General features: G+C 70.1%; 54 protein-coding genes and 1 pseudogene (2 of these 55 only partly in view). 32 read left to right on the top strand and 23 right to left on the bottom strand.

What is annotated here, in order from left to right; genetic code table 11:
* Positions 1-1,063, bottom strand: partial view of a tannase/feruloyl esterase family alpha/beta hydrolase gene (locus Q0Z83_RS31355; RefSeq protein ID WP_317786845.1) — the 5' portion only. Its footprint begins 599 nt before the window's first position; the window shows 1,063 of its 1,662 coding nt (coding positions 1-1,063); it begins with the start codon at positions 1,061-1,063; the stop codon falls past the left edge of the window.
* Positions 1,064-1,428: 365 nt separating this feature from the next.
* Positions 1,429-2,838, bottom strand: a complete 1,410-nt coding sequence (locus Q0Z83_RS31350; RefSeq protein WP_317786844.1) for an MFS transporter — start codon at positions 2,836-2,838, stop codon at positions 1,429-1,431.
* 240 nt (positions 2,839-3,078) lie between these two features.
* Here Q0Z83_RS31350 and Q0Z83_RS31345 point away from each other — a divergent pair, with 240 nt between their 5' ends.
* Positions 3,079-3,783: a GntR family transcriptional regulator gene (locus tag Q0Z83_RS31345; RefSeq protein ID WP_317786843.1), complete on the top strand. Its 705-nt coding sequence runs from the start codon at positions 3,079-3,081 to the stop codon at positions 3,781-3,783.
* 33 nt (positions 3,784-3,816) lie between these two features.
* Here Q0Z83_RS31345 and Q0Z83_RS31340 read toward each other — a convergent pair whose 3' ends face one another.
* Genes Q0Z83_RS31340 through Q0Z83_RS31325 form a run of 4 tightly spaced genes read right to left on the bottom strand, consistent with a single transcriptional unit; the run spans position 3,817 to position 7,217 of the window.
* Positions 3,817-4,764 carry a VOC family protein gene (locus Q0Z83_RS31340; RefSeq protein WP_317786842.1) on the bottom strand — a complete coding sequence of 316 codons (948 nt, stop codon included), beginning with the start codon at positions 4,762-4,764 and terminating at the stop codon, positions 3,817-3,819.
* On the bottom strand, positions 4,757-5,809 hold the full coding sequence (locus Q0Z83_RS31335; protein ID WP_317786841.1) for a 4-oxalomesaconate tautomerase: 1,053 nt from the start codon (positions 5,807-5,809) through the stop codon (positions 4,757-4,759). The genes Q0Z83_RS31340 and Q0Z83_RS31335 overlap by 8 nt, the downstream gene beginning before the upstream one ends.
* On the bottom strand, positions 5,806-6,495 hold the full coding sequence (locus Q0Z83_RS31330) for a 4-carboxy-4-hydroxy-2-oxoadipate aldolase/oxaloacetate decarboxylase (protein ID WP_317786840.1): 690 nt from the start codon (positions 6,493-6,495) through the stop codon (positions 5,806-5,808). The genes Q0Z83_RS31335 and Q0Z83_RS31330 overlap by 4 nt, the downstream gene beginning before the upstream one ends.
* Complete coding sequence (locus Q0Z83_RS31325) at positions 6,492-7,217, bottom strand: PIG-L deacetylase family protein (RefSeq protein ID WP_317786839.1); 726 nt, start codon at positions 7,215-7,217, stop codon at positions 6,492-6,494. Before Q0Z83_RS31325 ends, Q0Z83_RS31330 begins: the two co-directional genes overlap by 4 nt.
* Before the next feature lie 202 nt (positions 7,218-7,419).
* Here Q0Z83_RS31325 and Q0Z83_RS31320 point away from each other — a divergent pair, with 202 nt between their 5' ends.
* Positions 7,420-8,211: an NAD(P)-dependent oxidoreductase gene (locus Q0Z83_RS31320; protein ID WP_317786838.1), complete on the top strand. Its 792-nt coding sequence runs from the start codon at positions 7,420-7,422 to the stop codon at positions 8,209-8,211.
* 95 nt (positions 8,212-8,306) lie between these two features.
* On the opposite strand, the gene Q0Z83_RS31315 is transcribed toward Q0Z83_RS31320, so the two are convergent.
* From Q0Z83_RS31315 to Q0Z83_RS31305, 3 genes are read right to left on the bottom strand one after another with little or no spacing between them, the layout of a single operon-like run.
* Positions 8,307-9,380 (bottom strand): amidoligase family protein, encoded by a 1,074-nt coding sequence (locus Q0Z83_RS31315; protein WP_317786837.1) that lies wholly within the window; start codon positions 9,378-9,380, stop codon positions 8,307-8,309.
* Positions 9,377-10,219: a hypothetical protein gene (locus Q0Z83_RS31310; protein ID WP_317786836.1), complete on the bottom strand. Its 843-nt coding sequence runs from the start codon at positions 10,217-10,219 to the stop codon at positions 9,377-9,379. Before Q0Z83_RS31310 ends, Q0Z83_RS31315 begins: the two co-directional genes overlap by 4 nt.
* Positions 10,216-10,734 (bottom strand): SigE family RNA polymerase sigma factor, encoded by a 519-nt coding sequence (locus Q0Z83_RS31305; protein WP_317786835.1) that lies wholly within the window; start codon positions 10,732-10,734, stop codon positions 10,216-10,218. The genes Q0Z83_RS31310 and Q0Z83_RS31305 overlap by 4 nt, the downstream gene beginning before the upstream one ends.
* A 179-nt stretch (positions 10,735-10,913) precedes the next feature.
* Here Q0Z83_RS31305 and Q0Z83_RS31300 point away from each other — a divergent pair, with 179 nt between their 5' ends.
* Positions 10,914-12,413: a vanadium-dependent haloperoxidase gene (locus tag Q0Z83_RS31300; RefSeq protein ID WP_317786834.1), complete on the top strand. Its 1,500-nt coding sequence runs from the start codon at positions 10,914-10,916 to the stop codon at positions 12,411-12,413.
* A 183-nt stretch (positions 12,414-12,596) separates the two neighbouring features.
* Positions 12,597-13,235 carry a PilZ domain-containing protein gene (locus Q0Z83_RS31295; RefSeq protein WP_317786833.1) on the top strand — a complete coding sequence of 213 codons (639 nt, stop codon included), beginning with the start codon at positions 12,597-12,599 and terminating at the stop codon, positions 13,233-13,235.
* Positions 13,236-13,322: 87 nt separating this feature from the next.
* Here the strand turns inward: Q0Z83_RS31295 and Q0Z83_RS31290 are convergent, their stop codons facing one another.
* The gene (locus tag Q0Z83_RS31290) at positions 13,323-13,697 is read right to left on the bottom strand and encodes a spore germination protein GerW family protein (RefSeq protein ID WP_317786832.1); all 375 of its coding nucleotides are present in this window, start codon (positions 13,695-13,697) and stop codon (positions 13,323-13,325) included.
* Positions 13,698-13,802: 105 nt separating this feature from the next.
* Positions 13,803-14,789, bottom strand: coding sequence for a LacI family DNA-binding transcriptional regulator (locus tag Q0Z83_RS31285; RefSeq protein ID WP_317786831.1), 987 nt, complete (start codon positions 14,787-14,789; stop codon positions 13,803-13,805).
* 187 nt (positions 14,790-14,976) lie between these two features.
* Between Q0Z83_RS31285 and Q0Z83_RS31280 the strand changes: the two genes are divergently transcribed.
* From Q0Z83_RS31280 to Q0Z83_RS31265, 4 genes are all read left to right on the top strand, one after another.
* On the top strand, positions 14,977-15,840 hold the full coding sequence (locus Q0Z83_RS31280) for a carbohydrate ABC transporter permease (RefSeq protein ID WP_317786830.1): 864 nt from the start codon (positions 14,977-14,979) through the stop codon (positions 15,838-15,840).
* Entirely contained in the window at positions 15,840-16,757 is a 918-nt protein-coding gene (locus Q0Z83_RS31275; protein WP_317786829.1) for a carbohydrate ABC transporter permease, read from the top strand. Before Q0Z83_RS31280 ends, Q0Z83_RS31275 begins: the two co-directional genes overlap by 1 nt.
* A gap of 18 nt (positions 16,758-16,775) precedes the next feature.
* The gene (locus Q0Z83_RS31270; RefSeq protein WP_317786828.1) at positions 16,776-18,110 is read left to right on the top strand and encodes an ABC transporter substrate-binding protein; all 1,335 of its coding nucleotides are present in this window, start codon (positions 16,776-16,778) and stop codon (positions 18,108-18,110) included.
* Positions 18,111-18,180: 70 nt separating this feature from the next.
* Positions 18,181-20,166, top strand: coding sequence for a beta-galactosidase (locus tag Q0Z83_RS31265; protein WP_317786827.1), 1,986 nt, complete (start codon positions 18,181-18,183; stop codon positions 20,164-20,166).
* A gap of 42 nt (positions 20,167-20,208) precedes the next feature.
* Here Q0Z83_RS31265 and Q0Z83_RS31260 read toward each other — a convergent pair whose 3' ends face one another.
* Positions 20,209-21,141, bottom strand: coding sequence for an AbfB domain-containing protein (locus tag Q0Z83_RS31260; protein ID WP_317786826.1), 933 nt, complete (start codon positions 21,139-21,141; stop codon positions 20,209-20,211).
* Between the two features lie 170 nt (positions 21,142-21,311).
* Here Q0Z83_RS31260 and Q0Z83_RS31255 point away from each other — a divergent pair, with 170 nt between their 5' ends.
* Together Q0Z83_RS31255 and Q0Z83_RS31250 are read left to right on the top strand one after the other, a co-directional pair.
* Positions 21,312-22,379 (top strand): hypothetical protein, encoded by a 1,068-nt coding sequence (locus tag Q0Z83_RS31255; protein ID WP_317786825.1) that lies wholly within the window; start codon positions 21,312-21,314, stop codon positions 22,377-22,379.
* The gene (locus tag Q0Z83_RS31250) at positions 22,376-22,990 is read left to right on the top strand and encodes a class I SAM-dependent methyltransferase (RefSeq protein WP_317786824.1); all 615 of its coding nucleotides are present in this window, start codon (positions 22,376-22,378) and stop codon (positions 22,988-22,990) included. Before Q0Z83_RS31255 ends, Q0Z83_RS31250 begins: the two co-directional genes overlap by 4 nt.
* Here the strand turns inward: Q0Z83_RS31250 and Q0Z83_RS31245 are convergent.
* On the bottom strand, positions 22,973-24,160 hold the full coding sequence (locus tag Q0Z83_RS31245) for a hypothetical protein (RefSeq protein ID WP_317786823.1): 1,188 nt from the start codon (positions 24,158-24,160) through the stop codon (positions 22,973-22,975). The two genes, Q0Z83_RS31250 and Q0Z83_RS31245, sit on opposite strands and share 18 nt — an antisense overlap.
* A 119-nt stretch (positions 24,161-24,279) precedes the next feature.
* Between Q0Z83_RS31245 and Q0Z83_RS31240 the strand changes: the two genes are divergently transcribed.
* From Q0Z83_RS31240 to Q0Z83_RS31230, 3 genes are read left to right on the top strand one after another with little or no spacing between them, the layout of a single operon-like run.
* Complete coding sequence (locus tag Q0Z83_RS31240; protein WP_317786822.1) at positions 24,280-24,813, top strand: RNA polymerase sigma factor; 534 nt, start codon at positions 24,280-24,282, stop codon at positions 24,811-24,813.
* Positions 24,806-25,513 carry a hypothetical protein gene (locus Q0Z83_RS31235; protein WP_317786821.1) on the top strand — a complete coding sequence of 236 codons (708 nt, stop codon included), beginning with the start codon at positions 24,806-24,808 and terminating at the stop codon, positions 25,511-25,513. The genes Q0Z83_RS31240 and Q0Z83_RS31235 overlap by 8 nt, the downstream gene beginning before the upstream one ends.
* Positions 25,514-25,552: 39 nt before the next feature.
* Positions 25,553-26,554 (top strand): glycoside hydrolase family 6 protein, encoded by a 1,002-nt coding sequence (locus Q0Z83_RS31230; RefSeq protein ID WP_317786820.1) that lies wholly within the window; start codon positions 25,553-25,555, stop codon positions 26,552-26,554.
* 6 nt (positions 26,555-26,560) lie between these two features.
* On the opposite strand, the gene Q0Z83_RS31225 is transcribed toward Q0Z83_RS31230, so the two are convergent.
* Entirely contained in the window at positions 26,561-28,510 is a 1,950-nt protein-coding gene (locus tag Q0Z83_RS31225) for a radical copper oxidase GlxA (protein ID WP_317786819.1), read from the bottom strand.
* Positions 28,507-30,246, bottom strand: a complete 1,740-nt coding sequence (locus tag Q0Z83_RS31220) for a glycosyltransferase family 2 protein (protein ID WP_317786818.1) — start codon at positions 30,244-30,246, stop codon at positions 28,507-28,509. Before Q0Z83_RS31220 ends, Q0Z83_RS31225 begins: the two co-directional genes overlap by 4 nt.
* A gap of 192 nt (positions 30,247-30,438) precedes the next feature.
* Here Q0Z83_RS31220 and Q0Z83_RS31215 point away from each other — a divergent pair, with 192 nt between their 5' ends.
* Both Q0Z83_RS31215 and Q0Z83_RS31210 read left to right on the top strand, forming a co-directional pair.
* Entirely contained in the window at positions 30,439-30,702 is a 264-nt protein-coding gene (locus tag Q0Z83_RS31215) for a hypothetical protein (RefSeq protein WP_317786817.1), read from the top strand.
* Positions 30,703-30,837: 135 nt separating this feature from the next.
* Entirely contained in the window at positions 30,838-31,803 is a 966-nt protein-coding gene (locus Q0Z83_RS31210) for an alpha/beta hydrolase (protein WP_317786816.1), read from the top strand.
* Here Q0Z83_RS31210 and Q0Z83_RS31205 read toward each other — a convergent pair.
* Entirely contained in the window at positions 31,796-32,668 is an 873-nt protein-coding gene (locus Q0Z83_RS31205; protein ID WP_317786815.1) for a CPBP family intramembrane glutamic endopeptidase, read from the bottom strand. The two genes, Q0Z83_RS31210 and Q0Z83_RS31205, sit on opposite strands and share 8 nt — an antisense overlap.
* On the bottom strand, positions 32,665-33,213 hold the full coding sequence (locus Q0Z83_RS31200) for a PadR family transcriptional regulator (protein WP_317786814.1): 549 nt from the start codon (positions 33,211-33,213) through the stop codon (positions 32,665-32,667). The genes Q0Z83_RS31205 and Q0Z83_RS31200 overlap by 4 nt, the downstream gene beginning before the upstream one ends.
* A gap of 124 nt (positions 33,214-33,337) precedes the next feature.
* Between Q0Z83_RS31200 and Q0Z83_RS56095 the strand changes: the two are divergent.
* The 5 genes and pseudogenes from Q0Z83_RS56095 to Q0Z83_RS31175 all read left to right on the top strand — a co-directional run.
* A pseudogene (locus Q0Z83_RS56095) lies at positions 33,338-33,562 on the top strand (ATP-binding cassette domain-containing protein); the annotation flags it as partial.
* 77 nt (positions 33,563-33,639) lie between these two features.
* Entirely contained in the window at positions 33,640-34,107 is a 468-nt protein-coding gene (locus tag Q0Z83_RS56090) for a DrrA family ABC transporter ATP-binding protein (RefSeq protein ID WP_317797409.1), read from the top strand.
* Complete coding sequence (locus tag Q0Z83_RS31185) at positions 34,104-34,871, top strand: ABC transporter permease (protein ID WP_317786813.1); 768 nt, start codon at positions 34,104-34,106, stop codon at positions 34,869-34,871. Before Q0Z83_RS56090 ends, Q0Z83_RS31185 begins: the two co-directional genes overlap by 4 nt.
* Before the next feature lie 26 nt (positions 34,872-34,897).
* The gene (locus Q0Z83_RS31180; protein ID WP_317786812.1) at positions 34,898-36,028 is read left to right on the top strand and encodes a sensor histidine kinase; all 1,131 of its coding nucleotides are present in this window, start codon (positions 34,898-34,900) and stop codon (positions 36,026-36,028) included.
* Positions 36,025-36,633, top strand: coding sequence for a response regulator transcription factor (locus Q0Z83_RS31175; protein WP_317786811.1), 609 nt, complete (start codon positions 36,025-36,027; stop codon positions 36,631-36,633). The genes Q0Z83_RS31180 and Q0Z83_RS31175 overlap by 4 nt, the downstream gene beginning before the upstream one ends.
* On the opposite strand, the gene Q0Z83_RS31170 is transcribed toward Q0Z83_RS31175, so the two are convergent.
* Both Q0Z83_RS31170 and Q0Z83_RS31165 read right to left on the bottom strand, forming a co-directional pair.
* The gene (locus Q0Z83_RS31170; protein ID WP_317786810.1) at positions 36,556-37,257 is read right to left on the bottom strand and encodes an isochorismatase family protein; all 702 of its coding nucleotides are present in this window, start codon (positions 37,255-37,257) and stop codon (positions 36,556-36,558) included. The genes Q0Z83_RS31175 and Q0Z83_RS31170 overlap by 78 nt on opposite strands.
* Before the next feature lie 3 nt (positions 37,258-37,260).
* Positions 37,261-38,454 (bottom strand): CaiB/BaiF CoA transferase family protein, encoded by a 1,194-nt coding sequence (locus tag Q0Z83_RS31165; protein ID WP_317786809.1) that lies wholly within the window; start codon positions 38,452-38,454, stop codon positions 37,261-37,263.
* A gap of 37 nt (positions 38,455-38,491) precedes the next feature.
* Between Q0Z83_RS31165 and Q0Z83_RS31160 the strand changes: the two genes are divergently transcribed.
* The 3 genes from Q0Z83_RS31160 to Q0Z83_RS31150 are packed head-to-tail and all read left to right on the top strand — an operon-like array spanning position 38,492 to position 41,823.
* Complete coding sequence (locus Q0Z83_RS31160; RefSeq protein WP_317786808.1) at positions 38,492-39,403, top strand: hydroxymethylglutaryl-CoA lyase; 912 nt, start codon at positions 38,492-38,494, stop codon at positions 39,401-39,403.
* 40 nt (positions 39,404-39,443) lie between these two features.
* Complete coding sequence (locus Q0Z83_RS31155; protein ID WP_317786807.1) at positions 39,444-40,940, top strand: class I adenylate-forming enzyme family protein; 1,497 nt, start codon at positions 39,444-39,446, stop codon at positions 40,938-40,940.
* 10 nt (positions 40,941-40,950) lie between these two features.
* Positions 40,951-41,823 carry a DUF4437 domain-containing protein gene (locus Q0Z83_RS31150; protein WP_317786806.1) on the top strand — a complete coding sequence of 291 codons (873 nt, stop codon included), beginning with the start codon at positions 40,951-40,953 and terminating at the stop codon, positions 41,821-41,823.
* Positions 41,824-41,882: 59 nt separating this feature from the next.
* Here the strand turns inward: Q0Z83_RS31150 and Q0Z83_RS31145 are convergent, their stop codons facing one another.
* Positions 41,883-43,457, bottom strand: coding sequence for a methyl-accepting chemotaxis protein (locus Q0Z83_RS31145; RefSeq protein ID WP_317786805.1), 1,575 nt, complete (start codon positions 43,455-43,457; stop codon positions 41,883-41,885).
* A 76-nt stretch (positions 43,458-43,533) separates the two neighbouring features.
* Here Q0Z83_RS31145 and Q0Z83_RS31140 point away from each other — a divergent pair, with 76 nt between their 5' ends.
* On the top strand, positions 43,534-45,507 hold the full coding sequence (locus Q0Z83_RS31140; RefSeq protein WP_317786804.1) for an acyl-CoA dehydrogenase family protein: 1,974 nt from the start codon (positions 43,534-43,536) through the stop codon (positions 45,505-45,507).
* Here Q0Z83_RS31140 and Q0Z83_RS31135 read toward each other — a convergent pair.
* Entirely contained in the window at positions 45,500-46,039 is a 540-nt protein-coding gene (locus Q0Z83_RS31135) for a hypothetical protein (RefSeq protein WP_317786803.1), read from the bottom strand. The genes Q0Z83_RS31140 and Q0Z83_RS31135 overlap by 8 nt on opposite strands.
* A 79-nt stretch (positions 46,040-46,118) precedes the next feature.
* Between Q0Z83_RS31135 and Q0Z83_RS31130 the strand changes: the two genes are divergently transcribed.
* The 3 genes from Q0Z83_RS31130 to Q0Z83_RS31120 are packed head-to-tail and all read left to right on the top strand — an operon-like array spanning position 46,119 to position 47,465.
* On the top strand, positions 46,119-46,445 hold the full coding sequence (locus tag Q0Z83_RS31130) for a hypothetical protein (RefSeq protein ID WP_317786802.1): 327 nt from the start codon (positions 46,119-46,121) through the stop codon (positions 46,443-46,445).
* A complete protein-coding gene (locus Q0Z83_RS31125) occupies positions 46,442-47,161 on the top strand; it encodes a hypothetical protein (protein ID WP_317786801.1) in 720 nt (239 codons plus the stop codon). The genes Q0Z83_RS31130 and Q0Z83_RS31125 overlap by 4 nt, the downstream gene beginning before the upstream one ends.
* Before the next feature lies 1 nt (position 47,162).
* Positions 47,163-47,465, top strand: coding sequence for a hypothetical protein (locus Q0Z83_RS31120; RefSeq protein ID WP_317786800.1), 303 nt, complete (start codon positions 47,163-47,165; stop codon positions 47,463-47,465).
* 75 nt (positions 47,466-47,540) lie between these two features.
* Here the strand turns inward: Q0Z83_RS31120 and Q0Z83_RS31115 are convergent, their stop codons facing one another.
* Positions 47,541-48,020 (bottom strand): hypothetical protein, encoded by a 480-nt coding sequence (locus Q0Z83_RS31115; RefSeq protein WP_317786799.1) that lies wholly within the window; start codon positions 48,018-48,020, stop codon positions 47,541-47,543.
* A gap of 374 nt (positions 48,021-48,394) precedes the next feature.
* On the opposite strand from Q0Z83_RS31115, the gene Q0Z83_RS31110 reads away from it, so the two are divergent.
* A complete protein-coding gene (locus Q0Z83_RS31110; protein WP_317786798.1) occupies positions 48,395-49,585 on the top strand; it encodes an NHL domain-containing protein in 1,191 nt (396 codons plus the stop codon).
* Here Q0Z83_RS31110 and Q0Z83_RS31105 read toward each other — a convergent pair.
* A complete protein-coding gene (locus Q0Z83_RS31105; RefSeq protein ID WP_317786797.1) occupies positions 49,572-51,005 on the bottom strand; it encodes a dihydroorotase in 1,434 nt (477 codons plus the stop codon). The two genes, Q0Z83_RS31110 and Q0Z83_RS31105, sit on opposite strands and share 14 nt — an antisense overlap.
* A gap of 81 nt (positions 51,006-51,086) precedes the next feature.
* Here Q0Z83_RS31105 and Q0Z83_RS31100 point away from each other — a divergent pair, with 81 nt between their 5' ends.
* From Q0Z83_RS31100 to Q0Z83_RS31085, 4 genes are all read left to right on the top strand, one after another.
* Entirely contained in the window at positions 51,087-52,277 is a 1,191-nt protein-coding gene (locus Q0Z83_RS31100; protein ID WP_317786796.1) for a CaiB/BaiF CoA transferase family protein, read from the top strand.
* A 3-nt stretch (positions 52,278-52,280) separates the two neighbouring features.
* Positions 52,281-53,132 carry a cyclase family protein gene (locus Q0Z83_RS31095; protein WP_317786795.1) on the top strand — a complete coding sequence of 284 codons (852 nt, stop codon included), beginning with the start codon at positions 52,281-52,283 and terminating at the stop codon, positions 53,130-53,132.
* Positions 53,125-54,501 carry an MmgE/PrpD family protein gene (locus Q0Z83_RS31090; RefSeq protein ID WP_317786794.1) on the top strand — a complete coding sequence of 459 codons (1,377 nt, stop codon included), beginning with the start codon at positions 53,125-53,127 and terminating at the stop codon, positions 54,499-54,501. Before Q0Z83_RS31095 ends, Q0Z83_RS31090 begins: the two co-directional genes overlap by 8 nt.
* Positions 54,502-54,728: 227 nt before the next feature.
* Positions 54,729-56,077: the 5' portion of a hypothetical protein gene (locus tag Q0Z83_RS31085; RefSeq protein WP_317786793.1), read on the top strand. The gene runs 298 nt beyond the window's last position; only the first 1,349 of its 1,647 coding nucleotides appear in the window; it begins with the start codon at positions 54,729-54,731; its stop codon lies beyond the right edge, outside the window.

Genomic DNA, 56,077 nt, shown 5'->3' with positions numbered 1-56,077 from the left:
CGTTGAAGTAGGCCAGGTACCGCAGGAACGACAGCGCGATGTTCTCGCTGAAGGTCACCTGTCCCTGAGCGGCGGGTACGAACAGGGTCCAGTCCAGTTCGGAGCCCCACTCGTGGGAGATCTCCTGCTCAAGCCGGTTGCCGTGGGCGTCGACCGCCCCGTCGTGCAGTTTGCGGACCACCGTCGCTTCGGCACGGGTCAGGCAGGTCGCCCGGTCACCGCAGACCAGACGGTACGGGTCGAACCGGCACCGCCGCGGGTCGTCGAGCACCCCGTCCACGAGTCCGTCCAGACCGTCACAGGCGGCCATCACCGCCTGGTGGATGATCGGCAGCCGGTCGGCGAGCAGGATGTACCGGCCGTCGGCGTCCCGGTTGGCGACGACGTTCCACGCGTGGTGGAAGGTGTTCTGGACGACGATGTTGCTCGCCGGCGCCCCGGCCACGATGCCGTCGAAGTCGTCCGGGTATCGCTGCGCCTCCATCAGCGCCTCACGCCCGCCGTCCGAGCATCCACTGAAGTAGCTGTACGCCGGCGGCCGCCCGTAGAAGCGTGTGATCACGGCCTTGGCGACCTGCGCCGTCACGTGCACGCCTCGGTAGGCGAAGTCGATCTGCGCCTGCGGGTTCCCGGCCGCCCACGAGCCGTCGTTGCCGCCCTGATGTCCCATGTCGGTGGTGGCGCTGGCGATGGTGCCGTCCGCGATCGGCGCACAGGCCGCCGCCTGCGGGTAGTTGATCCGGGCCGTTCCGCAGAGCCCGCCGCACCCGGTCTGAAGATAGCGTCCGGTCCACCCGTTGACCGGCAGCCGCATCACGATCGTGTCCGCCGGGGCGATGACACCCTCGACCGCGCAGTACGGGGCAGGCGCCCCGTCGCTGGTCACGACCGCCGACCGGAAGGTGACGCCGGGCAGGGCGAGCCCGGTCACGGCGGAGCACTCCATGATCGGCCGGACCGGGATGGCCCCGGCCGGACCGGCGGGTGGAACGACGAGCAGCGCGGCGGCCAGGAGCGCCACGACAGCGATGCGGGCGAATGCGGCCGTGCGAACCGATCTCATGCGGGATCCCCTCGTCGGGAGCCTGTGCTGGAGGATGTTGCGGCGCCGTGAGCGAACGATAAATCCCGCAGCACATCTTTAACAAGATGATGCGCACGATTGTCAACAATCAGCGAGGAGGGCGGTTGGGAAGCTCGAGGAGGCGCGGCGAGACGGCGGTGTAACGCGGGGCGCGGGGAGTGCGCGGCGCTGAAAAGGCGGGTGCCGGGAAGCCGGAACGCGGGCGCGTGGGAAGGCTGGATGCGGAGGCGCGGGGCGTGTGGGAAAGCGAGGCGCGGGATGTGACTGGGTGAAGGGAGAGCGAGGCCTGACGGTGGGCAGTGTGAGGGCCCGGACGATGATCCGTCCGAGCCCGTCGAAGCTGGTCAGTGTGTGGCGGTGGCCGGGGTGCGAGGCTCGGCAGTCGATTGTGGGCGGCTTCGCAGTCCGGCCAGCAGCACGAACACCATGGCGAAGGCGGCTGCGCCCGCGAAGACCGTGAATCCCCAGCCCTGGTTGCCGCCCGCCATCAGCTGGCCGCCCAGCCATGGGCCGAGGACGGCGCCGAAGCGGCCCATCCCGGCGGTCGAACCGACTGCTGTGGCGCGGTTCGGGGTGTCGTAGCGGGTGGTCACCGCGGCGTACACCATGGTCTGGGCGCTGAAAAGCCACACCCCGCTCAAGAAGACGATGGTGTACGTGACGGCGATCGGCGTGCGAATGCCGAGCAGGTAGACACCGACCGCGGTGAGCGCGAACCACACGGCGGCGACCGGGATGGCTCCGAAACGGTCGGCGACCCGGCCCGCGACGAGCATTCCGACGATGCCGCCCAGGTTGATCACGATGAGGAAGGAGAGAGCCGAACCCAGGTCGTAGCCTTCGGCGCGCATCATCGTCGGCAACCACGTGTTGACGCCGTAGACCAGGAGCAACCCGCCGAACGAGGCGAGCCAGAACAGGAGGGTGGGCTGCCAGCGGCCGCCACGGAAGAGATCGAGGACGCCACCGGCGCGGTCGAAAGAAGAGGCGGAGGAAGGGGCGGAGCGAGAGGTCGAAGAGGCGGCCGCGGGGGAGGCGAGAGGGGAGGGCGAAGAAGAAGCGGAGCGAGAGGTCGAAGAGACCGAAGAGGTGGGAACGGGTAGCGCGACCCCGTAATCGTCGGCGAGCCGGCGGGCCTCCTCGGTGCGGCCGCGGGAGAGCAGGAAGCTCAGCGACTCCGGCAGGAAGCGGGCGACCAGCGGCACGGCGATGAACAGCGGCAGTACGCCGATCCAGAACGCGGACCGCCAGCCGTACGAGTCGAGCAACCACAGTCCGAGCGTCGCGGCGAGGATGCCGCCTGCCTGGTGTGCCGTCATCAGCGACCCGATCAGCAGGTTGCGCCGCCGGGTCGGGGCGAATTCGGCGACCATGGTCAGCGCGATCGGCAGCAGTCCACCGAGCCCGAGTCCGGCGACGAACCGGCCGAGCCCGAAGACGGTCAGCGACGGCGCGGCCGCGCAGATCCCCGAAGCGAGCGAGAAGACGGCCGTACTCGCGATGATCATCTTTTTGCGGCCGATCCGGTCGGTCAGCGGGCCCGAACCGAGGGCGCCGAGCAGCATGCCGAAGGTGGCGTAGCTGCCGAGGCTGCCGGCGGCCTCCTTGGTCAGGCCGAGCGACGGGTCGTCGAGCATGCCGGGCAGTACGGCCCCGTAGATGAACAGGTCGACACCGTCGAAGAGGACTACCAGCCAGCAGATGGCGACGACGAGGCCGGCGAGGCGGCCGCCGCGGACGGACGTGGAGGACATCGGCATTCCTTCTTTCCCCGCAGGGGTTGTGCGCTGCGTCACCGGATCGTGCTCGTTGTCCGCAGGATTGTCAACAATCATGTTTCCAGCTCAAGTCGCTGTGAAGTCGACTCCAATTGGATCGTTGACAATCTGGTGGCACACGACTGCGAAGCGTGCAGATCTTGGCGCCGGGAAGAACGTCCCGCGCGGTATCGTTTCCGCACCGAAAAGGCCTGAACAGAGCACTGACGGGATCACATGTCTGCGGAGAAGAACCTCACCGGCGTGCGGCGGGCACGGCCACGGGACACGGGCGAGGGCAAGGACAAGGCGACCGCGCGCGACGAGCTGCGCACGGCCATCCTGTCCGGCGAGTACATGCCCGGCGAACGCCTGGTCGAGGCGCAGCTGATCGAGCGGTTCGGAGTGAGCCGGTTCAACATCCGGCTGGCCCTGCAGGACCTGTCCGGCGAGGGCCTGGTGGAGATCCAGCGCAACCGCGGCGCCCAGGTCCGCAAGATCTCGCTCGCCGAGACCATCGAGATCACCCAGGTGCGGATGGTTCTGGAGGGCCTGGTCGCCGCGCAGGCCGCCGAGCGGGTCACCGATACGCAGGCCAGCGAGCTCGACGAGATCGGCCTGTTGATGCGCCGGGCCGTCGAATCCGGCGAGTTCCGCCGCTACAGTGACCTCAACCAGCGGCTGCACGGCCTGATCCGGACGATCGCCGGCCACGCCACGGCCGACCGGCTGATCGGCACGCTGCGCGCCCAGCTGGCCCGGCACCAGTTCATGCTGTCCCTGCTGCCGGGCCGCCCGCAGACGTCACTGCCGCAACACGAGCGGATCATCACGGCGATCCGCGAGCGTGACCCGGCCGGAGCCGAGACGGCGATGCGCGAGCACATCGCCAGCGTCATCGAGGTACTGCGTTCCCTGGAGGAGAACGGCGGCCACCCTTAAGACGGAGTCCACCCTTGAAAACGGAGCCCGCCCTTAAAGCGGAGGCGTCCCGTGAGTGTGGAACGACTCGATCGTCTTCAGACCCCACGCCTGCCCCTTGGCCCGTTCGGCCTCGGTCCAGGTGACCACCTCGTGGTCCGGGGCGAGCAGCAGTCTCGCGCCGGCGTTGCAGAGTTCGATGCGGTTGCCGCCGGGCTCCCACACGTACAGGAAGAATGTCTGTTGGATCGCATGTTTGTGGGGTCCGGTCTCGATGTGCACACCGGCCTCCAGAAACACGTCGGCCGCACGCAGGATGTCCTCGCGGGTGTCGGTCGCGAACGCCACATGGTGCAGACGGCCTTCCGTCCCGGTCCAGTCGCGGGTGTAGACGAGGTCGTAGGACTTGTCGGTGAACGTGTACCAGACCGCGGCCTTGGTCCCGTCGTTCAGCACGATCTGCTCGCTGGCCCGCCCGGTCAGCGCACCGGCCAGGAACTCCTCGTTGCGCGGCACGTCCCGGGCCAGATAGTTGACGTGGTCCAGCCGCCGCACGTTGGTGCCGCGCCCGGGGAAGCGCGCGGCCTGGTTCTTCAATGACGGGCGGGTGGCCTCGGACGCCGCATAACGCCTGGTCTCGTAGTAGATGCCGAACGGGTGCCCGTCCGGGTCGGTGAAGTGGAAGACCGGACCGTACCCCGGCTCGTCGGAGCTCCACCCCTCGCCGAGACCGGCCGCCTCGATGTCGTGGACCCGCCGCTGGAGAGCCTCCGGGCTGCGTGCCCGCAGCCAGGTCCGGCCGATGCCGGAGGTGTTCCCGCCGGTGACCTTGACGGTGAAATGCTCGTAATCGTCCCAGGCGTGCAGGTAGGCGCTGTCGCCGCGACGCTCGACGACCTCCATGGCCATCTGGTCGGTGAAGAACCGGACGGTGTCGTCCAGGACGGGCGTCAGCAGCTCAACCGAAGAGACATGGGCGATGTCACGGATCTTCTCAGCCATGGACGATGGCTCCTTCCGGGTTACGACGGGGATGGACCCGCCCCTCCAGCAGCAGGCGGGCGGTGCTGACGATCGCCGAACGACCCGCCGCGAGGTCGATGACCACGTCGGTGAAACCGGTCGGATGCTCCAGCCGGATCGCCCCGGCGGCCCCGATGTGCGCGACGCTGCCCGGCATGGCCGCCGCGGTGCCGACGGTCACGGCGGCGAGGACACCGATGGAGGCATGGACGCGATGCGGGATGAACATCCGCGTCGCGAGGCTGCCACCGTTCGCCGGCGGCGAGGTCAGACACATTTTCGGTACGGTCGTCGCGCGCACATCTCCCAGTTGCATGAGCGTGCCGGCAAGGAGACGCAGGTGCTCCACCCGACGGCAGAGGCGCGTGTCCGCCTCCAGTTCGGCCGGGGTCTCGCGCCCGGTGACACCGAGCGACTTCGCGGCCATCACCACGACCGGCATCCCGTTGTCGATCAGCGTGGCCGGCACCCCGTCCAGGTCGTCGAGGACCCGTCCGGTCGGCAGCAGCCCGGGCGCGACCGACCCGGCCGTGTCCCGGAACTCCACCTCGATCCGCGCCGCGGTCCCCGGCACGCCGCTGAGCGCGGTGTCGCCGGCGTAGGTGACGTGCCCGTCCGGCGTGGGTACCGAGACGATCGCCAGTGCTCCGGTGTTGACCATCCGGACCCGTACCGGGGTGACGTCACCGGCGACCGGGACCAGACCGCGCTCGATCGCGAACGGCCCCACCCCGGCCAGGATGTTCCCGCACGGCTGCTCGGCGCTGACCCGCGGCTGATCCACCTGCACCTGCAGGAACAGGTAGTCCACGTCGGCGGCCGGATCCGTGGACCGGCTGATCACGGCGACCTTGCTGGTCAGTGGATGCCCGCCACCGATCCCGTCGATCTGTCGCGGATCGGGCGACCCCATCACCGACAGCAGCAGCGCATCGCGTTCCGCCGGGTCGGCCGGCAGGTCCTCGCGGAGGAAGTAGGCCCCCTTGGAGGTGCCGCCCCGCATGATCACGACCGGGATGCTCACGGCTCGTCCACGTAGACGACGCCAAGCTCGGCCAGCAGCGGCCGCAGCCGGTACATGTCCAGGCCCAGCTCCCCGTCGGCCAGGCGGGCCCGTTTCGACGCCTCATTGGCGATCCGGTCCCGGGCCGCCTCCAGCACGTCCGTGGCCCGCTCGTGCGCAACCACCACGACACCGTCGTCGTCGGCCACGATCGCGTCGCCCGGATGGATCACCTGGCCGCCCACCACGATCGGGATGTTCACCGACCCCGGGCTGGCCTTGACCGTCCCCTGGGTGCTGACCGCCCGGGACCACACCGGGAAACCCATCTCCCGCAGTTCGGCCACGTCCCGGACACCCGCGTCCAGGACCACGCCGATCGCGCCGCGCGCCCGCAACGACGTGGCGAGCAGATCGCCGAGCATCCCGTCGGTCGACGGCGACGTGGTCGTCACCACCACCACGTCACCGGGCCGGACCTGTTCCACCGCCGCATGGATCATCAGGTTGTCGCCAGGATGGCAGGACACCGTCACGGCGCTCCCGGCGATCCGTGCCCCGGCCTGGATCGGCCGTAGATCGGGGGAGACCGCCCCGCGCCGCCCGTCCGCCTCGTGGACGGCCGACGCTCCGGCCTCGGCCAGACCGGTGAGCACCTCGACGGGCACCCGCTTCGAGGTGCGGACCACCACGTGCCGGGCGGTCACGACAGCTCCCGGGTGACCTGCGGGTAGAGCCGCATGTACGCCTCCGCGTAGGTGTCGTTGGGCAGGCCCAGGTTCGGCCCCGAGTTGCGGGACGCCTGAAGGCCGCGCCGGCTGCCCAGCTCGGTGTAGTAGGTGTGCAGGTGTTTCTGCGCGGCCAGGATCCGCATCGCCTCCCGCTTCACCTCCCACACCGCGGTGATGTCGAGCAGCACGTTCGGGAGGAAACCGCACTGCTCCGGCTGGTGCGGCTCGAAGCTGAAGACCGGCGGCGCGCCGATCACCTCACCCGGCCCCTCGACCCCCGGTGCCTGCGCCAGGATGCGGGCCTTCAGCGCGATGGCGTGCGCGAACGCGTGGTCGGAGTTGTAGGGGTCGGCCGCCGCGTGGGTCAGCACCACACCCGGCTGGATCTCGCGGTACAGGTCGATCAGGCCCTGCAGCAGAGCCGGCGTCTCGACCAGCGGGTAGTCGTCCGCGTCGAAGAACCTGATCTCCGCCCCGAGCACCTTGGCCGCCTGCTCGGCCTCGGCCCGTCGATGGTCCTTGACCTGCTGCAACGTGTAGCCCTTGCGCCAGAGCGAGGCGGACTCGCCGCGCTCGCCGAAGCTCATGCAGCCGATCACCACGCGCTGACCACGGGACGCCGCCAGGGCGATGGCGCCGCCGGCCCGCCAGACGAAGTCACCGGGGTGGGCGGTGAGCACCAGGGTCGCATCGGTCATCGCGTCTTCCCATCCGACTACTAACAAAATTGTCAACAATCCGCGCGTCGAGCCATCCGCAAGGGCGCGGTCACTCGATCGAGCCTAGGCCACGCGGGTCGTCGAAACAATTGTTGACAATCCTGTCGCCGGGTTGGAACACTCGCCGCACAGCGCCGGCCGGTCCGGTGCCGCGCCCCTCGATGAGTCAGGAGACGCCGCCATGACAGAACCCGCAAGCCGGCCCGTCATCGCCGTTCTCGGGCTCGGTGAAGCCGGCGGTCTGATCGCGGCCGATCTGGTCGCGGCGGGGGCGATCGTGCGGGGTTACGACCCGAAGGTGCCGGCGCCCGCCGGGGTGCGGCCCGCCGACGGTGACGCCGACGCGGTCACCGGCGCTTCGCTGGTACTCAGCGTGAACAGCGCCGCCGACGCGACGGACGCCCTCCGTGACTCCCTGCCGGCGCTCACCACCGGCACGATCTGGGCCGATCTCAACACCGCGACCCCCGCCCTCAAGGAACGTCTCGCGGCACTCGGCGGCCAGACGGTACGGGTGGTCGACGTGGCCCTGATGTCGCCGGTACCGGGCCGCGGCCTGCGCACGCCGATGACCGCCAGTGGCCCGGCCGCCGCCGAACTGGCCGCGGTGCTCGGTAGACTCGGCGCCACGGTGGAGGTCCTGGACGGGCCGGTCGGCACGGCCGCCACCCGCAAACTGCTGCGCAGCGTCTTCTACAAGGGCATGGCCGCCGCGGTGACCGAGGCCCTGGAGGCGGCGCGGGCCGCCGGACTGGAGGAGTGGCTGCGCGGCAACATCCGTGACGAGCTGATCCGCAGCAACGCCGACACCCTGGACCGCCTGGTCGACGGCTCCCGGAAACACGCCGTCCGCCGCCGCGAGGAGATGGCCGCCGCCACCGAACTGCTCACCGACCTGGGTGTCCACCCCCGGATCGCCCCGGCCACCCGAGACGTCCTGCAGGCCCTGATCAGCGAGCCGAAGACCCCCTGACCACGGCCGGGCGGGCCGGTGCGGTGGGCAACAGCCCGGCGGTCGCGGCCGGGCGGTGCCGGGCCGCCTGGCTCGCGGTGTAGGGAACGGTGCTCCTACTGGCCGTACCCCTCAAGATTTTGAAGGCTCTCGGCGGCCAGTTCCAGCAAGGTCTCCACCGCGGATCCGGGGTGGGACGGCGGCGCGATCGTGACCGGGTCGGCGCAGCGGGCCAGCAGGAGGTCGACCAGCGCGGCGCGGTTGATGATCTCCCCGGCGTCGATGGCGCCGGGGAGGATGCGGATCTCGACCGTGTCCCGGATCGGGGTGTCGGTCAGGACCTGCGTGAGGTTCACGTCGAAGAACTTCGTGAGGCCGCCCTCGGTGGCCGCCTTGCGGAGTTCGTCGGTTGTCGGCTTGCCCTCGACCGCGGTGACCAGTTCGGCTGGGAGCGGGGCCAGGCGGCGGCAGGCCGGATTCGTGGCCAGCAGCTCCCGGAGCGCGTCGCGATAGTGGGCGAACAGGCGCACCACGTTGGCCAGCGCGTCCGGCGACCGGAACGGGGCGCCGTCGACGTGCAGGTGCACCGCCGCCTCGCGAGGGATGGTGAAACCCAACTCGCGGGCCGGGACCAGCAGCTCGGCCAGAGCGGCGTGATGATCCTCGGCGATCGGCGGGGTGACGATCTCGCAGGGCCGTTCGCGTTCGCCACCGGCCGGGGAGGCCAGGGCCACCGTCGCGCCGGACGGGTCGTCGAGCCGGAAGATCCGGTCATGCTGCTGGACGTCGGTGCCCCAGAGACGGGCCGCCGGTTGCAGCACCTCCGGCAGGTGGGCGCCCGGATCGCAGTGCAACGCGAGCAGACGCAACAGCCGGGTGTCGTCGGTGAGGACCCGATGCCAGCCGGGGATGGCCGGCGACCGTGGGTCGAGGCCGTGCAGCAGGGTGACGTCGTCGACCAGCGTGCAGAGCGGTTCACCGCTCGGTCGCCGCACCTCGAAACCCTGCGTGAGGTGCAGGAACCGTCCCAGGCCGGGAACCAGGGACGGTTCGCTGTCGTGGTGCCATACCGGCCGGACGCTGCCCCCACAGCGTCCGGCCAGATCCATGGCCAGGGTGCGCCGGCTGACCCCCGGAGGGGCCATCAGCTCGATCTCGAAGCCGATGCGCCGGCGCAGACCCGGGGTCACGGCTTGATCGGCAGCGTCTCGCCGGCCTGGATCCGGCGCCCGGCCTCGACCTTGACCTCGTACGTGTCGTCCATCTTCCAGAGCTTGGCCAGCTTCGCGGCGTCCTCACCGTCGTAGCCGGCGTCCCAGAAGATGTTCGCCAGGCGGGCCTTCTTGCCGTCCTCGACCTGCTGCGGATCGGGCTTGACCCCGCCCGGCAGCGTCTCACCGGCGAGCAGGCGCTTGCCGGCCTCGGCCTTGGCGTCACCCGGCTCGGTGAGGTTCCACAGCTCGGCCAGGATGGCCGCGTCGTCCCAGTCGTAGCCCTGCAGGAAGAACTCCTCCACCTGCTTGTCCCGTAGCGGGTCGGCCGGCGGCTCCTCGGTGACCGGGCCGTCCTCGTTGGGCTTGGCCGTGACCGGCAGAGTCTCCCCGGCCAGCAGCTTCTGCCCGGCGACCGCCTTGACCTGGCCGATCTGGTCGGACGCCAGGTTCCACAGCTTGGCCAGCTCGACCGCGTTGTCGTAGCCGAAACCGGCCTCGAAGTACGCGGCGATACCGGCCTTGACCTCGTCCTCGGTGAGGTTCGCAGCCGGGTCGAGGGACGCGACCGGGGCGGCCACCTCGAAGGCGGGCGCGGTGTTCGCGGACGGGGCGGCGGGAAGGATCGCCGGCAGCTGAGTGATGCCCGCGATCAGGCCGGCGCTCAGCGCCACCCCGCCCGCGGCCTGCACACCGAACCGGCGCCACTTGTATCTCTTCGCCAGCTCCTCGACGCGGGCGTAAACCGCTGCGGGGTCCGGCGTCTCGGTCTCGTGCTTGGTGAAGGCTTCGCGCAGCCGGTCTCCGTGCTCGTTCACGACCTCTCCTCGGCGTGGACTCGTAGCTCCGACTGCTGATCGAGCCGGAGGATCTGCAGTGCCCTCGACGCGTGGCTGCGCACCGTGGCGGGCGCGCATCCCAGCAGGTCGGCGATCGCGTCGTCGTCCAGCTGCTCGTAGTAGCGCAACACCAGCACCGCCCGCTGCTTGCGCCCGAGGGCGGCAAGCCGGTGCCAGAGCGCGTCGGCCTCGACCACACCGTCCGCGTGGTCGCGGACCCCGCCGCGAGCGTCGTCGAGTTCGATCAACCGTTCCCCGGCCGCGTGGATGTGACGCACCGCCCAGCTGCGCCGCCACGACAGGTACTCGTTGAGCACCATGCGTCGCACGTACGCCTCGGGTGAGTCGGCGTCGCTGATGCGTTTCCAGCGGACCTGGGCACGCGCCAGCACCTCCTGCACGACATCCTGCGCCAGGTCACGGTCGCCGGTGAGGACGACCGCGTATCTGAGCAGGCTGGGCAGCCGGGCCAACGCGAATTGCTCGAAGGTCACACCTCATCGACGCATCCCGGACCCGAGTTGTGCAGTCGGTCGGCAGAAATTTTTCGCCGGATCTTTGTTGATCTTAAACATCTACATGTCTGATTGTGACCGAACGGTTACCCAGACGTCTCATGTGGACTGAAGGATCCCCCGCATCTGCTTTGTCAACGGGGGTTTTCATGCGGAAAATGCTCAGAGGAGCACTCTTCGGGATGCTCGCCATCGCGCTGGTGCCGGTCACGGCCACGCCGGCCCAGGCGGCGCCGATCGGCGACCACGTCATCTTCTGGAACAACGTGCTGCTCAAGACGTACCGGACGGTTGGTGGCGCGCCCGGACCACTGGCGCGTTCCGGGGCGATGATGCACAACGCGATGTTCAACGCGGTCAACACCATCAACTGCTACAAAACGGGTACGTACGACGACTTCAACTGCCTGGCCATCGACTACACCGGCTCGAACCCGATCACGAACTGGGCGAACCCGGATGTCGAGACGGCCATCGACTACGCAGCGCACACCGTCCTGACCAGTCTCTACCCGAATGTCGGGTTCAGCGGCGACCTGACCGCGGCCCAGGATGGCATCACGGTGGACGCCTCCCAGCAGCAGGGCCGCAGCGTCGGTGTCACCGCCGGGCAGAACATGCTCGCCAACCGGAGCCCGAACTCCGACCGGTCCGGGCTCAACACGACGTACACGACGGTCAACGAGCCCGGATACTGGCGGCCGACCGGATCCGGCAACGCCGTCACCCCCGGCTGGGGGCAGGTCGTGCCGTTCTCCCGGTTCGGTGAGTCGTACAAGCTGAACAACCTCCGCCCGGCCCTGCCCGGCGGCTACTCGACCATGTCGTCGCTGCTGGCCAGTTCGGCGTACGCCACCCAGGTCAACGAGGTGAAGAGCCTCGGCCGGGCGACCGGGTCGACACGTTCCGCCGATCAGACACAGATCGCCTGGTACTGGGCCAACGACCTGGACGGCACGTACAAGCCGCCAGGACAGCACTACGCACACACCCAGACCGTGTCGGCGAACCGGGGCCTCGACCAGATGGCAAACCTGCGGCTCTTCGCCCTGGTCAGCGCCGCGATGGCGGACGCCGCGGTGGTCGCCTGGGACGCCAAGTACCTGACCGCGATCGACCTGTGGCGGCCGGAATCGGCGATCCAGCTGGCGGGCACCGACAACAACGCGGCCACCACCGCCGACACCGCCTGGAAGCCGCTGTCGGCCGACCGGAACGGGGTCAACTTCAGCCCCGCCTTCCCGGCCTGGATCTCCGGGCATGCCACCTTCGGCGGGGCCTGGGCCAAGACCATGGAGCGTTACTTCGGGACCGACAACGTCACCTTCACCGGCGGTACGGACGACCCGCACGCGGTCGGTGTGACGCGCACGTTCTCCAGCTTCAGCGCGGCCGCGCTGGAGGACGCCCGCAGCCGTGTCTACCTGGGCGTGCACTACAGCTGGGACGGGACGCAGGGCAACACCGCCGGCGCGAAGGTCGGCAACTACGTGTCCGACAAGCTGTTCCAGAAGGTGATCGGCGGCGGCACCTACGCCACCGCGCAGGTGTGCGAGGAGACCGGCGACGACGCGGTCTACGGCAACAAGATCTACAGCGGCTACTACTGCCGGGCCGAGGGCACCACCTGGCGACTCGTCTACTACCCCTGGCCCTGACGGGCCGACCCGGGACGGCCGTCACGCTCCGGCGGCCGTCCCGGATACCCCGGGATGTTCACGTACGGGCTCCGGCTGCCGATCAGAAGGGCCGACCCCGACCAGCCGTGAACGGGTATCCCGGAGAGGTGAATGATGAGCAACGGTGCAGCTGGAGTGATGTCGGTTCCAGGCGCTGGAGGATTGGCCGACGTCGAGCTCCCGGCCATCGGCGACCCGATCTTCCTGGTCCTCGGCGACGGCGTGAACCTCCGCTCGAAGCTGGAGGCCATCGACGGCGACACGTTCAGCGTCGCCGCGCCCCTGGAGACCACCGGCCTCGCGATGTTCGAACCCGGCCAGGAGTTCGAGATCTTCTGGGCCCCGCCGCGTACCCGTGTGGTCCTGCCCTGCCGTCTCGTCGTGGTCTCCGGCAGCGCCCCGCTGCGCTGGATCCTCACGCCGTCCGGCGCGGCCCGCCACGACAACCGCCGGGAGTTCGTCCGCGGCGGCGCTGGAGCGGTCGTCCGCCTCGAAGCCGAGGTCAGCGGCCAGCCGGCCGAAGGTGTCCTGCTCGACATCAGCGAAGGCGGCCTGCGCTGCTGGATCGACGAGGCCACCTCCCTCACCCAGGGCGACCGCGTCGAGGCGACGGTCTGGCTGGGTACCGCCGAGGCCAAGCTGAGCGGTCTCGTCCACAACGTCCGCGAGGCCCCGCACGGCGACCCCGGCCAGCACCTGATCCTCACCTTCGACACGAAGGAGGAGCTGGCCCGGACCATCCGCCAGTACATCCTGGCCTGGGAGATCGGCGAGCGTCGCCGCAACAAGCGGACCAACTGAAGCCCCACCACCAGCCGAGTCCGGGCCTGACCAGGCCCGGACACTCCGGCGTTTCCGGGTGGAACCGCCGCCCCGGCCTCGGAACGGTCAGCGGCGACGGCGGTGGCGGCGCAGGACGCTGCCCGCGACCAGCACGGCGGCGAGGGCCAGGAGTTGGCCGCCGGCGATGATCCGGTCGACGTTCAGGGCCGGTCGCCAGTGGGCGTCGCCGTCGCGGACGACGTAGACGCCGGCCGGGTGGGCGGTGAAGCCGAAACCGCCGCCGGAACCCTCGCCCTCGGGCTTGTCGTCGTCGGCCGAGGTTGCGCTACCGGCTCCTCCTCCGCCTCCTCCGCGGATGACCGCGACCGGGATCACGGTGACCCCGTCGCGTTCGATGGGTTCACCGAAGACGCGGCCCGCGGTGGAGGCGCCCGTGTGAGCGCGTTCGATGAGCTCGGTGGCGCTGAGTTTCGACGGCATGGCAAGCACCCTTCGTATCGGAGGTCTCTCCTCAGGGTCCGCCTGTTCGTCGATCCGCGCTGCCCGCTCCGGGCCCGTGATCCGGCGGCGAGGGCCGGTCCGCCGCTATGGGCGTGCCGGTGCGGTGCTTTCGCGGATCACCAGGCGGGTGGCGACCAGGTCGGTGCCCGCGTCGGCCGGCTCGTTGTGGATCTGGCGGAGCAGGGCGTGTACGCAGCGCCGCCCCACCTCCGCGAAGTCCTGGTGGACGGTGGTCAGCGGCGGCAGGTAGGACCCGGCGTCGGCGATGTCGTCGAAACCGACCACGCTGACGTCGGCCGGCACACGGCGCCCGCGTTCGTGGAGCGCGCGCAGCACCCCCAGGGCCATCTGGTCGTTGGCGGCGAAGATAGCCGTGCAGGACGGGTCATCGGCCAGGCGCAGGCCGGCGTGGTAGCCGGAGTCGGCGGACCAGTCGCCGCGTTCGAGGGCGGGGACCGGGCGGCCGGCTTCCTCGAGGACGCGGCGCCAGGCGCCGGCGCGGCGTTCGGCGGCATACGATTCGGCCGGGCCCGCGACATGCCGGACGGTACGGTGCCCGAGCGCGAGCAGATGCCGCACCGCCTGCTCGGTGCCGTCGGCCTGGTCGGTGTCGACGACCGGGTAGCGGTCTCCGGCATCCGAGTCGACGACGACCACGTGCACGTCGGGCGGGATGGCGACGGCCGACGCGTCGAGCAGGTGCACCTCGATGATCAGGATGACCCCGTCGACGGTGAGCTCACCCATTCTTGTGAACGCTCCCATGACGTTGTCCTGGGTGGCGGCGCCGACCGGGATGAGGGTGATCGCGTACCCCTCGGCGGCGGCGTGGGTGGCGATCGCCTCGACGGTGCGGCTGTTGCCGGTCGAGGACAGCCCGAACAGGATGACGCCGATCGTGTTGAACCGGCCGTACCGCAGCGAGCGGGCCGCGCTGTTGGGTCGGTAGCCGAGTTCGCTCATGGCGGCGAGCACCTGCTCACGGGTGGTCTCGACGACACCTGTGGCGCCGTTGGCGACGCGCGAGACGGTCTGCGAGGAGACACCGGCGCGGCGGGCCACGTCGGCCATGGAGACGCGCTGCTTGCGTCGGCCGCCGGGTACGTCCGAGGCGGCACGGAGCCGGGGCGGTTCGATGGCGATTACTCCCTTGGTCTTGACCTTGACCTCAATTTGTGGCCCATGCCACTATACGGCAGTCATGTTTACGTAAACATGACGAGCATGTTCACGTAAACATTTCACGAGGAGGGTATTGGTGACCCGGCGTTCATGGATCGGGTGGCAGTTCATCGGTCCGTTCATGGCGGTGTTCGCGCTGGTCTTCCTCGCACCGATCGGCTACTCGGTGTACCTCAGCGTGTTCCGTACCCGCCTGGTCGGCGGCACCAGCTTCGTGGGCCTGGAGAACTACACCAACGCACTGAGTGACCCGCAGTTCTGGCAGGGGGTGACCCGGGTCGGGCTCTTCCTGGCCGTCCAGGTCCCGATCATGCTCGGACTGGCGCTGGTGGTGGCGCTCGCCATCGACAGCGGACGGCTGCACGGCAAGGCCTTCTTCCGCGTCACCATCTTCATGCCGTACGCGGTGCCCGCCGTGGTCGCCACGCTCATGTGGGGCTTCATGTACAGCAACCAGTTCGGCCTGGTCGGCAACATCAACGACGCGCTGAACATCACGCTGCCGGAGCCGCTGTCCGCGAACCTCGCGCTCGCCTCCATCGGCAACATCGTGACCTGGGAATTCGTCGGCTACAACATGCTGATCTTCTACTCGGCGCTGCGTGTCGTGCCGGCCTCGCTGTACGAGTCGGCCGAGATCGACGGTGCCGGGGCGTTCCGGATCATCCGGGCGATCAAGCTGCCGGCCATCCGCGGTGCGCTGGTGATCGCCACCATCTTCTCGGTGATCGGCAGCTTCCAGCTGTTCAACGAGCCGGCCATCATGCGCCCGCTCGCGCGCAACGTGCTGACCACCGACTACACCCCCAACATGTACGCCTACACGCTGTCCTTCGCCGGGCAGCAGTACAACTACGCCGCCACGGTCGCGATCATCATGGGTGTCATCACCATGGTCGTCGCGTACGTCGTGCAGTTGCGCGGCACCAGGGAGAACTGATGACTACGACGGTGCAGTCCAACCGGCGTACGACGGACCACTCGCCCGCCTCGGAGAAGCCCTACCGCCGCGGCAGGCAGCGCAGCGTGCTCCTCACCCTGCTGACCTCGCTCTTCGCGATCTACAGCCTGGTCCCGTTGCTCTGGCTGGTGATCAACGCGACGAAGACGCCGGAGGGCCTGCTCAGCTCGTTCGGCCTCTGGTTCGACGACGGTGAGTTCGCCCTGTTCGACAACATCCGCAAGACCTTCACGTACCAGGACGGGGCCTTCACCCGCTGGCTGGGCAACACCCTGCTGTACGTGGTGGCCGGGGCCGGCGGTGCGACCCTGCTGGCCACCCTCGGCGGCTACGGGCTGGCCAAGTTCGACTTCGTCGGCAAGCGGGCGGTGTTCGCCACCGTGATCGGCGCGGTCGCCGTGCCGGGCACCGCGCTGGCCGTACCCACGTTCCTCATGTTCAGCAAGTTGGGGATCACCAACACTCCCTGGTCGGTGATCATCCCGTCGCTGGTCTCGCCGTTCGGGCTCTACCTGATGTGGACCTTCTCCGCGCAGGCGGTCCCGGACGAGATGCTCGAGGCGGCCCGGATCGACGGTGCGAGCGAGTTCCGTACGTTCTTCCAGGTCTCCCTGCCGTTGTTGGCTCCCGGTGTCGTCACGGTCCTGCTCTTCACCGTGGTCGCCACCTGGAACAACTACTTCCTGCCGCTGATCATGCTGAGGGACCCGTCCTGGTATCCCCTCACCATCGGTCTCAACTCCTGGAACGACCAGGCGCAGACGGTCGGCGGCGAAGCCGTCTTCAACCTCGTCATCACCGGATCACTCATCACGATCCTGCCGCTGCTCGCGGCCTTCCTGTTCCTGCAGCGTTACTGGCAGTCCGGCCTCGCCGCAGGCAGCGTCAAAGAATGAAATCCTGAGAGGAAAACAATGGCTAGATTGATCAAGGTGGCCGCCGCGGCGACCGCCGCCATGCTGGCGATCGCCGCCTGCAGTTCCGGCAGCGACGGCGGCACCACCGACACCCCGGCGGCCGCCGGGACCGAGGCCGACGTCGCCGCCGCGCTCGAGAAGGGCGGCAATCTGACGGTCTGGGCCTGGGACGGCACGATCAAGGACGTCGTCGCGGGCTTCCAGAAGAAGTACCCGAACGTCAAGGTCGAGCTGAACAGCGCCCTGTCCGGCGACAAGCACTACACGGCGTTGCAGAACGCGGTCGCGGCCGGCAGCGGTGGCCCCGACGTCGCGCAGGTCGAGTACTACGCGGTGCTGCAGTTCGCCCTCGGGAAGTCGCTCGCCAACCTCAGCGGGTACGGCGCCGAGAAGCTGAAGGCCGACTTCACGCCGGGTCCGTGGGCCGCGGTCACCCCGAACGGCGGCGTCTACGGGCTGCCGCTCGACTCCGGGCCGATGGCGCTGTTCTACAACAAGGAGGTCTTCGACAAGCACGGCATCGCGGTGCCGGCCACCTGGGCCGAGTACGTCGAGGCCGCCCGCAAGCTGCACACGGCCGACCCGAAGGCCTACATCACCGGGGACACCGGCGACGCCGGGTTCACCACCAGCATGATCTGGCAGGCCGGCGGCAAGCCGTACCAGGTCAGCGGCACCGACGTGACGATCGACTTCGCCGACCCGGGCGCGGCCAAGTTCACCGCCATGTGGCAGCCGATGATCACCGAGAAGCTGGTCGCGCCGATCCCGCCGTGGACCGACGAGTGGTTCAAGGCACTCGGCGACGGCACCATCGCCAGCCTGGTCACCGGCGCGTGGATGCCCGGCAACCTCGCCTCCGGCGCGGCTGCCGCGAACGGCAAGTGGCGTACCGCGCCGATGCCGCAGTACGAGGCCGGCGGCAAGGCCACCGCGGAGAACGGCGGCAGTTCGCTGGGCGTCATGGACAAGTCGGCCAACAAGGCGCTGGCCTACGCGTTCGTCAAGTACGCGGCGTCGGAAGAGGGCAAGGATCTGCGGATCAAGGGTGGCGCGTTCCCGTCGACCACCAAGGACCTCACCTCGCCCGAGTTCCTCGGCACGGAGTTCCCGTACTTCGGCGGCCAGAAGGCCAACGAGATCCTCGCGGCGTCGGCGCAGGGCGTGGTCAGCGGCTGGTCGTACCTGCCGTTCCAGGTCTACGCCAACAGCGTCTTCAACGACACCGCCGGTAAGGCGTACGTCTCCTCCACCCCGCTGGCCGACAGCCTGAAGGCGTGGGGCGAGCAGTCCGCCAAGTACGGCAAAGAGCAGGGCTTCACCATCAAGTGACTCCGAGTAGAGGCCCGCGCCGCCGTTGACGGGGCGCGGGTCTCTTCTTGATATCCACCAAGGAGATCGTGTGAGTACCCCTCACCCACCCAGTTGGCTTCGCCGTACCGGGGCACCCCGTCTGGAGTTCGGCGCCGACTACAACCCGGATCAGTGGCCGCGTGATGTCTGGGCCGACGACGTACGGGCCATGCAGGCGGCCGGCGTCACCGTGGTCAGTCTCGCGATCTTCTCCTGGGCGCGGCTCGAACCTCGCGACGGTGTGTACGACTTCGCCTGGCTCGACGAGGTGATGGACCTGCTGCACGCCGGGGGCATCGCCGTCGACCTGGCCACCGCCACCGCCTCCCCGCCACCGTGGCTGACCCGTAAGCACCCGGAGATCCTGCCGGTGACGCGGACCGGCGAGACCCTGTGGCCGGGCGGCCGTCAGCACTGGCGGCCCACCTCGCCGGTCTTCCGGGAACACGCTCTCCGCCTGGTCCGGGAGTTGGCCGTCCGCTACGCCGACCATCCGGCGCTGGTCGCCTGGCACGTCAACAACGAGTTGGGCTGCCACAACGTCTACGACTACTCGGACGACGCGGCGGCCGCCTTCCGGGTCTGGCTGCGGGCGCGCTACGGCACCGTCGAAGCGCTCAACCAGGCCTGGGCGACCGCGTTCTGGTCGCAGCGTTACGACGACTTCGAGGAGGTGCTGCCGCCCCGGCTGGCCGCCTCGTACCCGAACCCGACCCAGCAACTGGACTTCAAGCGGTTCTCCTCGGACGCGCTCAAGGAGCACCTGCGGGCCGAGCGGGACCTGCTCCGGCAGATCACCCCGGAGGTGCCGGTCACCACGAACTTCATGGTGATGGGCGAGACGAAGGGCATGAATTTCGCCGACTGGGCCGGTGAGATCGACTTCGTCTCCAACGACCATTACGTGCTGCCCGGCCCGCAGGACCGCGACGAGCTGTCCTTCTCGGCCAACCTGACCGGCAACCTGGCCGGCGGCCGCCCGTGGTTCCTGATGGAACACTCCACCAGCGCGGTCAACTGGCAGCCGGTGAACGTCGCCAAGAAGCCCGGTGAGCTGCACCGCGACTCACTGACCCACGTGGCGCACGGTGCCGACGCGGTCTGCTTCTTCCAGTGGCGGCAGTCGCGGGCCGGCGCCGAGAAGTACCACTCCGGGATGCTGCCGCACGCCGGGACCGACAGCGACCTCTTCCGGGACGTGGCCCGGCTCGGGGAGCGGCTTCGCGAGCTGGCGCCCATCGCCGGCTCGCCCCGCACCCGCGCCGCGGTCGGCATCGTCTTCGACTGGGAGTCGTGGTGGGTGTCCGAGCACGACTCGCATCCGACCGACCGGATCCGCTACCGCCAGGAGGCCCTGGACTGGTACACCGCGCTGCTGGACGCCGGGATCCGCGCCGACGTGCTGCCGGTGGGTGGCCCGCTGGCGGAGTACCGGGTGCTGATCGCCCCGATCCTGCACGTCGTCCCGGCCGCGTTGGCCGATCGGTTGCGGGACTTCGTGGCCGGGGGCGGGCACCTGGTCACCACGTATTTCTCCGGGATCGTGGACGAGAACGACCACATCTGGCTGGGCGGCTACCCGGGGGCGCTGCGTGAGCTGCTGGGCATCCGGATCGAGGAGTTCGGTCCGCTGCTCGACCACGAGAGCGTCGAGTTGGACAACGGCACGACCGGGACGATCTGGACCGACCGGATCGACGTGACCGGGGACGACGTCGAGGTGCTGGCCCGGTACAAGACGGGGGAGCAGGCGGAACGGGCGGCGGTCACCCGGCGGACGGTGGGTGCCGGGTCGGCGGCGTACGTCTCCACCCGTCTCGGCCCGGACGGGCTCGGCGCGCTGCTGCCCGGCCTGCTCGGCCCGGCCGGGGTGAGCAGTGAGCTTCCCGCCGAGCTGGGCGGACGGGTCGAGCTGACGGTCCGCGGGGACCACCGGTTCCTGATCAACCGGACCGACGAGCCGGTGGACCTCGGCGCCCTGCCGGGCGCCGGGATCCTGCCGGCCCGCGGAGTGACAGTCATCCGGAACAGCTGAGAACTCTGACCGACCCCGGCCGGATGGGCCGGCCGGGGTCGGTCAGAGCGCGGTCCGCGGCGTGAAGGCCGTGGCCCTCGCCGCGGTGGTCTCGACGATCTTCAGCCAGTCGTCGTCGGCGACCACGTAGTGACGCGGATAATTCGTCGACCGGAGTGCCAGTGCGGCGCCCTGTCGAATCGTCACGGGACAGAAAGTGGCGTCCTGACGGAATAGCGCGGAGCCGTCGTTCCTGTCTAGCCGTATTTCGAAATTTCGATGACGCAGATAATACCCGGGAAAGTTAACAGATTCGAGTGAGACGCAGTTGTCGTCACCCAGTCCGGTACGCACCCGGAAGGCCGCGTCGGCGCGTTCCCCGGAACTGCTCGACGCGCTGATCGCGTCCAGCCGGCCCCGGTAGTTGCGGTGCCGCACCCGGTCTCCGGGACGGTCCGAGGCCTCCAGGCCGACTGTCGAGCCGACACTCAACCGGACCGGGGCGGCAGTTGTCGGTCTGGTCGTCGCGGGTGGTTTCGTGGTGGTTCGGGTAGCCACCGGTGAGGTCGCCGGCGGCGGCGTATAGCGGCGGGTGTGGGTCGGGGGCACCGTGGTGTCGGTGGGTGACGGCTGCACGCTGACCGGCACTTCACCGACGTCTTCCGAGTCCAGGGCCGGTGGGAAGGCCGGCAGTGCCTGACCCGGCAGGGCCGGGTACTCGAACTCGGCGGCGACCGGCTCGGGTTTTCGCGAGGCGTCCAGGACCACGGCTATCGCCGCGGTGGCCGCGCAGGCGAGACAGAGGGCGGCGGCGAGGACGAGGCGGGGCCGCATCGTCCCCTGGCCGCGCAGGCGGGGGAAGGAGTCGCGGTAGTGGGGGGCGTTGTCCTGGGGGTGTGCGGTGGGCCGGATCGGCCCGGCGGGATCGCCGCCGGGTGAATAGGGCGGAATCCAGCCGCCGACCCGCAGTCCGTTACGGGTGTCGTCTTCCGGCATCAATTTCGCTTCCGTGGGGGATCGTTCACACAGAACCACTTAAGGATTCGATAAGGATCTACACGCTCGGGGCATCTGAGGGCAAGAGGTAACGATGTCCCAATTTGTTGGGAGCGCTCCAATCGAACCGAACGGGCCTCACGTACGTACCACCGGCGTGGAGTCCTGCCGTGCGCTTCGAGGAGAGCTACGTGGACAGTCCTACCGTCTCTGACACCGACAGCCCGGCCGACAACGAGCCGGCGGTCATCGAGCTCGTCATCACGAGCCCCGACGCCGTGCCTAACCTGCCCGACATCTCCGAGTTCTGGCCGGACGCGCCGCACAAGGTCGGGCCGCCCGCCGACCACTACGAGCCGGAGGGGGCCGACCCGGTCCGAACCGATCCGGCCTGGGTGCCCCGCGGCTCGCAGCGGCCCACCGTGGAGCTCCATCTCGCCGAGACCCGGACCCGCCGTGCCTCCCGCAAGCCGATCCTGGTGCTGGCCGCCGTGATCCTGGCCGCGGCCGGGCTCGCCTGGTACGCGACCCGGCCCACCGAGCCCACCGCCGGGCCGGTGCTGACCGTCCCGTCCGCCACCGGCCCCGCCGAGGACCCGGCCGGGCAGCCGCCGGTCTCCATCGAGACCACCCCGCCGATCACCCCGGCGCCCGACGCGGCCACCCTCGAACTGGCCGACGGCACCACCGCCCTCGCCGTCCGGATCGGCGACACCGGCGACAACTGGTATCAGGTGAGCAGCCCGATCGGCAGCGGCATCACCACCCGGACCGAAGAGCAGGGCGACACGGTACGGGTCTTCGTCGACGACCACACCGAACCCGGAACCGCCGAGGTCAACGTGGTGCTGAGCGCCGAGGTCACCTGGTCGTTCCGGATGAGCGGCGGGGTCCGTACCGCCGCCGTCGATCTGACCGGCGCCAAGGTCGGCCGGATCGACCTGATCGGTGGCGCGGCCGAGATCGACCTGGCACTGCCCCGGCAGGACGCGGTCGTGCCGATCTCGATGACCGGCGGTGTCCGGGACTGGCGGGTCAGCACCGGCGGCCACGTCGAGGCGGTCCTGAAGGAGGGCGCCGGGGTGGTCGAGCTCTACGGCGACCGCAAGCAGGGCGTGAACAAGGGCAGCCGGTTCACCGCGGGTGACGGTGACGGCGGCGTCGACCTGGTCGCCGAGAAGGGCGTCGGCACCCTGATCGTGGCCGAGGGCCGGGACGGGGGCACAATCTCCGAGTGACACGAGCAGCAGGCGACGCGGCCCCACCCGAGACCTCGGTCTCCCTGGACCACTTCATCGGGCTCTATGAGGCCAAGGACGACCCGTGGGACGTCGCCACCAAGTGGCACGACCGGCGGAAGTTCGCGGTCACCGTGGCCAGCCTGCCGCGTGAGCGCTACCGCCGCTGCTACGAGCCGGGCGCGTCGATCGGCACGCTCAGCCGGATGCTCGCCCAGCGCTGCGACGAGGTGCTCACCACCGACAGCGTCCCGGAGGCCGTCGAGCTGGCCCGGCAGAACACCGCCGACCTGCCCAACGTGCGGGTCGAGCGGGCCGAGCTGCCGGCCGACCTGCCGGACGGCGTCTTCGACCTGGTGGTCATCGGCGACCTGCTCTACTACCTGTCCGGCGCCGACCTGCGGGCCACCGTGGACGGGCTGACCGAGCGGCTGGAGCCGGGCGGCGACCTGGTCGCGGTGCACTTCCGCAACCGGGCGACCGGCGGCGGCTACGACGGTTTCAACGCGCACGCCGAGCTGCTGGAGACCGCCGGCCTGGAGCACGTGGTCCACCACGAGGACGAGTGGTTCGTGCTGGACGTGCTACGCCGCTCACACGACGTGGCGTAGGGCGGTCAGGCCCGGCACGGTCACCTCTCCGGAGCGGACGCCGATGGCCGCGTCCAGCCAGGTGACCCGGCCGGTCCCGCCCGCGTAGACGCGCCGGCCGTCCCGGCTCAGGGCCAGCCCGCGCACCGGGCCGGGCAGCTCCCAGCGGCCGGTCGACCGTCCCGAGGCGCGATCCAGCACGGTGACCCCGCCCGCCCCGAGCAGGATCCGGTCGTCCGCGGTGAGTGCCAGCGCGGCCGTCGAACCGGCCACCGGCGGCACGTCCACCACCCGTTCGATCGACAGCGACGACGGGCTCGCATAGGCCAGCTTCCCCGAGTTCAGATCGGCGACGAACAGGGTGCGCCCATCCGCGGCGAGAGCGTGCCCGGCGGTCGGTCCCTCGCCGAACGGATGCGGAAGATCGAGGCAGTACGCCCACCGCTCGACCAGATGCAGGACATGGACGAAGGCGTGCGCGTTCCCGGGACGGCCGGACAGCAGGTCGCGGGTGTGCCGGTGGCCGGGCTGATGGGTGTAGAGGGTGAACAGCATGGTCCGGTCGGCCGACAGCACCGCCTGACGTCCGTCGCCGCGCATCTCCTCCTCGGCACCCGGCGGCACCGGAGTCTTGTCTCTGGTGTTCAACGGCTGCACCGCCCCGGTGGCCAGGTCGAGCAGCCGCACCCGGTAGTGGTCGGGCGCGGCCGCGGGCAGCCACTCCAGCACGAACAGTCCACTCCCGTCGGCCGTGAACGCGTCCGGTTCGATCACCCCGACCAGGTCCCGTTCGGACCGGCCGCCCGGCCCGGTGATCAGCAGGGTGGTCCGGGTGCGCGCGGCGGGCCGGTCGGAGGCCCCCGTCCGGCTCAGCGCGCACACCCGGCCGTCCGAGGAGATCACCCGCGGAATCCAGCCGTCGTCCAGCGCGGTGTCACGCGACGCGGTCCCGCTCGCCGGGTCGATCCGGTCGAGCCCGCCGTCCCGGGCGGCATACAGATGACCGCCGTCGAAGGTGACCGCGGCCGCGCCGAGCACCTGCTCCCCACCGGGAGCGAGCCGCAACAGCCCACGATCGGAGTCGGCGAGCAGGACGTCCGGCGCGGTGGCGGCGACGGCGGGCGTCTCCCGGCAGCCCCCGAGCACGAGAGCCGATCCGGCCAGCAGCAGAAGGTTCCGGCGAGTGGTCATGCCCCGTTGACACCGGCCGGCCGCACCGGGTTCCCGGCGGGTGGGAACCCGAGTCGGGTGGGCGGTGTCTCTAGGGTGTCGGCGGAGGGGGAGCGGACATCGACATCGACGAGGCGGCCGTGGTGGCCCGGGCCCGGGCCGGTGACCTGGACGCGTATGAGGTCCTGGTGGCCAGGTTCACCGTGCCCGCGCAACGGGCGGCCACCCTGCTGGGCGCCGGGGCGGACGCGGACGACGTGGTGCAGGAGGCGTTCGTGAAGGCGTACCGGCAGCTGGCCCGGTTCCGGGGGGACTCCGGGTTCAAGGCGTGGCTGCTGGCCATCGTGGCCAACGAGACCAGGAACCTGGTGCGGTCCCGGCGCCGCCGTGAGGGGCTGTGGTTGCGGGCCGCGGTTCGCGAGGATCCGCTGCGGTTCGAACCCGACCCGGCCGAGTCGGCGATGGCCGCCGAACGGCGTCGGCTGCTGATCGAGCAGTTGCGTGTCCTCGACGACCGGGACCGTGCGGTGCTGCTCTGCCGGTACCTGCTCGACCTGTCCGAGGCGGAGACCGCGGTCACGCTCGGGCTGCCGAAGGGGACGGTCAAGTCACGGACCGCGCGGGCGCTGGCGCGACTGCGTGACCGGATGCCGCAGGGGGTGACCGGTGCCTGACCACGAGGACCTGATCGCCGAGTTGCGTGACCTGGGGGCCCGTCTGGCCGTACCCCCGGAGAAGGATCTGCGAAGTGCGGTGCGGGAGCGCCTCGTGACGCCCGCGCCGAGGCCGCGTCGCGCCCGGTGGTGGGTGACGGCCGTGGCGGCCGCGCTGATCGCGGCGGTCGCGGCGGTGGCACCGGCCCGGGCCGCGGTGGTCGAGATGGTCGGCGACCTGCTGCGGATCGCCGGTGTGGAGGTACGCCGCGACCAGCCCGGGCAGACCCTGCCCGCCACGCCGAGCCCGCTGCCGTCGGCGACCGCGGACGCCGGCTTCCCGATCGGTGTCCCGGCTGAGCTGGGTGAACCGGACGAGATCCGGCGTTCCGATCCGGACCGCGACGGCCGCCCACGGGTGGTGACGCTGATCTACCGGGGCGGCGCGGTCCGGTTGGACGAGTTCGACGGGCGTCTGGACACCACGTTCTTCAAGACCGCCCCGGACGCCCGTTTCGTCGACCTGCCCGGCAGCCTCGGCGCGGCCTGGCTGCCCGGTCCGCATCCGGTGACCTATGTGGGCCGCGACGGGGTGGAACGCACCGAGACGGCCCGCCTGGCCGGCCCCACCCTGGTCTGGGCGACCGACACCGTCACCTACCGGTTGGAGGGAATTCGGACACTCGAAGAGGCGATTGCGGTGGCACGCTCGGTGCGCTGAGCCTCGATCGGGTATGCGCGGTCGGTACCGTTCGTCCGGATGAGAAGCCTTCCCGTACTCGGCTGCCTGGTGACGATCGCCGTTCTCGGCGGATGCACCTCCGCTCCGCCCGGCCCCGCACCGACCCCGCCGGCCTCCCCGTCGGCGACCGATTCCGGCGTGTTCTACGTGGAGCCCGAAGCGCCCGCGGTCAAGCAGGTCAGAGCCTGGGAGGCGCAGGGCCGCACGGCGGACGCGGCGGCCCTGCGCCGGATCGCCGGCGAGCCGAACGCGGTCTGGTTCGCCGACGACAAGCCCGGCCACCTGGACCGGGCCCGGCGGCTGATCACCGCGGCCGGGGCCGCCGGGCGCACCGCGGTGCTGGTGCCCTACTGGGTGCCGGAGCGGGACTGCGGCGGCCACTCGGGCGGTGGCGCGCCGGACGCCGCGGCCTACCGGACGTGGATCGACGGCCTGGCCGAGGTGGTCCGCGGCCGGCCGGTGATCGTCGTCCTGGAACCGGACGCGGTCCCGCACGTGCTGGACGAGTGCGTCTCCGGACCGGCCGCGCAGGAGCGGCTCACCCTGCTGCGGGAGGCGGTCGAGACGTTCAAGCGGGGCGACGGCGCCCGGGTCTACCTGGACGCCGGCAACCCCGGCTGGATCAAGGACACCGACCGGGTGGCCGCGGCGCTGGAGGAGGCCGGGGTGCACGACGCCGACGGGTTCAGCCTCAACGTGGCCAACTTCAAGACCACCGAGGACAACATCGCCTACGGTACGGCCATCTCCGACCGCCTCGGCGGGAAACCGTTCGTCATCGACACCAGCCGCAACGGCAACGGGCCGGCGCCGAACGACGGGCGCGGCTCGGACGGGCACTGGTGCAACCCGCCGGGGCGGGCGCTCGGACCGGCGCCGACCGAGGACACCGGCACACCCCGGGTGGACGCGTACCTGTGGGTGAAACGGCCCGGCGAGTCCGACGGGGCGTGCACACCGGACGCCCCGCCGGCCGGTCAGTGGTGGCCCGAGTACGCGCTCGGGCTCGCCACCAACTGAGAACCGCTAGGCGACGCGCACCCAGCGCGCCGCGGACGGCAGGCCCTCGCCGTCGGTCAGGAACAGCATGTACCAGCCGGACGGGACAAGGCCCGGCTCGTTCGGGACGGTCACGGTCACCCCGCCGGGGGTACGCCGTACGCCCAGCTCGATCGACCGTTGATCGACGTCGGTGCCGTGGGTGACCGCGCTGGGCCGGACCAGCCGGGCCCCGGTGATCCGGTCGGCGTCGGCCGTCGCGTAGGCGGCGGTGCGCCCGCGCTTGACCGTCCGCGGCCCGCCGCCGATCACCGGCTGCTCGCCCCGGAACAGGTACGGCGGACTGTAGATCTCGATCCGCTGTTCGAACTTGCCGGGGTTCGTCCCGGTGGTGTCGTAGATCGGGTCGCTGCCCAGGGTGACCACCCGCCCGTCCGGCAGTAGCAGCGCCTCCGAGTGGTAGTTGCGGCCCACGGTCGGCGCGGCCGCCTCGTGGAACATCTCCCGCCGCGGATCGAAGAGGTGCGCGGTGAGCAGATCACTGCGGTTGCCGCCCTGGTACGGCCCACCCCGGTAGCCGGACGAGCCACCGGTGGTGAACACGGTGTCGTCGGGCAGCACCACGGTGCTCAGGTACCGGGTCGGCGCGGGCAGGTCGGGTCCGGGCCGGTAACGCGGCTGCTTCTCGCCGAGGTCGGCGATCGCGGTCCGGGCGGTGGAGACCGGCGAGTCACCGACCGCACCTCCGCCCATGATCATCACCTTCTGGTCCTGGGCCGGTGGCAGCATGACGGACGCGCTGGTCTCGGTCATCCCCGGATCCTCCAGGCCGGGCACGATCTGGAACTTGTTCTTCTCGACGTCCCACAGCCCGGGGGTACGGCCTTCGGTGTCCGAGCCGTAGCCGGCGTTCGAGCCGGAGAAGAACAGCCGTTCGTCCCGGGTGAGGAACAGCGCCGGATAGGTGGGGAAGACCCGCTGCAGCTCGGGCGCGGCCACCCACCGGCGCTGGGCCACCTTGTAGCGCTCGTTGACGCCGGGCAGCATCCGGCCGAACTCGTCCAGCCCGGAGACCGCCAGGACGTCGCCGTTCGGCATCGTCGACAGGGTCGGGTACCAGCGGTGCTCGGTCATGTCACCGGTGCGCACGTAGCGTTCGGCGATCGGGTCGAACTCGTAGGACGTCCGGTCGCCGCCGTACTCCTGCTTCTCCCGGGTGATCTTGTCGGCGATGCCGTACAGGTTGCGGGTGTCGGCGCCGGTCAGGCCGGCGATCGAATACTGGGCGGGCTGTTCGACGATCGGGTCGTCGCCCTCCTCGGCCGCGTCCACCCACACCTCGGCCTCGCCGGCGTGCACCATCGTCTGACCGCCGTGTGACATCTTGGCCGCGGCCGGCACGATCACCTCGGCCCGGGTCAGGTAGGCGCGGCCGTTCCCGCCGAGCAGCCGGGTGCCCTTCGGGAACTTGCGCGCGCCGTTGTCCGGCGACTCGTTCTTGATCTTCATGACGCCGGCGGCGTGCTTGATGTCGGCTTCCAGTACCTCGTACGACTTGGTGCCGCCCGCGACCAGCAGATTGCCGTTGGGCAGGAACGTGTGCCCGCCGCAGAACAGGTCGGTCGGGGTGGTGACGTTCGTGAAGTCGTCGGTGCGCGGGTCCCACAGGATCGTCCGGAACGTGCCGGCGTCGAAGTTCTCCCGGTTGTTGCCGGACCCGGCGATGATCAGGACCTTTCCGGTACGCAGCAGGGCCGCGTGGATGGCGTTGATCCGGAACTTCGCCGGGACGTCGAGCATCGACCAGTGCCCGAACTGCTGCTTGTAGGAGAGCCGGTTGATGCTGAACTCGTGGTAGCGCTCGGCGGCGAACACCACGATCGGCTTGTTCACCACGGCGACGGCAGCCATCAGGGGCAGCGACACCGCCATGGTGACCAGCCGGCGGGCGATAGTGGGACGTTGTCGCGGCGTCATGCGGCGATCTCGATCATCACGGGTTCCTTGTCGTCTTCGGTGACGGCTTGTGGGGGAGTGCGGCCGAGCGCCTGCAGCGCCCAGATCACCGGCGGGGTCAGGCAGAGGGCCAGGTTGAGGGCCGGCCACAGCCACATGAACCCGTGCGCGTGGCCGGTCACCGCGGCCACGGCCAGCAGTGCGGCGTAGAAGACCGCCCACCGCAGATGGGTACGGAAGGTGAGCAACCGGTCCGGGCTGGCCGAGTCACCCTTCGGCGTCACCACGAAACCGGCCCGCCTACGCAGCACGGCCTGCACGAACGAGGTGACGTAGATCGGCGCGCACAGTGTGGACAGCAGCATGCCGGCGAGACCCGACGAACCGGCCTCCTCGTGCGGGCTGACGTTGTGCCGCCGGTTCCACAGGTAGAGACCCACCTGGAACAGGGCGGCGTCCACGTACAACATCAGCCACACCTGTTGCGGAACCTGGACCCCCTGCACGCCGAGCAGCACGTGCAGGACCGCGGTGGCCGCGCCGAGCAGCCAGGCCAGGGCGGTCAGCGGGTAGTACGCCATGAGCAGCGAGTAGTGCACGGTCCGCAGGAACCCGAGTCGCCCGACCATCCGGGCGAACCCCGCCACGAACACCTCGTCGGTGCCCCGTGACCAGCGGTGCTGCTGGCTGAAGTAGTCGGTCCAGGACGACGGTCCCTCACCGACGGCCAGCACGTCCGGGGTGTAGACGGACCGCCAGCGCCGGCCGGTCGCCGGGTTGCGGCGGGCGTGCTGGGCGAGGCTGGTGGCCATGTCCTCGGTGATCGAGTCCTGCAGGCCCCCGATCGACCGGAGCGCCTCGATGCGTACCGCGTTGTTGGTGCCGACCAGCATCGGGATGCCGAGCCGGTTGCCCGCCCGCTGCAGCAGCGAGTGGAACAGGTACTGCTGCGACTCGGCCCAGCGGGTGATCACGTTGTCGTAGTTGCCGTAGATCTGCGGGCCGATCACGAACGCCACGTCCGGGTCGCGGAAGTAGCCGAGGAGCCGCTCGCAGAAGTTGGGCAGCGGCACGTGATCCGGGTCCACCGAGACGAACACGTCGTACCGGCTGCCGTGCCGGTCCATCCACGAGTTGTAGTTGCCGTGCTTGGTCTTCGCCTTGAACGCGCCGGACGGGGTGTTCCAGTCCGGCGCGCCCTTGCGGGTGAAGTGGTAGGCACCCACCCGCCGGCACATCCGCTTGACCTCCGGGTCGTCGCCCTCGTCGAGCAGCCACACGTCGAAGCGGCCGGAATGCCGGATCCGCATGGCCGCCCGCAGGGTCTTCTCGACCATCTCGATCGGCTCCTTGCCGGGGACGATCGTGGTCAGGAACGCCACGCGCAGCCGCTCGTCCGGCGGCACCGGCACCGGATCGCGGGCCTGGAGCGTGGCCAGGCACAGGGTCACCACGTTGACCAGACGGAACAGCTCGATCAGAGCGATCGCGCCGATCATGAAGGCGGTGGCCAGGAACAGCCCGGTCTGCATCCGCCGGTCGGGGAGCTCGACCGAGGAGAGCAGCCACCCGAAGAAGGTGGCCTCGAACGCGAACGCGAACGCCGCGATCAGCACCGAACGGATCGGGCGGCGACGGGACAGCGGACGCAACCGGACCCGGTAGTCGTCGCCTTCCGGGGCGGCTTCGGCGTCACCGGCGAGCCGGCTGAAGCCGTGGTAATCCGGCAGACGGGATACAGCACTCTTTCCGGGCACCAAGGCAAGATAGCGAGAATTCGTAAAATCCGGGCATACCGTGTACCTCGATCGTGTCGTGTCATAGCGGTCGGAGGCCCGGAACTTCGTTGCGGTCAGTGACAGAAAACGTCGAACCGACACGCCCTGTGATCCGTTCTCTCTGTCAGGCGGGGCAGATGCGCCCCGCGACGACCCGACAAGGCGGTGGCGATGCTGATCCTGTCCCTGCTCATCCTGGTCCTGGCCGCCGCCTGCGTGCTCGCGGTGCGCGGGGTGCGTGCGGACGCGTCTGTCGAGGCGGAGCCGCCGGCCGTGCCGGAGGCGCTGTTCGCCCCGGAGAGCCTCGAAGGAGTGCTCTGCGCCCAGCTCATGGACGGTGAGATCACCCGGCGGCAGTACGTGCGTTCGATGGCTGGTATCGCGGCGCGTGACGAGGAGCGGCACCCGCTCACCGTGCCGGGATACGACGACTGACCCCCATTTGCAGTAGAAAGCCCGGCTCCCCGTGGGGTCGGGCTTTTTCGTGTCCTCGCCTTGACAGGGTGGCATCGATGAATGCTAATGGAAACACTGTTTCGGAGAGTGTTACGGCTGACCACTGGAGGTCCCGTGTCCCTGTCCCTGCGCCGCGTCGTCGCGGCGCTCGTGATGTCCACCGCAGTCCTCGCCGCCACCCCGGCCACCGCGCAGGCCGCCACCGCCGAGGTCGACGGCGACATCACCGTCCTGTGCGGTGCGTCCACCCTCACCCAGGACGCCGACTGGTTCTTCCCCGACACCACCAGCCCGAAGGCCCTGGTCTTCCTGCAGCACGGCTTCTCCCGCGCGAACAGCAACGTGTTCGCGCTGGCCCGCAAATACCAGGCGGCCGGTTTCCTGGTCTTCGCCCCGACGCTGCCGTCCACCAACTCCAGCGGCTGCACGGTCAGCAACCAGGGCGACAACACCGCCTTCCTCAACAACGTCAGCGCCTGGATCGGTGAGGCGACCACCTCCACCAAGCCACTGGCCACCAGCTACGCGAAGGCGGCCACCACCGCCGGGCGGGCCGGCAGCACCCTGCCCGGCAAGTACGTGCTGGCCGGACACTCGGCCGGCGGCGACGCGGTCACCTACATCGCGAACCGGCTGCGCACCACGTTCCCGGCCGCTTTCGCGAACCTGAGATACCTGCAACTGCTCGACCCGGTGAAGTCGCCGTCCGGCACCAACATGGCGGACGCGCTGACCGGGCTGGCCGGCACCGCCCTGCCGATCACCGCGATCTCGTCCCCGCCGTACTCGTCCAACGGCAACGCCAGCGGCACCGTCGAGCTGGTCAACCGGCTCGACCGGCCGTTCCTCGGGGTACGGCTGGTGACCGGCTCACACTGTGACGCCGAGGGCGCCACCACCAACTGGCTCTGCACGCTGCTCGGCGGCACCTCGAAGGCGGCCAACGTCACCGCGCTGCAGACCTTCGCGATCAACTGGGCCCTGGACGCGGTGGCCGGCACGACCACCGCGACCTACTACCCGGGCGGTACCTACTACCAGGGGCTGCTCACCGGCAATGTGATCCAGACGCTCAGCTGACCCCGGCGGGGGCCGGTGGCCGTACGGTCGCCGGCCCCCGCGTGTACACCAGCGCCACCCCGGCCCCGGCGGTCAGCACGATCAGCACCACCGAACCGGCCACCGGCGAGAACACCGCGTCACTGTGCCCCTCGAACGTCAGATACCCGCCGACCATCAGCGGTGTCGCGATCGCGTTGCAGACGCTGTGCATCAGCACCCCCGGCCAGATCGAGCCGGTCCGGGCTCGCACCTCGCCGTAGAGCACCGACGCCGCCATCGTCCCGGCCATCGTCAGCGGCAGGAACAGCGTCATCGGCAGTGTCGTCACCAGCGCCATGTCGGCCGCCGACGTCCACACCAGATAGAGCGGCACGTGCCACAGCCCCCACACCGCACCGGCCGCCAGGTGCGGTGTGAGCCGACCGCGCAGGCCCATCGCCAGAGCGGTCCGGGTGCCGTATCCGCGGAACACGAACTCCTCGATCGGATTCTTGATCAGCTGCACGGCGAAGACGGTGGCGGCCGCCGCGAACAGCCCGGTCCGGTCGGTCACCGTGACCTGGCCGGTCACCACCCCTGAGCCGACCGCGATCGCGGTGACCAGCGGATAGAAGGCCGCGGCGAGGGCGTACCAGCCGAGTCCGGCCCGCGGCGCCAGGCCGAGCGATCCGCCACCGTCCGGCGACAGAAACCTCAGCAGGGGTACGGCCACCAGCGGCCCGAGCAGAAAGAACAGCATGCCGGTCGTGCCACTGCCACTGCTGGTCGCGATGCCGGTGGCGGTCTCGACGCCGGCCGCCCGGTCGACGGCGACGCCGAGCCAGCCGGTGCCGACGACGGCCAGGGCGAAGACGGCGAAGTTGAGACGGGCACGGCCGGTCATGACGGTGGCTCCTCGGTCGAGAGCGCGGTCAGGGACTCGTCGGCCCAGGCGACCGTCGCCCGGGCGTGGTGGATGCCGGCCCGGATGGTGACCTCGATGAACGGCCAGTCCGGGGTGTCGCCCTCCGCCGTGGACAACTGGGCGTGCAGTTCCTCGTACCCCCGCAGGTTCTGCGTCGCCCGGTCCCGCGCCGCCTGCAGCAACCCGCGGCATCGCGCGCGGCCCAGCGTGCGGCCGAAGAAGAGGCGCAGTAGCAGGCCGTCGCGTGGCGGTGTGTCCCGGATCGGCTCGGTGAGCAGCTCGATCAACCGGGCCGTGCCGGACTCGGTGATCTCGAAGACCGACGACCGGGCGCGCGGGCCCTCCCGGCGTCGCACGTGGCCCTCCTCCTCGAGGACCTGCAGCGTCGGATAGATCTGGCCGAAGCTCTCGCTCCAGAAGTGTCCGAGCACGTCACGGATCGCCTCACGCAGCGCATATGCCGTCATCGGCTCGATGCTCAACCCGCCGAGCACCGCCATCTGGGTCTGACTCGACCGTGCCACTCGTTCCCCTTGAGCTCGCACTTATATCTGCCAGATATTTCTAGCAGATACAATGACGTTTGTCATGGACGGAACGTGACGGACGGCGGGGGAGCCGGGACCGATCGACGGCGACGATCTCCTCATGACGCTCACCGCTTCAAGCGATACCGCGGCCGCCGGCACGGGGCAGCCGGCCGTGGATCTGGACGGCGTGGTCAAGAGATTCGGCACGGTCACCGCCGTGGACGGAATCGACCTGCGCATCCGCCCCGGAGAGGTGGTCGCCCTGCTCGGCCCGAACGGTGCCGGCAAGACGACGACGGTCGACATGTTGCTCGGACTGTCCAAACCGACCAGCGGGACCGCGAAGATCTACGGGCTGCCGCCGCAGGACGCGGTCGCGCTCGGCCGGATCTCCGCGGTCATGCAGTCCGGTGGTTCGCCATGGCCCTGCTGCCCGACCCCGACCTGCTCATCCTCGACGAGCCGACGACCGGCATGGACGTCGGCGGGCGGCGCGAGTTCTGGGACGCCATCCGCCAGGACGCGGAGGGCGGACGGACCGTCATCTTCGCCACCCACTATCTGGAGGAGGCCGACGCGTACGCGGACCGCATCGTCCTCGTGCGCCGCGGCAAGATCGTCGCCGACGGCACCGCGGCCGAGGTGAAAGCCCTCGCCGCCGGCCGTACCGTCCGCGCCACCATGGCCGGCGCCGCGCTCGTCGACTGGTCCCGGGTGCCCGGTGTCGAGTCGTCCGAGGTCCGCGGCGACACCGTCCACCTGTCCGGGCGTGACTCCGACGCCATCGCCCGGCACCTGCTCACCCGGACCGACGCCCGGGACCTGGAGATCACCTCCCGCAACCTCGAGGACGCGTTCCTCGCCCTCACCTCCGAGGACGCCGCATGACCACCACCACCCTGCCCCGCCTCGGCGGCTTCAGCCCCGGAATGATCGGCCTTGAACTGCGCCGGCTCCTCCGCAACAAGCGCACGGTGATCTTCACGCTGGTCATGCCGGCCGCGTTCTTCCTGCTCTTCGGCAGCAGCGCCGACTACCGGACCGAGCGGGTCGGGGACGGCAACGTCACCGCGCTCGTGCTGGCCAGCATGGCCGTCTACGGCGCGATGCTGGCCACCACCTCGGGCGGCGCCATGGTGTCGATCGAACGGGCCGCCGGATGGAGCCGGCAGCTGCGGCTCACTCCGCTCAAACCGGCCGCGTACATCGCCGTCAAGATCGTCATCGCGATGGTGATCGGCGCCGTCTCGGTGGTCGTGGTCAACATCGTCGGCGCGTTCGCCGGCGCCGACATGCCGGTCGGCGCCTGGATCGGCTGCGCCCTGCTGTCCTGGGCCTGCGCACTCGTGTTCGCCGCGTTCGGCCTGTTCATGGGCTACCTGCTGCCCAGTGAGAACGTGATGCAGATCCTCGGCCCGGTGCTCGCCGTGCTGTCCTTCGCCGGAGGCCTGTTCGTCCCGGCCGACCAGCTCGGCAGCACCTTCGCCACGATCGCCAAGTTCACCCCGGTCTACGGCGTCGGCGAGCTGGCCCGCTACCCGCTCACCCACAGCGGCGACGTGTGGCAGGCCGTCCTCAACGTCGCCGTCTGGACGGCGGTCTTCTCAGCCGGCGCGATGTGGCGGTTCCGCCGCGACACCGCCCGGGTCTGAACCCGGCCGCCGGTACGGTTCGGAACATGACACCGTCAGTACTCGGTCCACCGGGCCGTGGCTTCCGCCACGGCTGGGTGTTCGCCGCGATCTGGCTGTTCTACCTCGGGGAGAACCTGACCGCCCTGCTCGGTGCCCGGCCCGGACTGTGGCGGGACATCGGCCTGGCCGCCCTCGGCCTGTTCGTGGTCGCGTTCCTGGTGCTCACCGCGGCGATCCGGGTCGCCACCCGGATCCAACCGGCCCGGCGGGCCGGGCCGCGCATCTGGATCGGGCTGCTGATCCTGCTCGGCCTGGCCGCACTCCAGGTGCCCGCGGCCGGACACCACACGCTGGTCTGCGGCGTCTACATCGCGGCGGCCGCGGTGATGGGACTTCCGTTGCGGCAGGGCATCCCGGTGGCGATCGGCCTGGCCGTCGCCGTCGAACTGGCCATCCGCCTCGTGCCCGGCTGGAACGCGGGCGGTCAGGGATACGCTCTCGCCGTGGTCTTCGCCGGTGCCGCCACCGGAGGCATCCGGCTCGCCTTCGACCGGCAGATCCGGCTGATCCACGCCCGACAGGAGATCGCCGACCTCGCGGTCACCGGCGAACGGGCCCGCATCGCCGCCGAACTCCACGACATCCTCGGCCACTCGCTGACCGTCGTCGCGGTCAAGGCCGAACTCGCCCAGCGCCTCCTCGACGTCGACCTGGAACGGGCCCGCCACGAACTCAGCGATCTGGAGTCGCTGGCCCGCGACGCGCTCGCCGACGTGCGGGCCACCGCCCTCAACGTCCGCGGCATCTCCCTGCCGGGTGAGATCGCCGCCGCGAAGGCCGCGCTCGCCGCCGCCGACGTGCGGGCCGACCTGCCGGGCGCTGCCGACGAGGTGCCCACCCGCAACCGGGAGCTGTTCGCCTGGACCATCCGGGAGGCGGTCACCAACATCGTCCGCCACAGCCGGGCCCGGCACGCCACGGTCCTGCTCCGCCCGGACAGCGTCGAGATCATCGACGACGGCCGGGGTGCCGACGCCGATCCGGAGTCCGACTCCGGCTCCGGTCAGGGCCTGGCCGGCCTGCGCAGGCGGGCCGACCAGGTGGGCGCCCGGCTCACCGCCGGAAGCCGTCCGGGAGAGCAGGGCTTCCGGGTACGAATGGAGGCCCCCTCGTGATCAGGTTGCTGCTCGCCGACGATCAGGCGCTGGTTCGCGGGGCGATGGCCGCCCTGCTCGACCTCGAGCCCGATCTGACCGTCGTGGCCGAGGTCGGACGCGGCGACGAGGTGGTCGACGCCGCCCGCGAACACTCCGCCGACGTGGCCCTGCTGGACGTGCAGATGCCCGGCCTCGACGGCATCGCCGCGGCCCGGCGGCTCACCGAGGCACTGCCCGGGTGCCGGGTGCTGATGGTAACGACGTTCGGCCGGGCCGGATATCTGCGGCAGGCGATGGCCGCCGGCGCCGGCGGTTTCGTCGTCAAGGACACCCCGGCCCGGCAACTCGCCGACGCCGTCCGCCGGGTCCACCAGGGACTCCGCGTGGTCGACCCGGCCTTGGCCGCGCAGAGCCTGGCCCACGGCGACTCCCCGCTGACCGAACGCGAAACCGACGTCCTCCGAGCCGCCCGCGACGGCGGAACGGTCGCCGACATCTCCCGCGAACTGCGCCTCTCCGACGGAACCGTCCGCAACCACCTGTCCTCAGCGATCGGCAAGACCGGAGCCCGGACCCGAGCCGAAGCCGTCCGCCTGGCCTTCGACCACGGCTGGCTCCTCTGACCACACCAGGTGGTTCAGGGCCTCGGCCAGGGTGGTCACGTCGGCGTATTTCGCGTTCAGGTCGAAGAGGTTGTTCTCGTGGGGGCCGCCGTCCCGGTCGGCGCAGGCGTCCTGGACGACCATCGGGCGGAAGCCGTTCTGCAGGGCGTCCAAAGCCGAGGCCCGGACGCAACCCGAGGTGGAGTAGCCGCCGATCACCACGGTGTCGATCGAGTGCGACGCGAGCCACGCGGCCAGGGAGGTTCCGGCGAAGGCGCTCGCGTAGTGCTTCACGATCACCTGTTCACCCGGGGCCGGGGCCAGCGGTGGGGCGAAGCCGCCCCACCGGTTGCCGGCGGCGAAGACCTTCAGGGCCGGGACCTTCGCCGCGAACAGCGGAGCCTCGGAGCAGGACTCGTCGGCGAACCGGACCGTGGTCCACACCACCGGGATGCCGGCGGCTCGGGCGGCGTCGGCCAGTTCGGCCATGGTGTCGGCGGCGGCCTGACCGGTTCGGAGGAACAGCGGCGAGTCCGGGTCGGTGTAGGCCAGGGCCGGGTCGATCAGGAGCACCGCGGGACGGATTCCCCAACCGAGACGCCTGGCGAAACCGGCGCTCGCGTAGTCGTCGGCGAGATCGGCCATCGGTCAGATGATCCCGCGGGCGTGCAGGTCGGTCAGGTCTTCCGCGGAGAGGCCCAGAAGACCCTGGTAGACCTCCTCGTTGTGGGAGCCGAGGCTCGGGCCCGCCCACTTCACCTCGCCCGGTGTGCCGGACAGTCGCGGGGCCACGTTCTGCATCGGGACCGGGCCCAACTCCGGGTGGTCGACGGTGATCACGGCTTCGCGGGCCTGGACGTGCGGGTCGGCGATGATGTCCTCGGCCGTGTAGATGCCGCCGGCCGGCACACCGGCGTCGTGCAGCAGCGACAGCAGTTTCGTGGACGGGACCGTACGGGTCCAGGCGGCGATGATGTCGTCGAGTTCCGCCTGGTTCTCGCCTCGCGCGCCGTGGGTGGCGTAGCGGGCGTCGGCCGGCAGGTCGGGGCGCTCCATCACGTCGGCGAGGCGGCGGAACACGGTGTCCTGGTTGGCGGCGATCAGCACGTCCGAGCCGTCGGCGGTCGGGTAGACGTTGCTCGGGGCGACGTTCGGCAGGATCGGGCCGGTGCGCTCGCGGCGGTAGCCGGCGATGCCCCACTCCGGGATCAGCGACTCCATCATGGCCAGCACCGCCTCGTAGATCGCCGAGTCGACGATCTGGCCACGGCCGGTGCGTTCCCGGGCGTGCAGGGCGGCCAGGGTGCCGAACGCGGCGTACGTCGCGGCGAGCGAATCACCGATCGAGATGCCGGAGCGGGACGGGGCCCGGTCGGCCTCGCCGGTCACGTACCGCAGACCGCCCATGGCCTCGCCGATCGACCCGAACCCGGCGCGCGGGGAGTAGGGGCCGGTCTGTCCGTAACCGGTCACCCGTACCAGAATGAGCCTGGGGTTGATCTGGGAAAGCTCCTCGTAGGAGAGCCCCCAGCGCTCGAGGGTGCCGGGCCGGAAGTTCTCCAGGAGGATGTCGGCCTTCTCGACCAGCCGGCGGACCAGGGCCTGGCCCTCCGCGGTGCGCAGGTTGCAGGTGACCGACTTCTTGTTGCGGGCCACCACCGGCCACCACAGCGACTGGCCGTGCGGTTTCTCCCGCCCCCACTGGCGCATCGGGTCGCCCTTGCCGGGGTCTTCCAGCTTGATCACTTCGGCCCCGAAGTCGCCGAGGAGCTGCCCGCAGAACGGGCCGGCGAGCAGGGTTCCGGTTTCCAGGACGCGAATGTCAGACAGTGGCGCGGTCACGTCGCCACCCTATACTCGGGAAACGACGTTTCGCTAGATGGAACAAAGGGGTGTCGGCGTGGAGATCGTCGAGGTCGGACCGCGGGACGGGCTGCAGAACGAGAAGCGGGTGCTGCCCACCTCGGTCAAGGTCGACTACGTGTCGCGGGCCATCGCGGCCGGCTTGCGGCGGATCGAGGTGGCCGCCTTCGCCCGGCCCGACCGGGTGCCGCAGATGGCCGACGCGGAGGACGTCCTGCGGTCCGTGCCACGGCTGCCGGACGTCCGGTATGTCGCGCTGGTGTTGAACGGGCGCGGGCTGGACCGGGCGCTCGTGCTCGACGACAAGCGGCCTGACGAGATCAACTATGTAGTTGTCGCTAGCGACGAGTTTTCCCGGCGCAACCAGGGGATGTCTACGGCTGCTTCGCTGGCGGCCTTCCGGGACGTCGCCGCGCGCGCCCGCGATGCCGGTTTTTTCGTGACTTTGACGGTCGCGGCGGCCTTCGGATGCCCGTTCAGCGGGGCGGTTTCGCCCGCTTTCGTGCGGACGATCGTCGAGGATGCCGGCCCACTTGATGAGATCTGCCTGGCCGACACCATCGGCGTCGGCGTTCCGGGGCAGGTCACCGAGCTGGCGGGGGAGGTCCGGTCGGTCGCCGCGGGCGTTCCGCTGCGCGCTCACTTCCACAACACCCGCAACACCGGGTACGCCAACGCGGTCGCCGCGGTCGGCGAGGGCTTCGTCGCGCTGGACGCGAGTCTGGGTGGGATCGGCGGGTGCCCGTTCGCGCCGGCGGCCACCGGGAACATCGCCACCGAGGACCTCGCCTACCTGCTGAACGGCTCGGCCGTGAAGACCGGCGTGGACGTGCCGGCCGCCGCCACCGTGGGCACGTGGATCGGCGGACAGCTGGGTCTGGACGCGGTTCCCGCCCAGTTGGGCCGCGCCGGAGACTTCATCCGCTAGGTCTTGCGCGGCCAATGGAAACGGTGTTTCCATTCAGCGTATGTTGCGGCCCGGTGGTGCTGATCTGACGATCGCTGGTGGTGTTCGCGAGTTCGGCCGGGCCACCCCGGACGTGGTCGCGGTGCGTGACGGCGACCGTGAGCTGAGATACGGCGCGCTCGACGAACGGTCCTCGCGACTGGCCTGCGCACTGCTCGCGATGGGCTTCGCCGACAGCGACCGGGTGGCCCTGCTCTGCGGCAACCGGATGGAGTATCCGGAGATCGCGGCCGGCCTCGCCAAAGCGGGACTGGTGCTGGTCCCGGTCAACCCGCGGCTCACCGCGCCCGAGGTGGAGTTCATCCTGGCGCATTCGGGGTCGCGGGCGCTGATCGTCGACCCGGCACTGACCGGCGCGATCCCCCCGGAGTTCCCCGGCCGGGTCGTCACGATCGGACCCGAATACGAGAAGTGGCTCGACGACTCGCGGGCCGTCGACCCGTGGATCGCGGTCGACGAACGGGACCCGTTCTGCATCGCCTACACCGCCGGGACCACCGGCGACCCGAAAGGCGTGCTGATCTCGCACCGCTCCCGGTCGCTGACCTTCTACGCCACCGCCCTCGAATGGGGCATCGGCCCCGGCCGCCGGACCATCGCGGTCGCGCCGATGTACCACGGGGCCGGGTTCGCCTTCGCCTACGCGGCCGTCTACTGCGGAGCGACGGTCAGCATGCTGCGCTCGTTCCAACCGGACGCGCTGCTCGACATGATCCAGCGCGACGGCGCCCAGTCGGTCTTCCTGGTCCCCACCCACGCGCAGCTGATCCGGCAGGCGTTCGACGAGGTGCCGTCGCTGCCGAGCCTGGACACCCTCTACTTCAACGCGGCCGCCCTGCCCAAGGTGCTCAAGGAGTGGGTGTTCGAGGCGTTCCCCGGCGTGGGCGTGCACGAACTCTACGGCTCCACCGAGGCGGGCGTGATCAGCAACCTGCGGCCGCCGGACGCCCGGCGCAAGGCCGGCACCGTGGGCCACCCGTGGTTCGGCACCCAGGTTCGGGTGGTCGGCCCGGACGGTTCCCCGGTCGAGCCGGGACAACCGGGGGAGCTGTACAGCCGCTCGCCGTACCTGATGAACGGCTACCACGGGAACCCGGCCGCGACCGCCGCCTGCACCACCGCCGACGGCTTCCTCACCTCGGGCGACATCGTGATCCGGGACGACGAGGGGTTCATCTCCATCGTCGACCGGGTCAAGGACGTGATCATCACCGGCGGCGTGAACGTCTACCCCCGCGACGTCGAGGAGGTGCTGCTCACCCACCCCGCGGTCGTCGAGTGCGCGGTCGTCGGCGAACCGGACGAGCAGTGGGGCGAGCGGGTCGTCGCCTACTGGGTCGGGCGCACCCCGGTGGCCGCCGATGTCCTTGAGTCCTACCTGCGTGCACGGCTGGCCGGGTTCAAGGTCCCCAAGCAGTACCGCACCGTACCGGCGCTGCCCCGCAACGCCGCCGGAAAGATCCTGAAACGCGAGCTAAAAGGTCTACACGCGAGCTGAGGAGTACGCCGTGAGGGCACATGTGGAGCTGATCCACGAAGACGACTACATCTTCCACACCGGCGAGCTGCCGTACGGCGAGGGGAAGATCCTGGAACGGCGGCTCTCCACCGACGAGGAGGACGGCTCGTCGTCGCTGTCCCTGCACGCCACCGCCGACTGGGGACGCAGCGCCGGCATCGTGCACGCCGACACCGAGTTCTACGTGGTCGAGGGCTCCATGCTGTACGGCGGGCAGGAGCTGGGCGCCGGCGGGTACGTGCAGGTCCCCAAGGGCACGGCGATGGACTGGCTGAAGATCCGCGAGGGCTCCCGGGTGCTGCACTGGCGGGAATATGGGGACTGCGGTTTCGACCCGTTCACCGATCTCGGTGAGGCGTCGGCCGCGGCGTCGCCGGAGTCCACCGAGGGCGTCACCGTGATGGACGCCGAGAAGATGGAGTGGACCGAGGCGCCGTCGGTCGGGCCGCTTACCCCGCTCTACATCAAGCTGCTGCACCGCGACCCGAAGACCGGCTTCTACACCCGGCTGATCCGGGCGCCGAAGGGCTGGACCGACCACCGGCTCGCCCACCACCCGTGTTACGAGGAGTTCTACACGCTCGCCGGGAAGATGGCCTACAACTTCGGGGACATCGACGAGGGTACGTACTGCTTCCGGCCGGCCCGGGTCAAACACGGCCACTTCGTCGCGGAGACCGAGATCGACTGGATCCTGCGGTCGGATGGTGAGCTGACCAACTGGTACACCACCGAGGAATGGGTCAAGTTCGGCGGGCACGCGGAGAACTACGACGAGCATGACGGGCACATCCACCCGATCCTGTCGTCGCTGCCGGTGCGCTCCCGGTCCCGCGGCGAGTGGTCCGGCGACGGCATGTGAGCATGGCTTCCCGGGGTGACCAGCGTTTTCACCCCGGCGCGCCGGCCGTACCGCCGCGATCAGGTCTTGATTTTGAATCGGCCGACCACGTCGGTGAGGCTTGCGGCCAGGCCGGCCAGTTCGTCGGCGGCCTGGCGGGTGGAGGTGGCGCCGTTCGCGGTCTGCGCCGCGGTCGCCGCGACCTGCTCGATCGAGCGGTTGATCGAGTCCGCGCCGTGTGCCGCGTCGTCGAAGAGACGGCTCAGTTCGTTGGTGGTGGCGGTCTGCTCCTCGACGGCGCCCGCGATGCTCGCCTGGTACTGGTTGATCTCGTTGATCACGTCGGCGATCCGGCCGATCGCCTCGATCGCGTGTGTGGTGTCGCTCTGGATCGCCTCGATCCGCTGGCCGATGTCCTCGGTGGCGCGCGTGGTGTTCTGGGCCAGGTCCTTGACCTCGCTCGCCACCACCGCGAACCCCTTGCCGGACTCGCCGGCCCGGGCGGCCTCGATCGTCGCGTTCAGAGCGAGCAGGTTCGTCTGCTCGGCGATGCTGGTGATCAGCTTGATCACGTTGCCGATCTCATCGGTCGACGTGGACAGTTTGGACATCGCCGCGGTGGTCTCCTGGGCGGTCTCCACCGCGCCCTGCGCGATCTGCGCGACCTGACTGGTGTTGCCGGCGATCTCCCGGATCGCCGCGGTCATCTGCTCGGCGCCCTGTGCGGCCTCCCGCACCCGGTCGTTGACCAGCATGCTCGACTCGGAGACGGTGCCCGCCTGCCCGGACGCCTGCTCCGAGGAGGAGTTGACGTCGCCGCTGATCGCGGTCAGCCGGACCGAGGCGTCACTGAGCGAGCGCGCGTTGCCGGCGATGGTGCCGATCGCCTCGCGGATGTCGCCGACCGCCGCGTTGACCGCCTCGGACATCTGGCCGATCTCGTCGCGTCCGGTCACCGGCACGTACACGGTGTAGTCGCGGTCGGCGACCCGGCGCAGCGCGGCCGCGGCCGTGGCGAGCGGCCGGAGGATGCCGCGGCCGATCCACCAGCCGAACAGGCCGAGCAGTAGCAGACCCGCCGCCAATGCCAGGCCGACGACCCAACGGACCTCGCTGACCAGCTTGTTCTGGTCGGTCGCGGCGCTCTCCGCCTTGGCCTGGACCGACTCGATGACCGCGCCGAGCGCCTTGGAGAACGCGTCGTAGACGTTGTAGACCGTCTCGCCGCCCTTGTAGAGGTCGGCTTTGGTCGAGGCGGCGGTCAGTGACTTCTGCAGGGCGACCGACTGGTCGGTGTAGGAGTGCCAGGACTTCTCCAGGTCGTCGATCGCCGCCGCGTCGTCGGTGCCGAGCGGCATCTCCTGGAGGGCGGTCATCTGGGCGTCGCCCTGCTTGATGTACTCCATGTTGCCGTCGAGGAAGGTCTTGGTCTGGTCGGGGAAGCCCAGGTTGGCGTTGACCATGCCGTTGATCCGGCCGGCCATGCTGTCCAGCCGGGCCAGGGTGAGGCTGGCCTGCCGGAACCGGTCCTGGTCGGCCGAGCTCTGCGCGAGGCGCCCGATGCCGGTCAGCGCCGTCGCGCCGAGTGCCGCCGCCAGCACCACACTCACCAGGATCAGGCTGCTGATCTTCCAGCGCACCGACCAATTGCCCATACCGTCATGATCGGCCCATCGGGGAAATCACTGAGCCTCGGGTTCAACCTTGGTTACTCGTGGGTAATATAGCGCCATGATCAATGGTGTCTCCGCCTCCCTCGCCGAGGTCCTCGACGGTCGGTGGGCGCACATCCGGCAGGCCGTCCGTGACCGGCTCGGCGCCGAGTTCGTCACCGTCCCCGGCGAGACCGGTGACGACGCCCGGGAGCGGGTCAGCCGGTTGATCCGCGAGCTACCCACCGAGGTCGGGGTGGCCGCCGCGTTCCCGGCCGGCTACGGCGGCTCGGACGATCCCGGTGGCTCCACCGTCGCCGCCGAGATGCTGGCCCAGGTCGACCTGTCGCTGATGGTGAAGGCCGGCGTGCAGTGGGGGCTGTTCGGCGGGGCGGTCGTCGCGCTCGGTACCGCCCGGCACCACGACGCCTATCTGCGGGACATCATCTCGGCGGACCTGATGGGCTGCTTCGCGATGACCGAGACCGGTCACGGGTCGGACGTGCAGCAGCTGCGGACGACCTGCACCTTCTCTCCGGAGACGGGCACCTTCGATCTGCACACCCCGCACGAGGCGGCCCGCAAGGACTACATCGGCAACGCGGCCCGCGACGGTCGGATGGCGGTCGTCTTCGCCCAGCTCGTCACCGGCGGCCGGTCGTACGGCGTGCACGCGTGGCTGGTGCCGATCCGGGACGGGCACGGCAACCCGATGCCCGGCGTCACCATCGGCGACGCCGGACCCAAGGCGGGGCTGCTCGGCGTCGACAACGGGCGGCTCTCCTTCGACCACGTGACCGTGCCGCGGGACATGCTCCTCGACCGGTACGGCCAGGTCGCCGAGGACGGCACCTACACCAGCACGATCGAGAACGACACCCGCCGCTTCTTCACCATGCTCGGCACCCTGGTCCGGGGCCGGGTCACCGTCGGCGCCGCCGCCTCCGCGGCCAACCGCACCGCGCTCACCATCGCGGTCCGCTACGGCGAGAGCCGCCGCCAGTTCACCGCACCCGGCGCGGAACGCGAGATCGCCCTCAACGACTACCTCGCTCACCAGCGCAAACTCCTGCCGGCGGTGGCTCGGGCGTACGCGTACGCCTTCGCTCAGGAGGAACTCGCCGCCACCATGGCGGAGGTCTTCGCCCTCACCGAACCCGACGAGCACCGCCAGCGCGAACTCGAATCCCGCGCCGCGGGCCTCAAGGCGATGCAGACCTGGAACGCCACCCGCACCATCCAGATGTGCCGGGAGGCGTGCGGCGGCGCCGGCTACCTCGCCGAGAACCGGCTACCCGGCCTGAAGGCCGACACCGACGTCTTCACCACGTTCGAGGGCGACAACACGGTGCTGCTCCAGCTCGTCGCCAAGGGGCTCCTCACCGGATATCGCGACGCTTTCGGTTCTCTCGACGGCTGGGGCCGCGCCACGTTCGTGGCCGAACAGGTCAGAGAGATGGTCCTTGAGCGTACGGCCGCCCGCTCCCTGATCCAGCGGCTGATCAGCGCCGTACCCGGTCGCGACGAGGAGGTCGCGGTCACCGACCGGGGCTGGCATCTGGCCGTCTTCGAGGACCGGGAGAAGCACATCCTGGAAGGGGTGATCCGCCGCCTGCGCGGTGGCGCCACCACCAAGAAGGACCGTCCGTTCGACATCTTCAACGACGTCCAGGACCACGTGCTGGCCACCGCGACCGCGCACATCGACCGGATCACCCTGGAAGCCTTCGTCGCCGGCATCGAACGCGCCACCGACCCCTCGGCCCGGGAACTGCTGTCGAAGGTGTGCGACCTCTACGCGCTGACCACGATCGAGGCGGACAAGGCGTGGTTCCTGGAACACGGCCGCTTGACCCCGGCCCGCTCCAAGACCATCACCGCCGTCATCAACGACCTGCTCCGCGAGTTGCGCCCGCACATGCGCACCCTGGTCGACGCCTTCGCCATCCCGGACGAGTGGCTGAACGCCGCCATCCTCCGCGAGGAGCCGGCCCGCCAGGACGAGATGGCCAAGGAGGACGACGCGGTCCGGGCCACCCGGGATCTCAACTGAGACGCCGGTCCAGCTGCCGGCGGAACTCGGGATCGGGCTCGTCGACCCGGACCGCAGTCCCGTCCGGTGTCGCCTGTGTCCGGGTGGTCAGCGCCAGCCCGGACCAGGCGAAGATCCATGGCGCCAACAGGGCCGCCTCCACGAAGCCGGCCATGAACGGGATGCTCAGCAGCCGGTTGCCGTCGGCAAAGGTCAGCCCGGCGACCGCGGAGATCACCATCGCGGCGATGCCACCGAAGAACAGTATCCCGGCCGCCAGCCGCCCACCGGCCCGGCGGCGGACACAGCGGGCGCAGAGCGGCCATCCGCTGACTTCGATGAATTTTACTTTTTTCGCGTAATCGTCAGCACGGTTCAGCACGGTGTAGCCGGGAATCGCCAGCCGGCCGGGAGAACCGAGATCCGGCCGGGATTTGATCACGAAGTCGGCGCGCTGGGCAGCGGATGAACCGTGCCTGGCGCAAACATCGGGCAGCCGTGCACCATCCGCCAGGAATTCCGTCGGGATCTCGATCATTTCCGCAACCGACACCCAGGCCTCCTCCGCACTCACGCTCTGTCGAACCGGAATCGGGTGGCCAGCGTATCCAGTCATTGGAGGTGATGAAAGCATGGTCTTCAAAGCGGATGACGTGGCAATCCGGACGTTCGGTCGTCGTTTCGAGGAATTGATCAACGATGCCGAGCGGGCTGTTGGCTACGTCAACGACGCCCTGACCGTCAACAGTGGATCTACCGGTATCTTCGTCCACGTCGCCGGCACGGCCGAGGCTGTCCGGCAGGCGCTGACGGCCAACCACAGTCACCTGGCAATGATCGTTGATCTCTCAGCGAGCGAATTGGCGGCGGCCGCGAACCTCTATCGGGACACCGACGGGGCGGGGGCCGGCGAGATCGATTCGGCATACCAGCCGTCGGCGAGAAGAGGCCCGCTGTGACGGCGCCGGTCGATTCCCTTGCTCCACCGGTCGCGGATCCGCCGGTTCCCGATCTGGTGAACAACATTCTCGGAATGAAGCAGTACATCAGCATGTCCTACTGGGCCGGCGAGCTGATGGATCTGATTTGGGGATTCAACCCGTGGGACTGGGTGGCCGAGCAATTCGCTGGCGACTGGGAAGCGGTCGCCAAAGCCGGTGATGCGCTCAGTAATCTAGCCGAATTCAACGAATCGTTCGCGCAGATCGTCGGTGACGGGACGGCGGCTCTGATACCTGCCGACTGGGACGGCAACGCTGCGGTCCGGGCGGAAAGGTACTTCACGGAGGTCGCCCACGCGCTCACCACGCAGATCGACTCGATCCAGGGCGCGGCCGGCCAGTTCCGGACTCTCGCGGCGGGCATGGAAGAGCTGGCTCAGGCGGTTCAGAGCCTCTGCCAGGACATCGCGGATGCGCTCATCATCCTCGGTGTCACCGCCGCAGCGACCATGGGGACGTCGTGGACCGGGGTCGGCGCCGTCGTCGGAGGATCAGCCACCGCGTCGCAGATCGCCAACATCGTTCGTCTCTGGTACCTGGTTCTGGACGCCCACGATGCCGCATGGGCCGCGGTTCAGGCGTTCACCGGGATATCCGCCGGCTATCTGGGCGCGCTTCAAGGAATGGAACTGCAACCATTGCCGGGCCGAAGTTACGACCACCCGGGAGTTTGACATGTCCCACCCCGATGACGAACCGGCGCTGGACGTCACCCATGGCGACGTTGCACTTTCCCGACACCTTCGCCGGTCCCTGCGAATTCTGCGGGACCGTAGCGACAACGAGCAGTTTCACCGGCTGGTCGACGATGTGCTGAGCGGGCAGGTCGGCCTTCGAGAGGTCTGCCACACCGATGCATTCGCGGCCGGTGTCGGTGCCGGCGTACGCGAGTTCGCGCGGCGCTGGGAGCGTCTGAGCGACGCGGAACGGGAAGAACTGGCAGAGCCGTGCCCACGCCCCGGGGTCAGCGGCCGATGAGGGTGCCTTGCGGGATGACGACGCGGTTCGCGCGGCTCTGGCTGGACTTCAGATCCGGTTGACGATCCGTCGACCTCACCCGAGTCGGTGGGTGAGCTGCCGATGGAATTCCTCGTTCGGCGAGTCGATGTGGACCGTGGTGCCGTCCGGGCCCATCCGCATCCGGGCGAGCCGTTCCCAACTGCCGTAGTGGTACGGCCACGGCCACAGCACGGTCGCCGCCCCGAAGCCGACCAGGAACGGAAGAACGGCGAGCGGACTGCCGGTCTCGGTGCTCCGCACCACGACCGCGGCGACCACGATGGTCGCGAGCCCACCGAACAGCAGCGCGGCGGCGGCCGCCCGCCCGGTGACCCGCCGCCGCGCACAGGCGGCGCAGAGCGGCCATTCCCGGACCCGCACGGTCCGCGGATCCGGCTGATTCCCGGGCGCATCCGTGTCCGGCCGAAACTTGATCACGAAGTCCATGCCCTCCACCGCGGGCAGCCCATGCAGCACACAGACACCGGCCACCGGCCCGCCACCCTCGAGAACCTCCACCGGAATCTCGACCACGTCCAAGCCTCCGTTTCCTCCATGCGGCACGCTATCGATGGCGTGCCGGCGAGACGCGGAGGATGCCGACGTCGTAGTGCTCACGAAACCGCCGGATCGCGCCCGGCTCGATGGTGACGTGCCAGTCGGTCGATCCGGTCGTCCGGATGTGCAGAATCGCGAATGCCGCAATCGCCGTTGCCGGTTGCCCGAATCTGATCATCGGATGATCGCCGGTTCGCGATCATGCCGCGTAGAAGATCACCTGGATCGGTGTTGCCGGGATGCATGTGTCAGCCCTCGCCGGGAGAGGACAATCACCGAACCGATTGATGAAGAACGACGTATGCGGTCGTGTGCGGTACACAAGAGTCGTGACAGCGAGACGCCTTGCCGTGGCTGTTCCAGCGGTGCTGGCGATTCTGCTGGTTTCGGTGCCGGTGGCTGCGAGGCCGGATATCGGAGCGTTGCTGCTCGCGGTGGGTGACGGTACCCCGGGCTTCTCCGGCGATGGTGGACCGGCGAAGGCCGCACGGCTCAACAGACCTTACGGAGGGGCCGTCGCTCCGGACGGCACCCTCTACATCGCGGACACCGCCAACCATCGAGTCCGGGCGGTCACACCGGATGGGGTGATTCGCACCGTCGCGGGGGACGGGTCGCCGACCGGGACGGAAGGCCCGATCCCGGCAGGGGCCAGGGGCACTGCCATCTCGCTGGCGCTCCCCGGTGAACTCGCCATCGGCAGCGACGGAACGCTGTTCATCGCGGATGGACCCGCGTTCCGGGTCTACGCGCTGGCGACGGACGGAACGATCTCGCTGAGCCTGGACTCCGCCACCGGGCGGGATGTGCTCGACCGTCCGATGCGATTCCCGCGCGGGCTGGCCGTGACCGAGAGCGGCACTGTCTATGTGTCCGACCGGGAGAACAACCGGGTCGTCGCGATCACCTCGGATGGTTCGGTCCGCGTGGTCGCCGAGGTCGTCGCCCCGAACGGTCTTGCCGTCGATGGTCAGGGTGATCTCTGGATCGCCGCGCAGGATCTCTACCGGATGCGCGGCGAGGTGTCGTCCCCGATTCTCGAACCGAATCCCGGTCGGTGGACCGCCGGCGACGGCTCTGCCCCGGTGCCGCCGGACGACGCTCTGGGTAACGTGCGTTCGGTGGCGGTCCAGGCGGCCGATGTTCACGTGGTGGATGAGGCGCGGCACGCGATACGTGGGCTGCGTACGGATGGAACGGTCCGCACCGTGGCCGATCTCGGAACGGTGAGCCTTGATGCCGGCCCGCTCGACCTGGCATCCGGAGCCGCCGCGGGCAGCAGGGTCTATCTGATCGACATGGTCGGCAGCCGGGTCTACCTGGTGGACGCATCGCAGCCGGTCCCACCCGCGGCGCCGGAGCGGGACCCTTTCCGGCCGTGGCTACCGGGGGCCGGCGTGCTCGTCCTCGCCGTGGCGGCCGTGGCCGTGGTGCCGCGGCGCCGACCATCACCACCGCGACCCGGGCGCAGATCATCGGAGGACTGCACCCCGCCCGATGAGGTGGGCGGGGTGCAGGCCCCGGGCGTCAGCGGGCGATGAAGGTGCCCTGCGGGGTGCCCAGGACCTGGCCGTTCTGGTAGGCCAGGTGGCCCCGCAGGATGGTGGCGACCGGCCAGCCGCGTACCTTTCGGCCCTCGAAGGGGCAATGGTCCTGGCCGGACAGCAGCAGGTCGGTGGTCACCTCCTGCTCCAGGTCGGGGTCGATGATGGTCAGGTCGGCGTCGTAGCCGACCAGCAGGTTGCCCTTGCGGCCGTCCAGGCCGTAGGCGCGGGCCGGGTTCGCCGACACCAGTTCGGCGACGCGGGCCGGGGAGAGGCCCCGCTTGTGCATGCCCTCGCTGATCAGGATCGGGTAGAGGAGGGCGGTGCCGCCGAAACCGGGGAGGGCCGGCCACAGTTCGTCGCCCTTCTCCTCCTCCAGGCAGCACGCGTGGTCGGAGGCGACCCAGCCGACCGTGCCGTCGACGACGCCCGCCCACAGGGCCTCGGTGTCGGCCTGGGTGCGGATCGGCGGGTTCACCTTGCCGCCGAGGCCGCCCTGCGCGTCCAGTTCGTCGTGGGTCAGGCACAGGTGGTGCAGGGTCACCTCGAAGCGCATGTCGACCTCGGGCATCGCGGCCCGGGCCTCGCGCGCGGCGGCCAGGGCCTCGCCGGATGACAGGTGCAGCAGGTTGATGGCGCAGTCGGTGGCCCGGGCCAGGGTGGTGGCCTCGCCGATGGCGACACGTTCGGTCAGCGGCGGGCGGGCGTCGGAGTACGCCTTCAGGGTCTGCGGGTCGCCGTTCTTCCGGACCCGGTCGATGAACAGGCGCATCAGTTCGGCCTGCTCGCAGTGCAGCGACAGGGAGACGCGGCGGTCGGCGGAGCCGTTGGCGGCGGCGACCGCCTCCATCAGTTGGTAGAGGTGGCCCAGGTCGTACTCGTCGCTCATGGTGAAGGCCTTCGCGTCCCGGGAGTTCGCCGAGAGGTTGAAGCCCTTGTAGAACATGTAGTACTTGAAGCTGCTGACGCCGCTCTGCTCGACCAGCGATGACACCTCACCGACCTGGGCGGTGTCCATCGGCGCCAGGTGGAAGCCGTAGTCGGTCCACGCGTGCCCCGCGACCGAGTCGAGGACCTCGGGGAAGATGTCGGCGTACGCACCGGTCTTGTTCAGGTAGTGCTGCCCGGTCCGGAAGTAGGACAGCACCGTGGTCGCGCCGCCGACCAGTGACGACCGGGTCTCCTCGGCCGCGTCGACCGCCAGCGGGCGGTAGATGCCCAGGTGGAAGTGGGCATCGACGGCGCCGGGGAAGACCAGCTTGCCGGTGGCGTCGACGACCTGCGCGGCGTCGGATTCGTCGAGAGACAGGGCGATCGCGGCGACCTTGCCGTCCTTGGTGGCCAGGTCGGCCCGGATCGTTCCCAGGTAGGGCACGACCAGGGTGCCTCCGCGTACCAGCAGATCGTAACGGCTCATCAGGCGACCTCCGTGCGCACCAACTGTTTCGCACACAGTAACGAGGTTTCCCTTAATGGAACAGAGCGGTTAGGGTGTGGCATGCGCAGCCCCCTTGAGGGAGTACGTGTCATCGACGCGTCGACCCTGTTCGCCGGACCCCTGGCCGCGACGATCCTCGGCGACTACGGGGCCGACGTGACCAAGATCGAGCACCCCGGCAAGGGCGACCCGGCGCGCGGCCACGGGCCGTCGAAGGACGGGGTCCCGCTTTGGTGGACGATGCTGGGCCGCAACAAGCGCACAGTGAATCTCAATCTAGGCCACGAAAAAGGCGCAGAAGTCCTGAAAAAAGCGCTGAATCGGGCGGATGTGCTGATCGAGAACTTCCGCCCCGGCACCCTGGAGCGCTGGGGTCTGGCGCCGGACGAGCTCCACCGGATCAACCCCAAGCTGATCATCGCCCGCGTCACCACGTACGGACAATTCGGGCCGTATAAGAACCGGCCCGGCTTCGGCACCCTCGCCGAGGCGATGAGCGGCTTCGCCGCCATCACCGGCGAGCCGGACGGCCCGCCGACCCTGCCCCCGTTCGGTCTGGCCGACGGCATCGCCGCGATCACCACCGCCCAGGCGATCATGACGGCGCTGTACGACCGGGACGTCCACGACCAGCCGGGCCAGGTCATCGACCTCGCCATCGTCGAGCCGATGCTCACCGTCCTCGGCATGCAGGCGATGGTCTACGACCAGCTGGGCCGGGTGCAACGCCGGACCGGTAACCGTTCCGTCAACAACGCCCCGCGCAACACCTACCGGACCGCGGACGGCCGCTGGCTGGCCATCTCGACGAGCGCCCAGGCCATCGCCGAACGCGTGATGCATCTGGTCGGCCGTCCGGAGCTGATCGACGAGCCGTGGTTCGCCACCGGGGTGGGCCGGGCCGAGCACGCCGACGTCCTGGATGAGGCGGTCGGCGGCTGGATCGCCGCCCGGGACGCGAAGACGGTGACCGACGAGTTCGAGAAGGCGCAGGCCGCGATCGGCCCGGTCTACGACATCGCGGACGTCTTCACCGACCCGCAGTTCATCGCGCGCGACTCGGTGACGACCGCGCACGATCCGACACTCGGGCCGGTGCGCATGCCCGGCCCGCTGTACCGCCTGTCGCAGACGCCCGGCTCGATCCGCTGGACCGGCCGGCCGCGCGGGGCGGACACCGACGATGTGCTCGCCGGCCTCGGTTACGACGAACTCCAGCGGGCGGCACTGAGGGCCGAAGGAGTCATCTGAACCATGAAGGTATTCGATCTGGCGCAACCGATGCGCCGGGGTATGCCACAGTCGCCGAACCATCCGGCGTACACACACTCGCTGGTCCGGCGGCACGGTGACATGGTGCGGGCGGGCGGCGGGTCGGCCGCGAACGACATCCTGGTGATGGGCACGCACGTCGGCACGCACGTCGACGCGCTGGCGCACGTCTCGCAGGACGGCCTGCTGCACGGCGGGGTGGTCGCCGCCGACGTGCAGTCGGACGCCGGCTTCGCCCGGCTCGGCATCGACGAGTTCGCGCCGTTCGTCGGCCGCGGCGTCTTCCTCGACGTGGCGAAGGTCCACGGTGTCGAGGTGCTGCCGCCCGGCTACGAGGTGACGCCGGACGATCTCACGGCCGCCGCGGGCGACCTCGAGATCAACCACGGCGATGCGGTGCTCATCGGGACCGGCTGGTCACGGCGGTTCGGCGACGGAGATTCCTTTCTCGGTACGGTCGACGGGGTCCCCGGTCCCGGTGAGGCGGCGGCGCGCTGGCTGGTGAAGCGCGGGGTCGCGGTGACCGGGGCGGAGACGATCGCGTATGAGCGGATCGCCCCGGGAGCCGGGCACGCGAGTCTGCCGGTGCACCGGATCCTGCTGGTCGAGGCGGGTGTCAACATCGTCGAGACGATGCTGCTGTCCGGCCTGGCCGACGCGGGTGTGACCGAGTTCCAGTTCATCCTCGCGCCGCTGAGGCTGGTCGGCGCGACCGGTTCACCGGTGCGCCCGCTGGCGGTGGTCCACGGCGTGACCGACTGCACCGAGCGGCAATCGGCCACGCCGGACCGCCGCGTCGCGGGCGAGGGTCGGGAGGGCATGCCCGATGACTGAGTCTCTCGCGCGGATCCTGGGCGGGTTCGCGGCGAAGGTCGACCCTCCGGAGCAGGTCCGTGCGGACGTGCCGACCCGGATCCTCGACGTGCTCGGGAACAGCCTGGCGGCGTACGCCGAGAAGGACGCCGACGCCGCACCCGCGGCACTCGCCGCGATGAGACGCTGGGCCGGCGTGCCGGAGGCGACCGTGCTCGGCTACCGGGACCGGTTGCCGGCGCCGAACGCCGCGTTCGTGAACGGGGTGCTCGCGCACTCGCTGGACTACGACGACACGCACCTGCCGTCGGTGCTGCACCCGAGCGCGTCGGTGGTGCCGGCCGCCCTGGCCGCGGCCGAGGCGGGCGCGCCGGGTGACCTGATCGCCGCGATCGCGGCCGGCATCGAGGTGACGAACCGGCTCGGCATGGCCGGCTGCGACCCGGACACCGGCGCGAACCTGTACTTCGAACGCGGTCAGCACGCCACCTCGATCTGCGGCACGATCGGCGCCGCGGTGGCCGTGGCCCGGCTGTACGACCTGGACGCCCAGCGGATCGCCGACACCATCGGGATCGCCGCCTCGATGGGCGCCGGTGTGCTGGAGGCGAACCGGACCGGCGGATCGGTGAAACGCGCCCACTGCGGCTGGGCGGCACACGGCGGCGTGGTCGCGGCGACCCTGGCGGCCGAGGGGCTGACCGGGCCGCCGACCGTGCTGGAGGGCCGCTTCGGGTTCTTCACGGCGCACACCGGCCGGTTCACCCCGGAGGCCGTCACGGACGGGCTGGGGGAGCGGTGGGAGTTGCTGCGGACGGTGTTCAAGCCGTACCCCTCGAATCATTTCACCCACGCCGGGATCGACTGCGCCCTGGCCCTGCGCGCCGCCGGTCTGGATCCGGACGATGTGGAGAGCGCCGAGCTCGGCGTCGCCGAGCCGGTGTTGCGGACGATCGCCGAGCCGGCCGCCGACAAGGCCCGGCCGCGTACCGGCTACCACGCGAAGTTCTCCGGCCCGTACACGCTCGCGGTGGCCCTGACCGGCGGCGGCGGGCTGGGTGTCGGCCTGGACGACTTCGCCGAGCTGGATCCACGTCGGCTGGAGCTGGCGGCGAAGGTGCGGATGTACGCCGACCCGGCGGCCACCGCGGCGTTCCCGCGTGCGTTCGCCGGGGTGTTACGGGTGCGGACCAGGTCGGGGGCGGTGCTGGAGCACCGGGTGGACAGTTCGCGCGGCGGTCCGGGCCATCCGTTGAGCGCGGCCGAGGTGGACCGGAAGTTCACCGGCAACGCCGGTCGTGCGATGCCCGTCGATGCGGTCGCGGCACTGTCCACAGCGGTCCGGGCGCTGGCGTCGGGTGGACCGGTTTCCGCGGTGTTTCAGGCCTGACTCGCCAGCCTGCGAAAACTGGAAACGCTGTATCGCAGGGCGGGAAAAGGCTGGTCGGTGGGTTGACATGAGTGTTGCGGACTGAGTTTATAGATCCCACGCAGAAAGAAAACGCCGTTTCCACTAGGGAAACGGAGAGGAGACTGGATGCGTACCGCGCGCTAGAACATCACCGTCGCCCGGCGGCGGGGATGCACCCATCCGAGAGAGGGGACGCGGCACCAACCATGAAACCCACAGTTCGTAAGGTCCTGATCGCGGCGGCAGTCGTGCTGGCCGGCGTCACAGTCGTCCAGGCGCCCGCCGTCGCGTACGGTCCGACCGCCGATTCCCTCGGGTGCCGGATCTACTTCAGCGACGCCGGCACCGGCTCCTCCCCGACCACGTGGGCGGACACGTTCACCCTGACCCAGACTCCGGCCACGCCGAAGCCGGGCCAGACGGTGACCGTGTCGTTCACCGCCGCGGAGGGGTCCACCAACGGCCCGGTTCCGCTCACCGCCGGTTCGGTGCCGGTGGCCGTGACCGTCGGGATCTCCGGATCCCAGACCGGCACGGTGACGCTCAACCAGGCGAACTACCCGTCCACCGCGGTCGCCGCGGCCGCGAAGCTCGGTGGTTTCACCGCCACCGGGTCGTTCGTCGCCGGCTCGGCCGGTTCCCTGAGCCTCACCGTCAAGCAGGTCAAGTTCGCCAACTCCACGGCGTCCACCTACTGCTCGGCGGCCGGCGACCGGGACCACAAGGCGGCCCCCGCCGACACCACCATCGTCCAGCCGGTCACCGTCTTCGACGGTGGCGCGACGATCACCTCCATCACCGGCCAGACCGGCGTCACCGCCGCCCGGGCCGGCAACACGATCAACTTCGCGGTCACCGGGCTCGCCCCGAACGCGTCGCTCACCGCGACGCTGACGGACACCTCCGGTGGCGGTACGGGTGACGGCAGCGGCACCGGCACGACCGGCGCGACCGGCGCCGGCACCGGGTCGATCCAGGTTCCGGCGGGCGCCGTGACGGGCGCCCGGGCGGTGGCGGTCACCGACGGCACCAACACCGTTCTCGTATCCATCACGATCCTCGGCACGCCGGCGATCACCATCACGCCCACGGGCGGCGGCGCCGGCACGGTCGTCACCGTCAAGGGCACCGGCTTCAACCCGGGCGGCACGGTCACGGTCGGCGGATACAAGGCGCTCACCGGGGCGCCGCCGCCTCCGGCCACCTCCGACGCGGCGGTCACCACCACCGCGACGGCGACCGGCGGGATCACCGCCTCGTTCACCGTCAACGACCCCGCGACCGCCTGGATCGGCGCGTCGTCGGGACAGCTCTTCGCGCTCGCCGCATGGGTTCCGTCAGCGGACTCCTGCATCGCCGCGACCGGCAACGTCGACGGGGAGTGTGACCTCACCTACGAGCTGTCGCAGACCGTGACCGGGGGCTCGCTCGCCCAGTCCCGCGGGGCCGGATCCAGCGCCATCACGTTCGACGGGGTGACCCTCAACGGCACGGCGCAGACCGCCACCGCCGACCTGCCGGTGATCAACGTGACCGACTACCGCGGCAGCACCTT

Source organism: Actinoplanes sichuanensis (assembly GCF_033097365.1).
In the GTDB taxonomy this organism is placed as follows: Bacteria; Actinomycetota; Actinomycetes; order Mycobacteriales; family Micromonosporaceae; genus Actinoplanes; species Actinoplanes sichuanensis.
Note: the sequence above shows the minus strand (reverse complement) of the source record. Positions and strands in the feature narration are given on the sequence as shown.

What these genes read in the sequence shown, in the direction of transcription:
- Q0Z83_RS31350 (WP_317786844.1), bottom strand. Translation starts at nt 2,838, where the DNA reads ATGTCCTCCACGTCCGTCCGCGGCGGCCGCCTCGCCGGCCTCGTCGTC.
- Q0Z83_RS31345 (WP_317786843.1), top strand. Translation starts at nt 3,079, where the DNA reads ATGTCTGCGGAGAAGAACCTCACCGGCGTGCGGCGGGCACGGCCACGG.
- Q0Z83_RS31340 (WP_317786842.1), bottom strand. Translation starts at nt 4,764, where the DNA reads ATGGCTGAGAAGATCCGTGACATCGCCCATGTCTCTTCGGTTGAGCTG.
- Q0Z83_RS31325 (WP_317786839.1), bottom strand. Translation starts at nt 7,217, where the DNA reads ATGACCGATGCGACCCTGGTGCTCACCGCCCACCCCGGTGACTTCGTC.
- Q0Z83_RS31320 (WP_317786838.1), top strand. Translation starts at nt 7,420, where the DNA reads ATGACAGAACCCGCAAGCCGGCCCGTCATCGCCGTTCTCGGGCTCGGT.
- Q0Z83_RS31300 (WP_317786834.1), top strand. Translation starts at nt 10,914, where the DNA reads ATGCTCAGAGGAGCACTCTTCGGGATGCTCGCCATCGCGCTGGTGCCG.
- Q0Z83_RS31290 (WP_317786832.1), bottom strand. Translation starts at nt 13,697, where the DNA reads ATGCCGTCGAAACTCAGCGCCACCGAGCTCATCGAACGCGCTCACACG.
- Q0Z83_RS31285 (WP_317786831.1), bottom strand. Translation starts at nt 14,789, where the DNA reads ATGGCCGACGTGGCCCGCCGCGCCGGTGTCTCCTCGCAGACCGTCTCG.
- Q0Z83_RS31275 (WP_317786829.1), top strand. Translation starts at nt 15,840, where the DNA reads ATGACTACGACGGTGCAGTCCAACCGGCGTACGACGGACCACTCGCCC.
- Q0Z83_RS31270 (WP_317786828.1), top strand. Translation starts at nt 16,776, where the DNA reads ATGGCTAGATTGATCAAGGTGGCCGCCGCGGCGACCGCCGCCATGCTG.
- Q0Z83_RS31260 (WP_317786826.1), bottom strand. Translation starts at nt 21,141, where the DNA reads ATGCCGGAAGACGACACCCGTAACGGACTGCGGGTCGGCGGCTGGATT.
- Q0Z83_RS31245 (WP_317786823.1), bottom strand. Translation starts at nt 24,160, where the DNA reads ATGACCACTCGCCGGAACCTTCTGCTGCTGGCCGGATCGGCTCTCGTG.
- Q0Z83_RS31230 (WP_317786820.1), top strand. Translation starts at nt 25,553, where the DNA reads ATGAGAAGCCTTCCCGTACTCGGCTGCCTGGTGACGATCGCCGTTCTC.
- Q0Z83_RS31225 (WP_317786819.1), bottom strand. Translation starts at nt 28,510, where the DNA reads ATGACGCCGCGACAACGTCCCACTATCGCCCGCCGGCTGGTCACCATG.
- Q0Z83_RS31215 (WP_317786817.1), top strand. Translation starts at nt 30,439, where the DNA reads ATGCTGATCCTGTCCCTGCTCATCCTGGTCCTGGCCGCCGCCTGCGTG.
- Q0Z83_RS31205 (WP_317786815.1), bottom strand. Translation starts at nt 32,668, where the DNA reads ATGACCGGCCGTGCCCGTCTCAACTTCGCCGTCTTCGCCCTGGCCGTC.
- Q0Z83_RS56090 (WP_317797409.1), top strand. Translation starts at nt 33,640, where the DNA reads ATGGCCCTGCTGCCCGACCCCGACCTGCTCATCCTCGACGAGCCGACG.
- Q0Z83_RS31185 (WP_317786813.1), top strand. Translation starts at nt 34,104, where the DNA reads ATGACCACCACCACCCTGCCCCGCCTCGGCGGCTTCAGCCCCGGAATG.
- Q0Z83_RS31180 (WP_317786812.1), top strand. Translation starts at nt 34,898, where the DNA reads ATGACACCGTCAGTACTCGGTCCACCGGGCCGTGGCTTCCGCCACGGC.
- Q0Z83_RS31170 (WP_317786810.1), bottom strand. Translation starts at nt 37,257, where the DNA reads ATGGCCGATCTCGCCGACGACTACGCGAGCGCCGGTTTCGCCAGGCGT.
- Q0Z83_RS31160 (WP_317786808.1), top strand. Translation starts at nt 38,492, where the DNA reads ATGGAACAAAGGGGTGTCGGCGTGGAGATCGTCGAGGTCGGACCGCGG.
- Q0Z83_RS31155 (WP_317786807.1), top strand. Translation starts at nt 39,444, where the DNA reads ATGTTGCGGCCCGGTGGTGCTGATCTGACGATCGCTGGTGGTGTTCGC.
- Q0Z83_RS31145 (WP_317786805.1), bottom strand. Translation starts at nt 43,457, where the DNA reads ATGGGCAATTGGTCGGTGCGCTGGAAGATCAGCAGCCTGATCCTGGTG.
- Q0Z83_RS31140 (WP_317786804.1), top strand. Translation starts at nt 43,534, where the DNA reads ATGATCAATGGTGTCTCCGCCTCCCTCGCCGAGGTCCTCGACGGTCGG.
- Q0Z83_RS31130 (WP_317786802.1), top strand. Translation starts at nt 46,119, where the DNA reads ATGGTCTTCAAAGCGGATGACGTGGCAATCCGGACGTTCGGTCGTCGT.
- Q0Z83_RS31120 (WP_317786800.1), top strand. Translation starts at nt 47,163, where the DNA reads ATGTCCCACCCCGATGACGAACCGGCGCTGGACGTCACCCATGGCGAC.
- Q0Z83_RS31105 (WP_317786797.1), bottom strand. Translation starts at nt 51,005, where the DNA reads ATGAGCCGTTACGATCTGCTGGTACGCGGAGGCACCCTGGTCGTGCCC.
- Q0Z83_RS31100 (WP_317786796.1), top strand. Translation starts at nt 51,087, where the DNA reads ATGCGCAGCCCCCTTGAGGGAGTACGTGTCATCGACGCGTCGACCCTG.
- Q0Z83_RS31095 (WP_317786795.1), top strand. Translation starts at nt 52,281, where the DNA reads ATGAAGGTATTCGATCTGGCGCAACCGATGCGCCGGGGTATGCCACAG.
- Q0Z83_RS31090 (WP_317786794.1), top strand. Translation starts at nt 53,125, where the DNA reads ATGACTGAGTCTCTCGCGCGGATCCTGGGCGGGTTCGCGGCGAAGGTC.